Here is a 54,492-nt window from a genome sequence, read left to right as displayed (position 1 = left end):
GTACTTGGCCAGCTCTTTAGGGGCCCGGATGCGGAACTCCACGGCCCGCGCGTTTTCGCTGCGTGCCACTACTTCGCCGACGCCGTCGACATGGCCGCTGACCAGGTGGCCGCCCAGGCGGGTGGTCGGGGTCAGGGCTTTTTCCAGGTTGACCGGGCTGCCGGCCGCAAGATCATTCATCGCCGTGCAGTCCAGGGTTTCCCGGCTGACGTCGGCGGCAAAGCCATTGCCCGGCAGTTCGATGACGGTCAGGCACACGCCGCTGACGGCGATGCTGTCGCCCAGCTTGACGTCGCCGAGGTCGAGCTTGCCGGTTTCAACCAACAGGCGCACGTCGCCGCCTTTGGGGGTCATGGCGCGGATGCTGCCGATGGATTCGATAATGCCGGTGAACATGGCCTTCTCCTGGAAAACGGTGCGGGCGCCTGGGGCACCCGGTCAGAATTATACGCTCGCTGCTGGCACAGGGATGGCAGTGACTCGCCAGTCGTCGCCTACAGCGCGCATTTCAGTGATCTTGAGTTGGGGGGCGTCGGCCAGTTTCTCAAGCGGCCAGTCCAGCAAAGGCCGAGCGGCGGAGCCCAGGAACTTGCCGGCGACGAAAATCACGTATTCGTCCACCAGCCCCTGCTGGGCAAACGCGCCCGCCAGGCTTGGCCCGGCCTCCACCAGCACCTCGTTGACGCCACGGGCCGCCAGGGCCACCAGCGCCGAGCGCAGGTCGACCTGGCCATCGACGCCCGGTACCACCAGGCATTCGGGGCCACGGGGGAACTGGTTTTCCGGGGTCACGCAGGTGATGACCAGCGCCGGGCCGGCCTTGAAGAACGGGGCGTTGAGCGGCACCCGCAGGCGGCCATCGATCAGCACGCGCAGCGGTGGGCGCGACATCGCCAAAGCGGTGGTTTGCGGATCCAGGCCCAGCTCGGCGGCGCGCACGGTCAGGCGCGCACCATCGGCCAGCACGGTATCGGCGCCGGTCAGCACCACGCTCGCCTCGGCCCGCAGGCGCTGCACGGCGGCGCGGGCGGCAGGGCCGGTGATCCACTGGCTCTCACCACTGGCCATCGCGGTGCGCCCATCCAGGCTCATCGCCAACTTGACCCGCACAAACGGCAGGCCGTGCTCCATGCGCTTGAGGAACCCGGGGTTCAGCGCACGCGCCTGGCTTTCCAGCACGCCGCTAAGCACCTCGATCCCGGCCTGGGCCAGGCGCTGCATGCCACGCCCGGCCACTTCCGGGTTCGGGTCCTGCATGCCCGCGACCACCCGTGCCACACCGGCTGTCACCAGCGCATCGGCGCAGGGTGGCGTATGACCATAATGGCTGCACGGTTCAAGGGTCACGTACACCGTGGCTCCCCGGGCTTTATCGCCAGCGGCGCGCAAGGCATTGGGCTCGGCATGGGGTTCGCCGGTACGTTCGTGCCAGCCTTCGCCGACAATCTGCCCATCACGCACAATCACACAGCCGACCCGTGGGTTGGGGTGGGTGGTGTACAGGCCCTTGCGCGCCAATTCGAGGGCGCGGGCCATGTAATGGGCGTCGAGCACAGCCTGTTCTGCAGAAGGTGGGTTCATTCTTTGACCGGCTCACGGGCCAGGCGGTCGATCTCTTCGCGGAACTCGTTGAGGTCCTGGAAGCGTCGGTACACCGAGGCGAAACGAATGTAGGCAACTTCGTCGAGCTTTTGCAGCTCGCCCATCACCAGTTCTCCCACCACCAGGCTCTTGACCTCGCGCTCGCCGGTCGCCCGCAGCTTGTGCTTGATATGCACCAGCGCCGCTTCCAGGCGCTCGACACTCACCGGGCGTTTTTCCAGGGCACGCTGCATACCGGCGCGCAGTTTGTCTTCGTCGAAAGGCTGGCGGCTGCCGTCGGACTTGATCAGGCGTGGCAGTACCAGTTCGGCGGTTTCGAAGGTGGTGAAACGTTCACCGCAGGCCAGGCATTCACGCCGGCGACGCACTTGATCGCCCTCGGCGACCAGACGCGAGTCAATGACCTTGGTGTCGTTGGCACCGCAGAAGGGACAGTGCATGGTGGCAGGCAACAAAAAAAGGGAGGGCCATGGTAGCGCATCCCCGTGGCAAGACAAGCCATAGCCTTTACGGTATATAGGCTGACTATTATGTTTCTTATGTTTAGTTCACGGATTTTTGCCCTTTTTGGAGCCGTACATGCCGTTACGACCGCTGGTTTTACTCACTCTTTTCAGTTTTCTGGTCGCCTGCAGCAGCGAAGCGCCAAAACCGGCCGCACCGCAACCCACGCCACAACAAGAGAAAAAAATCCCCGGCCAGGAGCCTCTCGGGCCACTGCCCGCCTATCAGCGTGAAGTCAGCGGCACCCTCAATGGCGTGCCGGCCGGCGCCGAAGTCGAGCTCGCGCTGCTGGTGATCGACGAGCGCAGCCGCCCGCAACAATTGCTGGCCAGCAGTGTGCTGATCGGCAACAACAAGCCGTTGGACTTCCGCCTGCGCTTCAACCCACAAGCCTTCCCGACCGGCGCCCGCGTTGAGCTGCGTGGCCGCGCCAGCCAGTCCGGGCAGTTGATCCTGCATCTGCCGGCGGTGCGCATCCAGCAGCCGATCACCCAGACCACCGGGCCCTTGCAACTCGTCCGCGCACCATGACGCCACCGCAGGACCTGCAACGGGCCTTGGGCGAACTGATCGGCGACGCACAACTGGTGCCCTGCCCGTTGCCCGGTACCGACCTGGCGTTGTGGCTGCTGGACGCCGACAACATGGACCGCGCCTTCAGCCCCGAGGAAACCCGGCGCATCCTGCATGAGCCGCCCTATTGGAGTTTCTGCTGGGCCAGCGGCCTGGCACTGGCCCGCTACCTGGCGGCCAACCCGCAATGGGTGGCGGGCAAGCGCGTGCTGGATTTCGGCGCCGGTTCCGGCGTTGCGGGGATTGCCGCCGCCAAGGCCGGCGCCCTGGAAGTGGTGGCCTGTGACCTGGACCCGCTGGCACTCGACGCCTGCCGGGCAAATGCTGGACTCAATGGCGTGACGCTGAGGTATTCGGCGGACTTCTTTGCCGAGACCGATCGTTTCGACCTGATCCTGGTGGCGGATGTGCTGTACGACCGGGCGAACCTGCCGCTGCTGGATCAATTCCTCACGCGCGGGCGAGAAGCGTTGGTCGCCGATTCGCGGGTGCGCGACTTCCAGCATCCGGACTACCAGCGGCTGGGGATCCTGGAAGCGCTGACCCTGCCGGACCTGGCGGAGCCTTGGGAGTTTCGCAAGGTGAGCCTGTACCATTCGCGGCGCTAGGCACCTTAGTTACAAATCTTCAGCAATAGAGTGGCTAAGACAGCGGCCGCAAGGGCATGGAAAATACCGTCCTCCTGCACGCGGCCTGGACGATCGATCGGCATGCATTTCCTCCTGGTTTCGCTGGTCGGCGCCTCTGCAAAGGCGTTGCAAAAACCTGGGCAGTTGCATAACCTGCGTGGCAATACACCCGCCATGCCTCTGGTTGCGCCAGCGACCAAGCACAAATTGTGCGGGTTTTTTATGCCTGGTGATTTTCCGGCATGAAGGCGTTCGACAAGCCTGCCATTGACGTCCCGGCCCAGCTGGAACTGCTCAAGTCGCGGGGCTTGATAATTGACGATGAAACAGGCGCCCGGTGCTTCCTGCAGTCGGTCAGTTTCTTTCGATTAAGCCCCTATATGCGGCCCTTCCAACAACCGGAAGATATCGACCACCACTTCCATGCTGGCACCCATTTTCACCAACTGGCACGACTCTACGATTTCGACCGACGTCTTCGCTTATTGGTTATGGATGCTATTGAACGGGTCGAGATCGCCTCACGTGCAGTCATCAGTAATCACATGGGCCCCACCTACGGTAGCCATTGGTACATCGACGGCCAGACTTTTCACCCGACATTTGACCACCAGCGCCTGCTTGCAACGCTACACACCAAACAGTCTGTGGCAGCACGCGACTACGAACGCGAATGCCTGCGCATCGACCGACTGCACACAGACAGCAACCGAAAAGACCATCTCAAACGTCAAAGAGCCAAAGAAAGCTACGCGCGCCACTATCCAATTACCTACGATCACCCATCTCTCATGCCGAGCGGGGCCATGCTGGAAGAGTTGACGCTGGGTGACCTCTCTCATCTCTACAAAGGCCTGGCCAGGGACTCGGATAAAAAAGCCATTGCCAGGCGCTTGGGACTGCCCGCACCACTGATGCAGTCCTGGCTTCACACGTTGACCACTGTTCGAAATATGTGCGCCCATCACTCACGGATGTGGAATCGGCAACTGGGCATTCGCCCCGAATTACCCAGAAAAGCCAATTTCCCGTGGCCAAAGCATCTCCTCCAGCCAGGATCCCATACCCGCACTTTTCCGACACTTTGCATACTTAACCACCTGATGTATCAGGTCAGCCCCCGTACTCGCTGGGACCAGCACCTTTATCACCTGATCAGCGACTTTCCCAACCTCAACCTAAAAGCGATGGGGTTCCTTCGTGACTGGTATCAGGACCCTTTTTGGCATGTATCTCGCGCTTGACCCTTGCGCGGCTTCCGATAGAGACCGCCAGTCTTTATAGTTGCCCCATCCCACGCGTCATTGAGAACCACCATGAGTGAGCCCACGCCGTACATTTTCGATGTCACCACCGCCACCTTCGATCAGGCAGTCATCGAGAATTCGTTCCACAAACCCGTGCTGGTGGATTTCTGGGCCGACTGGTGTGCGCCGTGCAAGGCGTTGATGCCGTTGCTGGCGCAGATTGCCGAGAGTTACCAGGGCGAACTGCTGCTGGCCAAGGTCGATTGCGAAGCCGAGCAGGATATCGTTGCGCGCTTTGGCATTCGCAGCCTGCCGACCGTGGTGCTGTTCAAGGATGGCCAGCCGGTGGATGGGTTTGCCGGGGCGAAACCGGAGTCTGAGATCCGGGCGCTGCTGGAACCCCATGTGCAGTTGCCACCACCCGCCGACGAAGACCCGCTGGAGCTGGCCCAGGCGCTGTTTGCCGAGGGGCGTATCAGTGAGGCCGAGGCCGTACTGGTGGCCTTGCTCGGTGAAGACAACACCAACGCCGAAGCGTTGATCCTCTACGCTCGCTGCCTGGCCGAGCGTGGCGAACTGGGTGAAGCGCAGACCGTGCTCGATGCGGTCAAGAGCGACGCGCACAAGGCAGCCCTCGCCGGCGCCAAGGCGCAGATCACTTTCCTGCGCCAGGCGGCTGACCTGCCTGATACCGCTGACCTCAAGGCCCGCCTGGCGCAAAACCCGCAGGATGATGACGCCGCGTATCAGTTGGCCGTGCAGCAATTGGCCCGCCAGCAATACGACGCGGCGCTGGAAGGCTTGCTGAAGTTGTTTATCCGCAACCGCAGCTACAGCGAAGGCCTGCCACACAAGACGTTGCTGCAAGTGTTCGAACTGCTCGGCAATGACCACCCGCTGGTCACGGTCTATCGCCGCAAGTTGTTCGCTGCGCTGTACTAATCGCTGCCGATCCAACTGTACTGCGGCGTATCCCCGCCGCTGGACACCTTCACCTTGGCACTGTGACGCAAGCGCACCAACAGGCGCTTGCCCGCCTGGGCGTTGCCGGCCAGCCCTTCCAGGCGATCCGACAACTCCAGGCCGCTCAGTTGCCCGGCCTCGCGCAGCAGGTCCTGGGCGGCCTGCCACAGATTAGCGTCCTGATTGACCGGTGCCGGGGCGGCAGGCACTTCGTCCGTCGCCGGCGCGACCGCCTGCAGGTGCGCGCCCAGCCGCGCCCAATCGCTCGCGTCCAACTCCAGGGTCAAGTCCACGGGCAGTTCGCCGATGGTTCCACGAATTCGCATCATTGCTCGTCCTCCAGCAGTTTTCTGACGAGCATGCTCCCATGCGCCTTGCGCAACGCCAAGCAGACGGTCAAACTCTCAACGATATTGTTATAAGATCACATAACATTCATCCCAGGAGTCTTTCTATGCGCCGCCTGTTGCTCGCTTTGCCGTTTGCCCTGCTGCCACTGGCCATCGCCCAGGCCGCTGACGAACACAATCACGACCACGATCATGAACACGGTAGCCTTGGCGCCCATGAACATGGCGTGGGCCGCCTGAATGCGGTGCTGGATGCCAAGACTCTGGAACTGGAGCTGGAAAGCCCGGCGATGAACCTGGTGGGGTTCGAACACCTGGCCACTACCGCCGCCGACAAAGCCAAGGTCGCTGCCGTGCGCAAACAACTGGAACAACCCTTGGCGCTGTTCAGCCTGCCGAAGGCCGCCGGTTGTGTGGTCAGCACCCAGGAACTTGAGAGCCCACTGTTTGGCGACAAGCCAGAAGACGATCATGACCACGCCACCGATGGCAAAGGCGCTGCCGCCCACGACCATGATCACAGTGAAATCCACGCCCACTATCAGTTCACCTGCGCCACCCCCGCTGCGCTGAAAAACCTCGACCTGGCGAACATCTTCAAGACCTTCCCCGCCACCCTGAAAATTCAGGTACAACTGATCGGCCCGAGTGGCCAGCAGGGTGTTGAAGCCACGGCCAAGACGGCCACCCTGAAATTCTGACTCCACACGGTTGATGTAGGCGCTGGCTTGCCTGCGATGCAGACGACGCGGTGTATCAGTGACACCGCGCCGATGCCATCGCAGGCAAGCCAGCGCCTACAGTTGACCGCGCTCTACAGGTGATGTTGAGTTCCCATGACCCAAGCACTGATCGAACTGTCCGACCTGGGCTTCAACTGGCCCGGTCATCCCCAGTTGCTGGATATCCCGGCATTTCGCCTGGAGCCGGGGGAAACCCTGTTTCTCAAGGGCCCCAGCGGTAGCGGCAAGACCACCCTGTTGGGCCTGTTGGGCGGTGTGCAGAAACCCACGCGCGGCAGCATTCGCTTGCTCGGCCAGGAGCTGACCGAGCTATCGGCCGCCGCCCGTGATCGGTTTCGGGTCGACCACACCGGCTATATCTTCCAGCAGTTCAACCTGCTGCCGTTTCTCTCGGTACGCGAGAACGTCGAACTGCCCTGCCATTTCTCCAAGCTGCGGGCGCAACGTGCGATCCAGCGTCATGGCAGCATCGATCAAGCCGCCGCAACCTTGCTCGCGCACCTGGGCCTCAAGGATGCGGGCTTGCTGGAACGCCGCGCCGACTCGCTGTCCATCGGCCAGCAGCAACGTGTCGCCGCCGCCCGCGCACTGATCGGCCAACCGGAACTGGTGATTGCCGACGAGCCGACCTCGGCCCTGGACCACGATGCCCGGGAAGCCTTCCTGCAACTGCTGTTCGCCGAATGCCGGGACGCGGGCGCCAGCCTGTTGTTCGTCAGCCATGACCAGAGCCTGGCACCGCTGTTCGACCGTCACCTGTCGCTGGCCGAACTCAATCGCGCCGCCACGCCGCTCGAGGTTTGAGATGTATTTATTCCGTCTAGCCATGGCCAGCCTGGCTAACCGCCGCTTTACCGCGATCCTCACCGCATTCGCCATCGCCCTGTCGGTGTGCCTGCTGTTGGCGGTGGAGCGCGTGCGCACCGAGGCCCGCGCCAGCTTTGCCAGCACCATCAGCGGCACCGACCTGATCGTTGGTGCCCGTTCCGGTTCGGTCAACCTGCTGCTGTATTCAGTGTTTCGTATCGGCAACGCCACCAACAACATCCGCTGGGACAGCTTCGAGCACTTCGCCGCCAGCCCCCAGGTGAAGTGGGCGATTCCGATTTCCCTCGGCGATTCCCATCGCGGCTACCGGGTGATGGGCACCAACGAGGCCTACTTCGAACACTACCAATACGGCCGCAAGCAAAACCTGCAACTGGCCAGTGGCCGCGCATTTGCCACTGACCCGTTTGAGGTGGTGCTCGGCGCCGAAGTGGCCGACGCCCTGCATTACAAGCTCGGTGACAAACTGGTGCTGGCCCACGGCGTGGCGGTGGTCAGCCTGGTCAAGCACGATGACAAACCCTTCACCGTGGTCGGCATTCTGCAACGCACCGGCACCCCGGTGGACCGCACGCTGCATATCAGCCTGGGCGGCATGGAAGCGATCCATATTGACTGGCACAACGGCGTGCCGGCCCAGGGCAAGGGCCGGATCAGTGCCGACCAGGCGCGCAATATGGACCTTACGCCGCAAGCGATTACCGCGTTTATGCTGGGCCTGAACAACAAGATTTCGACCTTCGCCCTGCAACGGCAAATCAACGAGTTCCGTGGCGAACCGATGCTGGCGATTCTGCCGGGCGTGGCCCTGCAAGAGTTGTGGAGCATGATGGGCACCGCTGAAAAGGCGCTGTTCGTGATCTCGCTGTTTGTGGTGCTGACCGGGTTGATCGGCATGCTCACGGCGATCCTCACCAGCCTCAATGAGCGGCGCCGCGAAATGGCGATCCTGCGTTCCGTGGGGGCGCGGCCCTGGCATATTGCGAGCCTGCTGATTTTCGAGGCCTTCGCCCTGGCCCTGGCCGGAGTGGCGGCGGGGGTTGGCCTGTTGTATGTGTGTATTGCGGCGTCCCGTGGCTATTTGCAGGCCAATTACGGCCTGGACCTACCACTGGCGCTACCCAGCCCGTATGAATGGACGCTGCTCGCCGGTATTCTGGTCGCCGCCCTGCTGATGGGCAGCGTGCCGGCCTGGCGCGCCTATCGACAATCGTTGGCCGATGGCCTGTCGATCCGTTTATGAGGAAGGCTTTGATGCGCCGTGCCCTGCTTGTGCTGTTGTGGATGCTGACCCTGCCCGCCTGGGCCGCGGAGCCTCGGGATTTGTCGTGGCAGGAAATGATTCCACCGGACGCTCCGGTGGAGGTGCCGAATATGACGCCGCTGCACGACCTGTCGAACATGGCCGACGCCCTGTCAGCAGAGGCAGCGCCAGCGGCCAAGCAGGATTTGCCCAACGCGCCGGTGGTCGCAACCCTCAACGACCAGCACATCCGCCTGCCGGGCTATATCGTGCCGCTGGAGGTCAGCGAAGAAGGCCGCACCACTGAGTTCCTGCTGGTGCCGTACTTCGGCGCCTGCATCCATGTGCCGCCACCGCCGTCGAACCAGATCGTGCATGTCAGGAGCGAAATCGGCGTGAAGCTGGAGGAGCTGTACCAGCCGTATTGGATCGAAGGGCAGATGCAGGTCAAGCCTTCCACCAGCGAACTGGCGGATGCCGGGTATCAGATGGATGCCGAGAAGATCTACGTCTACGAACTGCCGCAATAGCGCGCTCCCACATTGCTGATCACGGTTTCATTGAGCTGAGTCAAAGGCTCACGCGTAACGATCTTTACCATTGGACACAGCCAACTAAAAACGTCCTTTGGAGCCACCCATGCACAAGTCTCTGCTCAGCGCTTCCCTCTTCGCGCTTGCACTCGCCGCCCCTCTTGCCCACGCCCACGAGGCTGGCGACATTCTCGTACGCGCCGGTGCAATCACTGTTAACCCAAAGGCCGACAGCGGCAGCGTCAAGGTTGACCAGGGCCCACTGGCCGGTACCAACCTGGGTGGCAAGGCGACCATGAGCAGCGACACGCAACTGGGCCTCAACTTCGCCTACATGCTGACCAACCACGTTGGTATCGAACTGCTGGCCGCCACGCCGTTCGAGCATGATGTGAAGATCAAGAACACCGCCCTCGGCGCCGCCAACGGCAAGCTCGGTACCCTCAAGCATCTGCCGCCGACCCTGAGCGTCGTGTACTACCCGCTGGACAGCAAATCGGCGTTCCAACCTTACGTCGGTGCCGGTATCAACTACACCTGGATCTATGACGAACACGTCGGCAGCCGCGCCCAGGGCGAAGGCTTCAGCAACTTCAAGGCCGAGAACTCCTGGGGCTGGGCTGCGCAGATCGGCGCGGACTACATGATCAACGACAAGTGGATGATCAACGGCCAGGTGCGCTACATCGACATCAGCACCAAAGCCACCGTCGACAACAACGCCCTGGCGGCGGGCACGCGTGCCAAGGTCAATGTGGACGTGGATCCGATGGTCTACATGGTCGGTATTGGCTACAAGTTCTAAGCCCGGCTTAATAAACGCCACAAAACAATGTGGGAGCGGGCTTGCTCGCGATGGCAGAGTGTCAGTCACCAGATGTATTGACTGATTCACCGTCATCGCGAGCAAGCCCGCTCCCACATTTTGTTGTTATGCGGCGGTCCCGTCAGTTATGCCGGTAGAAGCGATCGAGCAACGCCGGCAGCCCCGCACGCCACGCCCGTGGCTTGATGCCAAACGTATGCAGGATCTTTTTGCAGGCCAACACCGCATGTTGCGGTTCGTCGGCAGCATCCGGCCGTGCGGCATGGGCTTGGGCTGTCGGCGATTCGACGGCCAGCGCATGGAAATTGCGCGCCTCGGTAAGGATCGCCTGGCCCAGGGCCACAGGGGTAGTCGCCTCTTGCCCGGCGTAGTGGTAGGTGCCCCACAACGGCGCCGCACAATCGAGTTGCTTGAGCACTGAAATGATTACGCGCGCCGCATCGTCAACCGGTGTCGGGTTGCCGCGTCGATCGTCGGCCAGCAACAACTCCTCGGGTTTCTCGGCACGCGCCAGGAAACGTCCGAGCGTGCCGTCAGCGCTGTCATCGAGCAACCAGCCAAAGCGCAGCAGCACATGTTGCGGGCAGGTGGCGCGCACACTCTGCTCAATGCGCCATAGCGCCTGGCCACGCAGGCCCAAGGGCACCGGCTCGTCTTTTTCGCTGTAGGCCGTGGCGCGCGAGCCATCGAACACCCGGTAGCTGGACGGTTGCAGCAGTGTGATGTTGTGGTGCTGGCACAATTCCGCCAAGCGCTCGACGGCCGATTCCTGCCCGGCCAGTCGCGCCTCGTTTACGCTCTCGGCCTGGAACCAGTCGAAATAGTAGGCGAGGTTGATCAAGGCGTCGGGACGGGTGTCGTCGAGCAATTGGGTAAGGCTGGCGGCATCCCAGCCGTCTTGGGGCGGGCGCGGGGCGAGGAAGCCGATGTCTTCTTCCGCACCGAGGCGAATCAGCGCCTGCCCGAGGGCATTCCCGCCGCCCAGTAACATAAGGCGCATTCGCATAGATTGAGCAGGCCCGGTCTGTTTGGAACGATGGCTATTATCGACAGGCGGTCAGGCCGTGCCGTTGGTATTTGCCAGAATCGTTGCATTTTGCGGGTTTGTAGCGCAACCGTCACTTACTAAGTGCCTTTGCATTGCGTGCTCCAATCATCGGGCCTGAATAATGCTCAACCGTTCGCCCACGATCCAGTCCAGCAGGATCAAGGTATAGGCCCGCTGGGATATCATCATCGCGGGCAAGCCCGCTCCTACATTGGTTGTGTGGCGTGTCCGGGACTCAGGCCGGGGCCTTCACCCCGAAGCGGTTGCGGTAATCGCTGGGCGCAAGGCCGGTGATTTTCCTGAAAGTCGCACGAAAGGCGCTCGGGTCCTGATAGCCCACGGTCCAGGCAATCTGATCAATGGTGGTGTTGGTGAACTCCAGCATCTGCCGCGCCTTGCCAACCCTCAGGTGCTGGCAATACTCGGTGGGTTTCAGCCCGGTGGCATTGCGAAAACGCCGCAGGAAGGTGCGCTCTTCCAGACAGGCTACCTGCGCCATCGCCGCGAGAGAGACATCCACCGCGCCGCTGGCCTGCAAGGCGTGCTGGACCTTGAGGATTGCCCCGTCGCCATGGCTCAGGATCGGCGCAAAGTTGCTGCCGCACTGACTCGCGCTGTCACTGTGCTCAATCACCAGGAAGCGCGCGGTGCCAGCGGCGATGCTCGGGCCCATGAGGCGGTCGACCAGGCGCAGACCCAGTTCGGACCAGGCCATCAGCCCGGCGCTGGTGATCAGGTCGCCATCATCGACGATAGGCTTGTCAGCCTCCAGGCGCACCGCCGGGAAACGACGGGCAAATGAGTCGGCCGACGACCAGTGGGTCGTCGCGCTGCGCCCATCGAGCAAGCCACTGCGCGCCAACATGATCGAACCGATGCACACGCCGCCCAGCACGGTGCCAGCCGCATGTTGCTGGCGCAGCCATTGCAATAGCTTGGGCGGTGCCTGTTCTTCGCAAAACTCGCCAATCGACGGCGGCACCAGCACCGCCATCAACGGTTGATCGGGGCCTGGCAGGCTGTCGAATGCCCGAATGGGAGTACCATCGCCAGCAACCTGCCAATGGCTGATACGCAACAACGGCAACTGCTCAGCCTGATGTTCGGCGGCAATGCGATTGGCGACCCCAAACAGGTCGGTCAAGCCGTGTACAGCCGCCATCTGCGCGCCGCTGTAAATCAGTACGCCAAGCTCGACGATCGAGCGTTCCAGAGCCATTGTCAGTTTTCCCCCTGTTATTGTCGGTGCGGCCAATCCCCGAGCCACATGCCAGCCACGATACTGGACGCATCAACCCATCACGAGAAAACCCCCATGGCCAAGCAAGCACTTATCCTAATTGATATCCAGAACGACTACTTCCCCCAGGGCAAATGGCCACTGGCTGGTGTCGAGGCTGCCGCCGACAAGGCACAACAACTGCTCCAGGTATTTCGCCAGGCCGGTGATGCGATAATCCACGTGCGCCATGAGTTCACCTCTGACGAGGCGCCCTTTTTCACCCCAGGCTCCGAAGGCGCGCACTTGCACCCCAAGGTACTGAACGAAAACGACGAGCCAGTGGTGCTCAAGCATTTTGTAAATGCGTTTCGCCAAACCAACCTGCGCGAGTTGCTGGAACAGCGCAGCATCACCGACCTGGTAGTCGTGGGCAGCATGAGCCACATGTGCATCGACGCCGTGGTACGGGCAGCAGCGGACCTTGGCTACACCGTTACAGTGATCCACGATGCCTGCGCCACCCGTGACCTGGAGTTCAATGGCAAGACCATCCCGGCGGCCCAGGTGCATGACGCGTATATGGCGTCGCTGGCATTTGGCTATGCGAGCGTGGTCTCGGCCGATGAGTTTCTGCAGGCATAAACAGGTGGCAGTCTGACTGCCACCTGTTGGCATGGAAAGTTAGCGCGTGGCGATGATGAACAGGCGCGGAAAAGGCAGCAACACCGTGCCATCTGCCAAGGCCGGATAGGCCTTGGTGATTAGCCCCAGGTAGGTATCGAGGAAGGCACTTCTCTCGGCGTCATCCAGGGGAGCCAGGAAAGGCCGCAACCCCGTGCCCTTGAACCACTCGACCACGGCGCCATGATCGCTGAGCGGGTGTTGATAGATGGTGTGCCACACATCCACGGTGCTGCAATGTGTGCTCAGCAGTTCGTAGTAGTAGCTCGCCGAGTGGCGCGCGTTGTGTTTGACCGCACCGATCTTGCCCGCCCACGGCCCTTGCGCCGCCACCTCACGGGCCAGGCGGTGAGCGGGCTCGTCAAGGTTGTCCGGGGTCTGCACCGCCAGCGTGCCACCGGGCGTCAACTGGTCCACCAGGTGCGGATAGAGCGTGGCGTGGTCCGGTAGCCATTGCAGCGAGGCGTTGGCAAGAATCACGTCGAATTTTTGCGCCGGGCTCCAGGCGTCGATGTCGGCCAATTCAAAGTTGAGCGCCGGCAGCCGTTCACGGGCGCTGACCAGCATGTCATCGGAACTGTCCAGGCCGGTGACCTGCGCCTGGGGAAAACGCCCGGCCAGCACCTCGGTGGAGTTACCCGGACCACACCCCAGGTCAACTGCGGTGCGCACATCGCCCGCTGGAATGGCAGCCACCAGGTCTCGAACGGGACGGGTGCGCTGTTGCTCAAACATCGAGTACTGCTGGGCAGACCAGGTCATCGGGTTTTCCTTCTTCGGCACGGGAATGAGCTATAGCCTAAATCTTGTGGCCCAGGAGAACAAACGCCAGAACCTGGGACATTTCGTACGCAAAAACAAGAAACCCCCGAGGCCAGGCCTGCGGGGGTTTTAGTACTGCTTGACTGCCTAGAAGGCCTTAGAACGGAATATCGTCATCAAAACTGTCGAAGTCAGCGGCTGGCTGCGGTGCGGCCTGCTGTGGTGCTGGGCGCGACTCACGCTGTGGCTGCTGGCTTGGCTGTGGACGCGACTGCTGTGGACGCGGTGCCGAGTTGGACATGCCGCCCTGGCCCTGTTGGTCGCCCTGTGGACGGCCGCCCAGCAGTTGCATGGTGCCTTGCATGTCGACCACGATTTCGGTGGTGTAACGCTTGATGCCGTCTTTTTCCCACTCGCGGGTTTGCAGTTTACCTTCGATGTAGACCTGCGAACCTTTGCGCAGGTACTCACCGGCGATCTCTGCAACCTTGCCGAACATCGACACACGGTGCCATTCGGTTTTCTCGACCTTCTGGCCGGTCTGCTTGTCGGTCCACTGTTCGCTGGTCGCCAGACTCAGGTTGGTCACGGCATTACCGTTAGGCAAGTAGCGAACTTCGGGATCCTGGCCGCAAGTACCGACCAATATGACTTTGTTAACCCCACGGGCCATAACGTTCTCCTAGGCTGGGCGCGCTGTCGGCACTGGGTTGACCAGTTGCTCAAGCGTCGCGCGATCCAATAGTTCGGTGTCCAATTTGATGTAAATGGCCGCCTCTTCAGCGACCACGACTGCATCCGTTACCCCTACGACCGCCTTCAGGCGCTCTACCAGACCGCTTTCACGGATCGCCTCGGGCGATAGCGGCAAACGCAGGCTTGTGACGTAGGGAGGTTCGCGCATGGTAACAGCAAAGAGCAGCCAAAGTGCAGCCAGCCCGGCGCATCCGAGGAACACAACCGACAAACCGCCATGCTGGAACATCCAGCCGCCCATGATGCCGCCCAGCGCCGAACCGAGGAACTGGCTGGTGGAATAAACCCCCATTGCCGTGCCCTTGCCACCTGCCGGCGAAACCTTACTGATCAGCGAAGGCAGTGAGGCCTCCAGCAGGTTGAACGCGGTGAAAAACACCACCGTCCCAATGACCAGTGCCCGTAGGCTGTCGCCGAACTGCCAGAAGAATAGTTCAGTGAGCATCAATGTCGCGACGGCGCCGAGCAAAACTCGTTTCATTTTGCGTTTCTTCTCGCCGTAGATGATGAACGGGATCATGGCGAAGAATGAAATCAACAACGCGGTGAGGTAGACCCACCAGTGCTCTTCCTTGGGCAAGCCGGCTTTTTCCACCAGGGCCAGGGGCAAGGCGACGAAGCTGCACATCAGCATCGCGTGCAATACAAAGATACCTAAATCCAGGCGCAGCAGGTCCGGGTGCTTGAGCGTCGGCAGCAGCGCTTGTTTGGCCACGCCCGACTCACGGTGCTGCAGCGGCCCGGTGGAGCGCGGCACCATAAAGGCCACGATCACAATACCGAACAACGCCATGCCACCGGTGGCCAGGAACAGGCCGTGCAGGCCGAACGCACGGGTCAGCAGCGGGCCAACCACCATCGCAACGGCAAACGACAGGCCGATGGTCATGCCGATCATAGCCATGGCCTTGGTGCGATGCTGTTCGCGAGTCAGGTCTGACAACAGCGCCATCACTGCCGCGGAAATTGCACCCGCGCCTTGCAGGATGCGCCCGGCGATCACGCCCCAGATCGAATCGGCATTGGCCGCCAGCACGCTGCCCAGGGCGAAGATGATCAACCCCAGGTAGATCACCGGCCGGCGGCCAATGCGGTCGGAAATGATCCCGAACGGTATCTGGAAAAGTGCCTGGGTCAGGCCGTAGGCGCCAATCGCCAGGCCGATCAGGGCTGGGGTCGCGCCGGCGAGGTCCATGCCATAGGTCGCCAGCACCGGCAACACCATGAACATGCCCAGCATACGGAAGGCGAACACCAGTGCCAGACCGCTTGCCGCTCGGGTCTCGCCGCTACTCATGCGTTCGCTGTGGGGATCGTGCATGGAAAAACCTCGTGTGAACCGGCGGCGATTCTACCAGTCCCATCGATTGAGAGGGTATATGCGGCGCTTTGCCGCGCAGCTTTCATCCAAGCCTGAAATGGGCAAATCGACAGTGTATATTCATCCAGTCTTTAGCCGTATACTCCTGCATTATTTATACGCCCGCCGTACGAGGCCATCTTGGACAAGATCCTGATTCGTGGGGCTAGAACCCACAACCTGAAGAACATCGACCTGACCCTGCCCCGGGACAAACTGATTGTCATCACCGGTTTGTCCGGGTCTGGCAAGTCGTCGCTGGCGTTCGATACGCTGTATGCCGAAGGCCAGCGTCGTTATGTGGAATCGCTGTCGGCCTACGCCCGGCAGTTCCTGTCGATGATGGAAAAGCCTGATGTCGACACCATTGAAGGCCTGTCGCCAGCCATTTCCATCGAACAGAAATCGACCTCCCACAACCCGCGCTCCACCGTGGGCACCATCACCGAAATCTACGACTACCTGCGCCTGCTGTACGCACGCGTCGGTATTCCGCGCTGCCCGGATCACGATATCCCGCTGGAAGCCCAGACCGTCAGCCAGATGGTCGACCTGGTACTGGCCCAGCCGGAAGGCGCCAAGCTGATGCTGCTGGCGCCGGTGATCCGCGAGCGCAAGGGCGAACACCTGTCGGTCTTCGAAGAACTGCGCGCCCAGGGTTTTGTCCGCGCCAGGATCAACGGCAAGCTGTATGAGCTGGACGAAGCACCGAAACTGGATAAACAGAAGAAGCACACCATTGATGTGGTGGTCGACCGCTTCAAGGTGCGTGCCGACCTGCAGCAACGTCTGGCGGAGTCGTTCGAGACCGCGCTGAAGCTGGCGGACGGTATCGCCCTGGTCGCACCGATGGACGACGAGCCCGGCGAAGAAATCATCTTTTCCGCACGCTTCGCCTGCCCGATCTGCGGCCACGCCATCAGCGAACTGGAACCCAAGCTGTTCTCTTTCAACAATCCGGCCGGCGCCTGCCCGACCTGTGATGGGTTGGGGGTCAAGCAGTTCTTCGACATCAAGCGCCTGGTCAATGGCGACCTGACGCTGGCGGAGGGCGCCATACGCGGCTGGGACCGGCGCAATGTCTACTACTTCCAGATGCTCGGGTCGCTAGCCGCCCACTATAAATTCAGCCTGGAAGTACCGTTCAACGAGCTGCCCGCAGAGCAACAGAAAGTCATCCTGCATGGCAGCGGCTCGCAGAACGTCGACTTCAAATACCTGAATGACCGTGGCGATATCGTCAAGCGCTCCCACCCATTCGAAGGCATCGTGCCCAACCTGGAACGTCGCTACCGGGAAACCGAATCGGCCAGCGTACGCGAAGAACTGGCCAAGTTCCTCAGCACCCAGCCCTGCCCTGATTGCCGTGGCACCCGCTTGCGTCGCGAGGCTCGCCACGTATGGGTCGGCGAGAAGACCCTGCCAGCAGTGACCAACCTGCCCATCGGCGACGCCTGCGAGTACTTTGGCGTACTGAAGCTGACCGGGCGTCGCGGCGAGATTGCCGACAAGATCCTCAAGGAAATCCGCGAGCGCCTGCAGTTCCTGGTCAACGTGGGCCTGGACTATCTGTCCCTGGATCGCAGCGCCGACACCCTGTCCGGCGGCGAAGCCCAGCGCATTCGCCTGGCCAGCCAGATTGGCGCCGGCCTGGTGGGCGTGCTGTACATCTTGGACGAGCCCTCAATCGGCCTGCACCAGCGTGACAACGATCGCCTACTGGGCACGCTCAAGCACCTGCGTGATATCGGTAACACGGTGATCGTGGTCGAGCACGATGAGGATGCCATTCGCCTGGCGGACTATGTGGTCGATATCGGCCCCGGTGCCGGCGTGCATGGCGGACATATTGTTGCCCAGGGCACACCGGCCGAAGTCATGGCACACCCGGACTCGCTCACCGGTAAATACTTGTCTGGCCGAGTGAAAATCGAAGTACCGGCCAAACGTACACCGCGCAACAAAAAACAGGCGCTGCACCTCAAGGGCGCGCGCGGCAACAACCTGCGCAATGTCGACCTGGAAATCCCCCTGGGCCTGCTGACGTGCGTGACCGGCGTCTCCGGCTCGGGCAAGTCGACGCTGATCAACAACACCTTGTTCCCCCTCAGCGCCACCGCGCTGAACGGTGCCACCACCCTGGAAGCTGCCGCGCATGACAGCATCAAGGGCCTGGAGCTCCTGGACAAGGTGGTGGATATCGACCAGAGCCCGATTGGCCGCACCCCCCGCTCCAACCCCGCGACCTATACCGGGCTGTTCACGCCGATTCGCGAACTGTTCGCCGGTGTGCCGGAGTCCCGTTCCCGTGGTTATGGCCCTGGGCGCTTCTCCTTCAACGTCAAGGGTGGGCGCTGCGAAGCGTGCCAGGGCGACGGCTTGATCAAGGTCGAGATGCACTTCCTGCCGGACATCTACGTACCTTGCGACGTGTGCAAGAGCAAGCGCTACAACCGCGAGACCCTGGAGATCAAGTACAAGGGCAAGAACATCCATGAAACCCTTGAGATGACGATCGAGGAAGCGAGGGTGTTCTTTGACGCAGTGCCGGCCCTGGCACGCAAGCTTCAGACCCTGATGGACGTGGGCTTGTCGTATATCAAGCTGGGGCAGTCGGCGACCACGCTGTCCGGTGGCGAAGCGCAGCGGGTCAAGCTGTCTCGTGAACTGTCCAAGCGCGATACCGGCAAGACCCTGTACATCCTTGACGAGCCAACCACTGGGCTGCACTTTGCGGATATCCAGCAGTTGCTCGACGTACTGCACCGTTTACGTGACCACGGCAACACCGTGGTGGTGATTGAACACAACCTGGACGTGATCAAGACAGCCGACTGGCTGGTGGACCTTGGGCCGGAAGGCGGTTCCAAGGGTGGGCAGATAATTGCGGTGGGCACGCCGGAGCAAGTTTCCGAAATGCCACAATCCCATACTGGCTACTATCTGAAGCCGCTGCTGGCGCGCGACCGGGCCTGATTGTTCGGCCCAACAAAAAGCCCCTGTCACCATAGCGGTGACAGGGGCTTTTTTATAACCGGTGGAATCAGAACTGCGATTGCAGGTAGTTTTCCAGGCCGATCAACTTGATCAGGCCCAACTGCTTTTCCAGCCAGTAGGTGTGATCTTCTTCAGTATCGTTCAACTGTACGCGCAGGATTTCCCGGGTCACGTAGTCGTTGTGCTTCTCGCAAAGCTCAATGCCCTTGCACAGTGCGGCGCGGACTTTGTACTCCAGGCGCAAGTCGCTGGCGAGCATCTCAGGCACTGTGGTGCCGGCATCCAGGTCGTCAGGACGCATGCGCGGCGTGCCTTCGAGCATCAGGATACGACGCATCAGCGCGTCGGCGTGCTGTGCCTCTTCTTCCATTTCGTGGTTGATACGCTCGTAGAGCTCAGTAAAGCCCCAGTCTTCGTACATACGCGAGTGAATGAAATATTGGTCACGAGCTGCCAGTTCGCCCGTCAGCAACGTGTTGAGGTAATCGATTACGTCGGGGTGACCTTGCATCGCCCTACATCTCCCTGCTTGAAAGACCCTAGTTTGAACCATGCAGACCTGCAGGTCACGGGACGAACGGCAGAAAAGTGAAGATTTCCGGAGAAAAGTAGCTGAAATAACGCAAAAACCGCCCAAATGAGGGCGGTTCTGCTTATCACTTAGAGTTAGTTAATCGATACACCCAGCGCAGTTGCGATTCCTTCTCCATAAGCCGGATCTGCCTTGAAGAAGTGTTGCAGCTGACGTTGAACCACATCACTGGAAACACCCGCCATCGCGCCGGCGATGTTGTTGATCAACAGCGTTTTTTGCTCAGCATTCATCAAGCGGAACAGCGCACCGGCGTGGCTGTAGTAATCAGTATCCTCGCGGTGATCATAACGATCCGCTGCACCGCTCAGAGCCAGGGCAGGCTCTGCGTACTGTGGAGCTTGTTTTGGTGCATCGGCGTAGCTGTTTGGCTCGTAGTTGGGAGCCGCGCCACCGTTGCTGCCAAACGCCATGGAGCCATCACGCTGGTAGTTGTGGACCGGACTGCGCGAAGCATTCACCGGCAGGTGCTGATGGTTGGTGCCAATACGGTAGCGGTGCGCATCGGCGTAAGCGAACACACGGCCCTGGAGCATGCGGTCCGGCGACAAACCGACACCCGGCACCATATTGCTTGGACCGAACGCTGCCTGCTCCACTTCGGCGAAGTAGTTCAGCGGGTTGCGGTTCAATTCCAACTCACCCACTTCAATCAGCGGAAACTCTTTCTGCGACCAGGTTTTGGTCACATCGAAGGGATTCTCGTAGTGAGCATTGGCCTGGGCCTCAGTCATGATCTGGATGCACACACGCCATTTAGGGAAATCTCCGCGCTCAATGGCCTCAAACAGGTCGCGCTGGGCGTAATCCGGATCGGTACCGGCCAGGCGGGCTGCATCGGCAGGCGCGAGGTTCTTGATGCCCTGCTTGGTCTTGTAGTGCCACTTCACCCAGTGACGCTCGCCATTGGCGCTGATCAGGCTGTAGGTGTGGCTGCCAAAACCATGCATGTGACGGTAGCCGTCCGGGATGCCGCGGTCCGAGAACAGGATGGTGACCTGGTGCAGCGCCTCGGGTGAATGCGACCAGAAGTCCCACATCATCTGTGCACTTTTCAGGTTGCTTTGCGGCAGGCGTTTTTGAGTGTGGATAAAGTCCGGGAATTTCAGCGGGTCACGGATGAAGAATATCGGGGTGTTGTTGCCCACGATGTCCCAGTTACCTTCTTCGGTATAGAACTTGAGTGCGAAGCCACGTGGATCGCGCTCGGTATCTGCCGAGCCGCGCTCGCCACCGACTGTAGAGAAACGCAGGAAGGTCGGCGTCTGCTTACCAACAGCTTCAAACAGTTTGGCGCTGGTGTATTGGGTAATGTCTTTGGTAACCGTGAACGTGCCATACGCTCCCGAGCCTTTGGCGTGTACACGTCGCTCTGGGATGTTTTCACGGTTGAAGTGGGCCAGCTTCTCGATCAGGTGAAAGTCGTCGAGCAGCAACGGGCCACGCGGGCCGGCGGAACGGGAATTCTGGTTGTCAGCAACGGGAGCGCCACTGGCGGTCGTAAGGGTTTTATTCTGGCTCATGCTCAATCTCCTCAGGTCAGTCTTGGAACTGCCGGCTAATCGGCTTAGAGGGAGTATTGACCATCAGCATGACGTCTACAAATTCATATAATTGTCGGCATCAATAGAAAAAAACTACCGTCACCTCCCTCTCCATAGCACCAGTATCAAGATTGAGGAGCGCTGCTTAAATAGGATTTGTCTTACTTCAAAAACAAAAAACCGGGCACTAGGCCCGGTTTTTCGTTGCAGACTGTCGTCTTACTCGGCGGATACAGCTTCGCCAGCAGTAGCACGATCAACCAACTCGACGTACGCCATAGGCGCGTTGTCGCCAGTGCGGAAACCGCACTTGAGGATGCGCAGGTAGCCACCCTCACGGGTAGCGTAGCGCTTGCCCAGGTCGTTGAAGAGCTTACCAACGATAGCTTTCGAACGAGTACGGTCGAAAGCCAGACGGCGGTTAGCCAGGCTGTCTGTCTTGGCCAAAGTGATCAGCGGCTCAGCAACGCGACGCAGTTCTTTGGCTTTCGGCAGTGTAGTTTTGATCAGCTCGTGCTCGAACAGCGACACCGCCATGTTTTGAAACATGGCCTTGCGGTGCGAGCTGGTACGGCTCAGGTGACGACCACTTTTACGATGACGCATGGTTCATTCCTTACCAAACTCACGTTCGGTGATTACGACGATCAGGCAGTCGCCTTGTCGTCCTTCTTAAGACTTGCAGGCGGCCAGTTGTCGAGGCGCATGCCGAGGGACAGACCGCGGGAGGCCAGAACGTCCTTGATTTCAGTCAAGGATTTCTTGCCCAGGTTCGGAGTCTTCAACAGTTCTACTTCGGTGCGCTGGATCAGGTCACCGATGTAGTAAATGTTTTCCGCCTTAAGGCAGTTAGCCGAACGTACAGTCAGTTCCAGATCGTCAACCGGGCGAAGCAGGATCGGATCGATCTCGTCTTCCTGCTCGATTACCACTGGTTCGCTGTCACCTTTGAGGTCGACGAACGCAGCCAACTGCTGTTGCAGGATGGTTGCAGCGCGGCGAATAGCCTCTTCAGGATCCAGAGTACCGTTGGTTTCCAGATCAATAACCAGCTTGTCCAGGTTAGTACGCTGCTCGACACGGGCGTTTTCCACCACGTATGCGATGCGGCGAACCGGGCTGAACGAAGAGTCAAGCTGCAAGCGACCAATGCTGCGGCTTTCGTCTTCATCGCTCTGACGCGAGTCGGCCGGTTCATAACCACGACCACGAGCTACAGTGAGCTTCATGTTCAGGGCGCCGTTAGACGCCAGGTTAGCGATTACGTGATCGGGGTTAACGATCTCGACATCATGATCCAGCTGAATATCGGCAGCGGTAACCACCCCCGAACCCTTCTTCGACAAGGTCAGCGTAACTTCGTCACGGCCGTGCAGCTTGATAGCCAGACCTTTAAGGTTCAACAGGATTTCAATTACGTCTTCCTGTACACCTTCGATGGCGCTGTACTCGTGGAGCACACCGTCAATCTCGGCCTCGACTACTGCACAGCCGGGCATTGAGGACAACAGGATGCGGCGCAGCGCGTTGCCCAGGGTGTGGCCAAAACCACGCTCGAGAGGCTCGAGAGTGATCTTGGCGCGGGTTGGACTGACAACCTGCACATCAATATGGCGGGGTGTCAGGAACTCATTTACCGAAATCTGCATGGATGCACCTATTTTCTAGCCCTTACTTGGAGTAGAGCTCGACAATCAGGCTTTCGTTGATGTCGGCGGACAGATCACTGCGAGCAGGAACGTTCTTGAAAACGCCCGACTTCTTCTCAGTGTCTACTTCTACCCATTCTACGCGGCCACGTTGGGCACACAGATCGAGAGCTTGGACAATGCGAAGCTGGTTTTTTGCTTTCTCGCGAATCGCGACAACGTCACCAGCACGAACCTGGTAGGACGGAACGTTAACGGTTTGGCCGTTTACGCTGACGGATTTGTGCGATACCAGCTGACGGGATTCGGCACGAGTCGAACCAAAGCCCATACGGTATACAACGTTGTCCAGACGGCATTCGAGCAGTTGCAGCAGGTTTTCACCGGTTGCACCTTTCTTGCCAGCAGCTTCTTTGTAGTAGCCGCTGAACTGACGCTCGAGAACGCCGTAGATACGACGGACCTTCTGCTTTTCACGCAGTTGGGTGCCGTAGTCGGACTGGCGACCGCGGCGTTGGCCGTGGATACCAGGTGCTGCTTCAATGTTGCACTTCGATTCGATCGCGCGCACGCCGCTCTTCAGAAAGAGATCGGTGCCTTCGCGACGAGCGAGTTTGCATTTTGGACCAATGTAACGAGCCATTCTTTACAATCTCCTGGATTACACGCGGCGCTTCTTCGGCGGACGGCACCCGTTGTGCGGGATTGGCGTCACGTCGGTGATGCTGGCGATCTTATAGCCACAGCCGTTCAAAGCACGGACAGCAGACTCACGACCTGGACCTGGACCCTTGACGTTAACGTCGAGGTTTTTCAGGCCATATTCCAGCGCAGCTTGACCAGCACGTTCAGCAGCTACTTGAGCAGCGAACGGGGTGGACTTGCGGGAACCGCGGAAACCCGAACCACCGGAGGTAGCCCAAGAAAGCGCGTTACCTTGACGGTCGGTGATGGTCACGATGGTGTTGTTAAAAGATGCATGGATGTGGGCGATGCCATCAACCACTGTCTTTTTAACTTTTTTACGAGGACGAGCAGCAGGTTTTGCCATGATAATTTTCCTGTCGATTCGCTGGGGCGATTACTTGCGGATCGGCTTACGCGGACCTTTACGGGTACGCGCGTTAGTCTTGGTACGCTGACCGCGTACTGGAAGACCACGACGATGACGCAGACCGCGATAGCAACCGAGGTCCATCAAACGCTTGATTTTCATGTTGATTTCGCGACGCAGGTCACCTTCAGTGGTGAACTTCGCCACTTCGCCACGCAGCAATTCAATCTGCTCGTCGCTCAGATCCTTGATCTTAGCGGCTGGGTTTACCCCAGCAACTGCGCAAATTTTCTGCGCAGTAGTGCGACCAACACCATAGATGTAGGTCAGCGAGATAACAGTGTGCTTGTTATCTGGAATGTTAACGCCTGCAATACGGGCCATTCAGTGGGACTCCAATTGACAGCTACCTACGCCCCGGAAGCCAAGAAATAGGGCGCGAGATAATATCGCTGTAATAACAAATAATCAACCCGGCAGCGCACTAGCTGCCGGGCTTCAAGCGGATCACACTCAGCCTTGGCGCTGTTTGTGACGCGGTTCCGCGCTGCAAATTACTCGAACAACACCTTCGCGGCGAATAATTTTGCAGTTACGGCACAGCTTTTTCACCGATGCACGAACTTTCATCACCAACTCCTCGAACCTTATGGGGTACTCAGCGCAACATGCCGCTGCCGTAGCCCTTCAGGTTGGCTTTCTTCATCAGGGATTCGTACTGGTGCGAAACGAGGTGCGATTGTACTTGGGACATGAAGTCCATCACAACCACGACGACGATCAGCAACGAGGTCCCGCCAAGGTAGAACGGAACGTTGGCTGCAACCACCAGAAACTGGGGTAGCAAGCACACGGCCGTCATATATAGAGCACCGAACAGGGTCAAACGAGTCAGAACGCCATCAATATAGCGCGCCGACTGCTCGCCTGGACGAATACCCGGAATAAAGGCACCGGACTTCTTCAGGTTTTCCGCTACGTCTTTCGGATTGAACATCAACGCCGTATAGAAGAAGCAGAAGAAAATAATCCCTGCACTAAACAGCAGAATATTCAACGGCTGACCAGGAGCGATCGACTGCGAGATGTCCTGCAACCAGCCCATACCTTCAGACTGACCGAACCAGGCACCCAACGAAGCCGGAAACAGCAAAATGCTGCTCGCGAAGATAGCAGGAATAACACCGGCCATATTCACTTTCAGCGGCAAGTGGCTGGTCTGCGCGGCAAAGACCTTACGGCCCTGCTGACGCTTGGCGTAGTGAACAGCAATACGACGCTGGCCACGCTCAATGAACACCACAAAACCGATAATCGCTACTGCCAGCAAACCGATGGCAACCAAGGCGAAGATATTGATATCACCCTGACGTGCAGACTCGAAAGACTGCCCGATTGCCCTCGGAAGACCGGCGACGATACCTGCGAAAATCAACATCGAGATACCGTTGCCAACACCACGCTCAGTAATCTGCTCACCCAGCCACATCATGAACATCGCACCAGCCACAAATGTGGTTACCGCGACGAAATGGAAGCCAAAGTCACCAGTGAACGCTACGCCCTGCCCTGCCAGACCGATGGACATGCCAACAGCCTGGACGAGAGCAAGAACGACAGTGAGGTAGCGGGTGTACTGGCTAATCTTGCGACGACCAGCTTCACCTTCCTTCTTCAACTGCTCCAGCTGCGGGCTGACGGCGCTCATCAACTGCATGATGATCGATGCCGAAATGTACGGCATGATCCCCAGTGCAAAGATGCTCATCCGTTCCAGCGCGCCGCCGGAAAACATGTTGAACAAGCTAAGAATGGTCCCCTCATTCTGTCGAAACAGGTCTGCGAGTCGGTCCGGGTTGATACCTGGAACCGGGATGTGTGCGCCTATTCGGTAGACGATAATCGCCAGGAACAGAAAACGCAGACGAGCCCAAAGTTCAGACATACCGCCTTTGCCGAGCGCTGAGAGAGCACCTTGCTTAGCCATTTATTCCTCGAACTTGCCGCCAGCTGCTTCGATAGCCGAACGCGCACCTTTGGTGGCGCCGATTCCCTTGCCGATAGTGACAGCGCGAGTCACTTCACCGGACAGCATGATTTTCACACGCTGTACGTTGACGTTGATCACGTTGGCATCTTTCAGGGTCTGCAGAGTAACGATGTCGCCTTCCACTTTAGCCAGCTCGGACAAACGCACTTCTGCGCGATCCATGGCTTTCAGGGAAACGAAACCGAACTTCGGCAGGCGACGATGCAGCGGCTGTTGACCGCCTTCAAAGCCTGGAGCAATGGTGCCACCGGAGCGGGAGGTCTGACCTTTGTGGCCACGGCCACCAGTCTTACCCAAACCGCTACCGATACCACGGCCCGGACGATGCTTTTCGCGACGGGAACCCGGCGCTGGACTCAGATCATTGAGTTTCATCGATTAACCCTCGACACGCAGCATGTAGTAAGCCTTGTTGATCATCCCGCGATTCTCGGGAGTATCCTGGACTTCTACAGTGTGACCGATGCGACGCAGACCCAAACCCTTAACGCACAATTTGTGGTTAGGGATGCGGCCGGTCATGCTTTTGATCAGCGTTACTTTAACGGTAGCCATGATCAGAAGATCTCCTTGACGCTTTTGCCACGCTTGGCGGCAATGGATTCAGGAGACTGCATAGCTTTCAAACCCTTGAAAGTGGCGTGAACCACGTTTACCGGGTTAGTCGAGCCGTAGCACTTGGCCAGAACGTTCTGAACGCCAGCAACTTCGAGGACAGCACGCATAGCGCCGCCAGCGATGATACCGGTACCTTCAGAAGCAGGCTGCATGTACACCTTCGAAGCGCCGTGAGCGGACTTCATTGCGTACTGCAGAGTGGTGCCGTTCAGGTCAACTTGGATCATGTTGCGACGAGCAGCTTCCATTGCCTTCTGGATCGCAGCAGGCACTTCACGCGACTTGCCACGGCCGAAGCCAACACGGCCCTTACCATCACCTACCACGGTCAACGCGGTGAAAGTGAAGATACGGCCGCCTTTAACGGTTTTGGCTACGCGATTAACTTGAACCAGCTTCTCAATGTAGCCTTCGTCGCGCTTTTGGTCGTTATTTGACATAACTTAGAACTCCAGCCCAGCTTCACGAGCAGCATCAGCCAGCGCTTTCACGCGGCCGTGGTACTTGAAGCCAGAGCGGTCGAAAGCCACTTGCGAGACGCCAGCGGCCTTAGCACGCGTAGCGACCAGCTGGCCAACCTTAGTGGCCGCGTCGATGTTGCCAGTGGCACCATCACGCAGTTCTTTATCCAAAGTCGAGGCGCTTGCCAGGACTTTGTTGCCGTCGGCCGAGATGACCTGGGCGTAGATGTGCTGCGACGAGCGGAACACGCAGAGACGCACGACTTCGAGTTCGTGCATTTTCAGGCGTGCTTTGCGAGCGCGACGCAGTCGAGTAACTTTTTTGTCGGTCATTTGCTATGCCCTACTTCTTCTTGGCTTCTTTACGACGGACGACTTCGTCCGCGTAGCGCACACCTTTGCCTTTGTACGGCTCTGGTGGACGGAAGTCGCGGATCTCGGCAGCCACTTGACCTACCAGCTGCTTATCGATGCCCTTGATCAGGATATCGGTCTGGCTAGGAGTTTCAGCGGTGATGCCTTCCGGCAGTTCGTAATCCACTGGGTGCGAGAAGCCAAGGGCCAGGTTCAAAACCGTGCCTTTTGCTTGCGCTTTGTAACCAACACCGACCAGCTGGAGCTTGCGCTCGAAGCCTTGGCTTACGCCTTGGACCATGTTGTTTACCAACGCACGCGTGGTACCGGCCATTGCGCGAGTTTGTTGATCGCCATTGCGAGCAGCGAAACGCAGCTCACCAGCTTCTTCAACGATCTCAACGGACGAATGGATGTTCAGTTCAAGAGTACCCTTGGCACCCTTCACCGAAAGCTGTTGGCCTGCGAATTTTACTTCGACACCGGCTGGCAGCTTAACGGGGTTCTTAGCGACGCGAGACATGCTTATCCCCCCTTAGAACACAGTGCAAAGAACTTCGCCGCCGACACCGGCAGCGCGCGCAGCACGATCCGTCATCACACCTTTGTTGGTGGAGACGATAGACACGCCAAGACCGCCACGAACTTTCGGCAGATCTTCAACGGACTTGTACTGACGCAGGCCTGGACGGCTAACGCGCTTCACTTCCTCGATGACCGGACGGCCTTCGAAGTACTTCAGCTCGATGGACAGCAGTGGCTTGATTTCGCTGCTGATCTGATAACCCGCAATGTAGCCTTCGTCTTTCAGGACTTTGGCAACAGCTACCTTCAACGTGGAAGATGGCATGCTTACGACGGACTTTTCAGCCATCTGGGCATTACGGATACGAGTTAGCATGTCCGCTAACGGGTCCTGCATACTCATGGGCTAGACGCTCCTAATACAAAAAAATTAGCCTTGCGGCTACATATGTCACCGAGAATCTCCGGGCATAAAACACACGGGCTCAGGCGAGCCGCGTATTTTAGACACACTGCGGAAATGAAACAAGCCCCAAAAGGGGCTTGTTCCAGATTCTAGGCCACCGGCGGTCAGTATCTTGCGATCCTGGCCACCTGGACTTCGAAAGTACTTACCAGCTGGCTTTAACCAGACCTGGTACGTCACCACGCATTGCCGCTTCACGCAGTTTGTTACGGCCAAGGCCGAACTTGCGGTAAACGCCGTGTGGACGACCGGTCAGGCGGCAGCGGTTACGCATGCGCGAAGCGCTTGCGTCACGTGGCTGCTTCTGCAGAGCTACTGTAGCTTCCCAACGCGCTTCTGGACTTGCGTTCAGATCAACGATGATAGCTTTCAGTGCTGCACGCTTCTTGGCGTACTTGGCAACCGTGAGCTGACGCTTCAGCTCGCGGTTTTTCATGCTCATCTTGGCCATGGTCCTACTCCAATCAGTTGCGGAACGGGAATTTGAACGCACGCAGCAGAGCGCGGCCTTCATCATCGTTCTTGGCAGTGGTGGTCAGGGTGATGTCCAGACCGCGGAGAGCATCGATCTTGTCGTAGTCGATTTCCGGGAAGATGATCTGCTCTTTCACGCCCATGCTGTAGTTACCACGACCATCGAAGGACTTGGCATTCAGGCCGCGGAAGTCGCGAACCCGAGGCAGGGAGATCGACAGCAGACGATCCAGGAACTCGTACATACGCTCACGGCGCAGAGTCACTTTGACACCGATCGGCCAACCTTCACGGACTTTAAAGCCAGCGATGGATTTCCGAGCGTAAGTCACAACGACTTTTTGACCGGTGATCTTTTCCAGGTCAGCAACAGCGTGCTCGATGACTTTTTTGTCGCCGATCGCTTCGCCCAGACCCATGTTCAGGGTGATTTTGGTAACGCGCGGAACTTCCATCACGTTCGAAAGCTTAAGTTCTTCCTTAAGCTTCGGAGCGATTTCCTTCCGGTAAATCTCTTTTAGTCGTGCCATGGTCTTATCTACCTAGCAGTGTTCAAGCATCAACCGCTTTTTGGGTCGACTTGAAGACACGAATTTTCTTACCGTCTTCTACTTTGAAACCAACGCGGTCAGCCTTGTTGGTTTCGCCATTGAAGATGGCGACGTTAGAAGCGTGCAATGGCGCTTCTTTCTCGACGATACCGCCCTGTACGCCCGACGCGGGGTTAGGCTTGGTATGACGCTTGACCAGGTTCAGACCACCAATGACCAGACGGTCATCAGCAAGAACCTTCAGCACCTTACCGCGCTTACCTTTGTCTTTGCCGGCGATCACGATGATCTCGTCGTCACGACGAATCTTTTGCATGTCGGATCTCCTTACAGCACTTCTGGGGCGAGCGAGACGATCTTCATGAACTTCTCAGTACGAAGTTCACGGGTCACTGGCCCAAAGATACGGGTGCCGATCGGCTCTTGCTTGTTGTTCAGAAGAACAGCAGCGTTGCCATCAAAGCGGATAATGGAGCCATCAGCACGGCGTACGCCGTGACGAGTGCGGACTACAACAGCAGTCATCACTTGGCCTTTTTTCACTTTACCGCGAGGAATTGCTTCCTTGACGGTAACTTTGATGATGTCACCGATACCAGCGTAACGACGATGGGAGCCACCCAGCACCTTGATGCACATAACACGGCGAGCGCCGCTGTTATCGGCCACATCGAGCATGGATTGAGTCTGAATCATATAATTTCTCCGACCCCTAGTCCTTAGACTTCCACAGCGCGTTCGAGAACATCAACCAGTGCCCAAGACTTGGTCTTGGCCAGCGGACGAGTTTCACGAATAGTGACTTTGTCGCCGATGTGGCACTGATTGGTTTCGTCGTGCGCGTGCAGCTTAGTCGAACGCTTAACATATTTACCGTAGATCGGGTGCTTAACGCGACGCTCGATCAAAACGGTGATGGTTTTGTCCATCTTGTCGCTGACAACACGGCCAGTCAGCGTACGGACAGTCTTTTCGGCTTCAGCCATGATCACTTACCTGCCTGCTGGTTGAGCACAGTCTTCACGCGAGCGATGTCACGCTTAACTTGCGAGAGCAGATGAGACTGCCCCAACTGGCCAGTTGCTTTCTGCATACGCAGATTGAACTGGTCGCGCAGCAGGCCGAGCAGTTGCTCGTTCAGCTGCTGTGCGGATTTTTCACGAAGTTCATTCGCTTTCATCACATCACCGTCCGTTTAACAAAGGCGGTGGCGAGCGGCAGCTTTGCAGCAGCCAGGGCAAAAGCCTCACGCGCCAGCTCTTCAGTTACACCCTCGATTTCATACAGGACTTTGCCTGGCTGAATCTGGGCTACCCAGTATTCCACGTTACCCTTACCTTTACCCATCCGAACCTCAAGAGGCTTTTTGGAGATCGGCTTGTCCGGGAATACACGGATCCAGATCTTGCCGCCACGTTTTACGTGACGGGTCAGTGCACGACGCGCTGACTCGATCTGACGAGCGGTGAGACGACCACGAGCTACAGACTTCAGCGCGAACTCGCCGAAGCTGACTTTGCTACCGCGCTGAGCCAGACCACGGTTGTGGCCTGTCATCTGCTTGCGGAACTTCGTACGCTTAGGTTGCAACATTTGGCGTACCCCTTACTTAGCAGCTTTTTTACGAGGCGCTGGTGCTTGTGGTTTCAGTTCTTCTTGGCGACCACCAATTACTTCGCCTTTGAAGATCCAAACCTTTACACCGATCACACCGTAAGTGGTGTGAGCTTCGTAGTTGGCATAGTCGATGTCGGCACGCAGGGTGTGCAACGGCACACGACCTTCGCGATACCATTCAGTACGTGCGATTTCAGCACCGCCGAGACGACCGCTCACTTGGATTTTGATGCCCTTGGCACCAATACGCATGGCGTTTTGCACGGCGCGCTTCATAGCACGACGGAACATTACGCGGCGCTCCAGCTGCTGAGCTACGCTCTGCGCAACCAGCATACCGTCGAGCTCCGGCTTGCGGATCTCTTCGATATTGATGTGCACAGGCACACCCATTTGCTTGGTCAGGTCCTGACGCAGTTTCTCAACATCTTCACCTTTCTTCCCGATAACGATACCTGGACGAGCGGTGTGGATGGTGATACGTGCAGTTTGGGCCGGACGATGGATATCGATACGGCTTACGGACGCGCTTTTTAGTTTGTCTTGGAGATACTCACGCACCTTCAGATCAGCGAACAAATAGTCCGCATAAGTCCGACCGTCTGCGTACCAGACGGAGGTGTGCTCCTTGACGATTCCCAGGCGAATGCCAATGGGATGTACTTTCTGACCCATCTCTTCGACTCCGTTACTTGTCAGCAACCTTGACAGTGATATGGCAAGACCGCTTGACGATGCGATCAGCACGGCCTTTGGCACGCGGCATGATACGCTTCAGCGAACGCCCTTCGTTGACGAAAACGGTGCTGACCTTCAGGTCATCAACGTCTGCGCCTTCGTTATGCTCGGCGTTGGCTACGGCCGACTCCAGCACTTTCTTCATGATCTCGGCGGCTTTCTTACTGCTGAAAGCCAACAGGTTGAGCGCTTCGCCCACCTTCTTCCCGCGGATCTGGTCGGCGACCAAGCGGGCTTTCTGGGCGGAGATTCGAGCGCCCGACAACTTAGCGGCTACTTCCATTTCCTAACCCCTTAACGCTTGGCTTTCTTGTCTGCCACGTGCCCACGGTAAGTGCGGGTACCGGCAAACTCGCCCAGTTTGTGGCCGACCATGTCTTCGTTAACGAGAACTGGGACGTGTTGGCGACCGTTGTGTACTGCGATGGTCAAACCGACCATTTGTGGCAGGATCATAGAACGGCGCGACCAGGTCTTAACTGGTTTGCGATCGTTCTTTTCCGCCGCCACTTCGATCTTCTTCAGTAGGTGAAGATCAATAAAAGGACCTTTTTTCAGAGAACGTGGCACTGTCGTATCCCTCTATTTACTTGCGACGACGGACGATCATTTTGTCGGTACGCTTATTACCACGAGTCTTCGCGCCCTTAGTCGGGAAGCCCCATGGCGATACCGGATGACGACCACCAGAGGTACGACCTTCACCACCACCGTGTGGGTGGTCAACCGGGTTCATGGCAACACCACGAACGGTTGGGCGAACGCCACGCCAGCGTTTGGCACCAGCTTTACCCAGCGAACGCAGGCTGTGCTCGGAGTTCGAGACTTCGCCCAGGGTCGCACGGCATTCAGCCAGCACTTTACGCATCTCACCAGAACGCAGACGCAGGGTCACGTAGACACCTTCACGAGCGATCAGCTGAGCCGAAGCACCAGCGGAACGAGCGATCTGTGCGCCTTTACCTGGCTTCAATTCGATGCCGTGTACGGTGCTACCAACTGGAATGTTACGCAGTTGCAGAGCGTTGCCCGGCTTGATCGGTGCCAGAGCACCTGCGATCAGCTGGTCGCCAGCACTCACGCCTTTAGGCGCGATGATGTAGCGACGCTCGCCATCTGCGTACAGCAGCAGAGCGATGTGAGCAGTACGGTTTGGATCGTATTCGATACGCTCGACAGTGGCAGAGATGCCATCTTTGTCGTTGCGACGGAAATCGACCAGACGATAATGCTGCTTATGGCCACCACCGATGTGACGAGTGGTAATGCGACCATTGTTGTTACGACCACCAGTCTTCGATTTCTTCTCGAGCAGCGGTGCGTGAGGAGCGCCTTTATGCAGCTCCTGGTTGACCACCTTGACCACAAAACGGCGGCCAGGGGAAGTCGGTTTGCATTTAACGATTGCCATGATGCACCCCTTCCTTACTCAGCACTGCTGCTGAAATCGAGATCTTGGCCTGGCTGAAGGGAGATAACTGCCTTCTTCCAGTCATTACGCTTGCCCAGACCGCGAGCAGTGCGCTTGCTCTTACCCAGAACATTCAGGGTAGTAACACGCTCTACTTTCACGCTGAACAGGCTTTCGACGGCCTTCTTGATTTCCAGCTTGGTTGCGTCAGTTGCAACCTTGAAAACGAACTGGCCTTTCTTGTCAGCCAGAACCGTAGCCTTTTCGGAAACGTGCGGGCCAAGCAGAACTTTAAATACGCGTTCCTGGTTCATCCCAGCAGCTCCTCGAATTTCTTCACGGCCGACACGGTGATCAACACCTTGTCGTATGCGATCAGACTAACTGGATCGGAACCTTGCACGTCACGTACATCAACGTGTGGCAGGTTGCGAGCAGCCAGGTACAGGTTCTGATCAACAGCTTCGGACACGATCAGAACGTCGGTCAGATTCATGTTGTTCAGCTTGCCCAGCAGATCTTTGGTTTTCGGACCTTCAACAGCGAAGTCTTGAACCACGACCAGACGATCAGTACGCACGAGTTCAGCAAGGATGGAGCGCAGTGCTGCGCGGTACATCTTCTTGTTGAGCTTCTGAGAGTGATCCTGTGGACGAGCTGCGAAAGTGGTACCGCCGCCACGCCAGATTGGGCTACGGATAGTACCGGCACGAGCACGGCCAGTACCTTTCTGACGCCAAGGGCGCTTACCGCCACCACGAACGTCGGAACGGGTCTTTTGCTGCTTGCTACCTTGACGGCCGCCGGCCATGTAGGCCACGACTGCTTGGTGAACGAGCGTCTCGTTGAATTCGCCGCCAAATGTCAGTTCGGAAACTTCGATCGCTTGAGCGTCATTTACATTTAATTGCATGTCAGCTTCCCCTTAACCGCGAGCCTTGGCCGCTGGACGTACAACCAGGTTGCCGCCAGTAGCGCCAGGAACAGCACCCTTGACCAACAACAGATTGCGTTCAGCGTCGACGCGCACTACTTCGAGGGACTGCACGGTCACGCGCTCAGCGCCCATATGACCGGACATTTTTTTGCCCTTGAATACACGACCAGGAGTCTGGCACTGGCCAATAGAGCCCGGGACGCGGTGGGAAACGGAGTTACCGTGAGTGTTGTCTTGGCCACGGAAATTCCAACGCTTGATCGTACCCTGGAAGCCTTTACCCTTGGACTGACCGGTTACATCAACCAGTTGACCAGCGGCGAAGATTTCAGCGTTGATCAGATCGCCAGCCTGGTAGTCGCCATCTTCAAGACGGAACTCCATGACAGTACGACCAGCTGCAACGTTTGCTTTAGCGAAGTGACCTGCTTGAGCAGCAGTCACACGCGAAGCACGACGCTCGCCGACAGTGACTTGCACTGCACGATAGCCATCGGTCTCTTCAGTTTTGAACTGGGTGACGCGATTCGGTTCGATCTCAATGACCGTGACCGGAATGGAGACACCTTCTTCGGTGAAAATACGGGTCATACCGCATTTACGACCGACTACACCAATAGTCATGTTGTAAACCTCATGAGTGTACGGGGCTTTCACCCGCTATGGCCGCCCATTTCAGAGCGTTACACGACTAAGACCCGAGTCTTAGCCGAGGCTGATCTGTACTTCCACACCGGCCGCCAGATCAAGCTTCATAAGTGCATCAACGGTTTTATCCGTTGGCTGGACGATGTCCAGAACGCGCTTATGAGTACGGATCTCGTACTGGTCACGCGCGTCTTTGTTGACGTGCGGGGAGACCAGAACGGTGAACCGCTCTTTGCGGGTAGGCAGTGGAATAGGACCACGCACTTGTGCCCCAGTACGTTTCGCGGTTTCCACGATTTCCTGGGTGGATTGGTCGATCAGGCGATGGTCAAAAGCCTTCAACCTGATACGGATTTGCTGATTTTGCATTGGATTTCAGACTCCGGCTGCTATTCCCAGCGAGCGCAATACGCCCGTTAAAAGGAGGCGCAATTCTATAGACGCCCCAGATAGGTGTCAACCCAATAAAAAAGGCCTCCGCTAAGCGGAGGCCTTCTCAAAAAACCGAGCTATCTCAGAAGAGATAATTACTCGATGATTTTAGCTACAACACCAGCACCAACGGTACGGCCGCCTTCACGGATTGCGAAGCGCAGACCGTCTTCCATAGCGATGGTCTTGATCAGGGTGACAACCATTTTGATGTTGTCGCCTGGCATTACCATTTCTACGCCTTCCGGCAGTTCGCAGTTACCGGTTACGTCGGTAGTACGGAAGTAGAACTGTGGACGGTAGCCTTTGAAGAACGGAGTGTGACGACCGCCTTCTTCTTTGCTCAGCACGTACACTTCAGCTTCGAACTTGGTGTGCGGCTTAACCGAACCCGGCTTAACCAGAACCTGGCCACGCTCAACGTCGTCACGCTTGGTACCACGCAGCAGAACGCCGCAGTTCTCGCCAGCACGACCTTCGTCGAGCAGCTTACGGAACATTTCAACACCGGTGCAGGTGGTGACGGTAGTGTCACGCAGACCAACGATTTCCAGTGGATCTTGAACCTTGACGATACCGCGCTCGATACGACCAGTTACAACAGTACCGCGACCGGAGATCGAGAATACGTCTTCGATTGGCATCAGGAACGGCTTGTCGATAACACGAACTGGATCTGGGATGTAGCTGTCCAGAGTCTCAACCAGTTTACGAACGGACGTGGTGCCCATTTCGTTATCATCTTTGCCTTCCAGAGCCATACGAGCAGAACCGATGATGATCGGAGTGTCGTCACCTGGGAAGTCGTAAGTGCTCAGCAGATCGCGCACTTCCATCTCAACCAGTTCCAGCAGCTCAGCGTCGTCTACCAGGTCAGCCTTGTTCAGGTAAACCACGATGTACGGAACGCCAACCTGACGGGACAGCAGGATGTGCTCACGGGTTTGTGGCATCGGACCATCAGCGGCCGAACAAACCAGGATAGCGCCGTCCATTTGAGCAGCACCGGTGATCATGTTCTTCACATAGTCAGCGTGACCTGGGCAGTCAACGTGAGCGTAGTGACGGATCAGCGAGTTGTATTCAACGTGAGCGGTGTTGATGGTGATACCACGAGCTTTTTCTTCTGGCGCGCTGTCGATTTTATCGAAATCAACGATTGCGGAACCGAATACTTCGGAGCAAACGCGAGTCAGAGCAGCAGTCAGAGTGGTTTTACCGTGGTCAACGTGACCGATAGTGCCAACGTTGACGTGCGGTAGGGAACGATCAAATTTTTCTTTAGCCACGACAATTAACTCCTTGCCTAAAGGACTGAATCAGCCTTGTTTTTTGGATACAGTTTCAGCGATATGCGCCGGAGCTGTGTTGTATTTTTTGAATTCCATAGAGTAGCTTGCGCGACCCTGGGACATGGAGCGAACGTCGGTCGCATAACCGAACATCTCACCCAACGGAACCTCGGCGCGAATCACTTTGCCGGAAACCGTGTCTTCCATACCCAAGATCATGCCGCGACGACGGTTAAGGTCGCCCATGACATCACCCATATAGTCTTCAGGTGTAACAACTTCTACCGCCATGATTGGCTCAAGCAACTCACCACCGCCCTTCTGGGCCAGTTGCTTGGTTGCCATGGAAGCAGCCACCTTAAACGCCATCTCGTTGGAGTCGACGTCGTGGTAAGAACCGTCAAAAACGGTTGCTTTCAGGCCGATCAGCGGATAGCCGGCAACAACACCGTTCTTCATCTGCTCTTCGATGCCCTTCTGGATAGCAGGGATGTATTCCTTAGGAACCACACCACCTACTACTTCGTTCACGAATTGCAGACCTTCCTGACCTTCGTCAGCAGGAGCAAAACGGATCCAGCAGTGACCGAACTGACCACGACCGCCGGACTGACGAACGAACTTGCCTTCGATTTCACAATTCTTCGTGATGCGCTCACGATAGGAAACCTGAGGCTTACCGATGTTGGCTTCGACGTTGAACTCACGGCGCATCCGGTCAACCAGGATGTCCAGGTGCAGCTCGCCCATGCCGGAGATGATCGTTTGACCAGTCTCTTCATCAGTCTTGACACGGAAAGATGGATCTTCCTGAGCAAGCTTGCCCAGAGCGATACCCATTTTTTCCTGGTCATCCTTGGTCTTAGGCTCTACGGCAACCGAGATAACCGGCTCCGGGAAGTCCATGCGAACCAGGATGATTGGCTTGTCAGCGTTGCACAAGGTTTCACCAGTGGTGACGTCCTTCATGCCGATCAAGGCCGCGATGTCACCAGCGCGTACTTCCTTGATTTCTTCACGGGCGTTTGCGTGCATTTGCACCATACGACCCACGCGCTCTTTTTTACCTTTAACCGAGTTGATCACGCCGTCGCCGGAGTTCAACACGCCCGAGTAAACACGGACGAAGGTCAAGGTACCCACGAATGGGTCAGTGGCAATTTTAAATGCCAAAGCGGAGAACGGTTCTGCGTCGTCTGCATGACGCTCCAGCTCGATAGTCTCGTCATCCGGGTCAGTACCCTTGATGGCAGGAATATCAACTGGCGCTGGCAGGTAGTCGATCACAGCATCGAGAACCAGGGGAACGCCCTTGTTCTTGAACGAGGAACCGCAAACAGCCAAGACGATCTCACCAGCGATAGTACGCTGACGCAGAGCGGCCTTGATTTCCACGTTGGTGAGCTCTTCACCTTCGAGGTACTTGTTCATCAGCTCTTCGTTGGCTTCGGCCGCAGCTTCAACCATGTTGTTGCGCCATTCGTCAGCCAGTTCCTGCATATCAGCAGGGATTGGCTTGCGAACAGGAACCATACCTTTGTCAGCATCGTTCCAGTAAACAGCTTCCATGGTCAGCAGATCGATCTGCCCCTGGAAATTGTCTTCAGAACCGATGGCCAATTGGATTGGAACCGGGGTATGACCCAAACGCTGCTTGATCTGACCGATCACGCGCAGGAAGTTGGCACCAGCACGGTCCATCTTGTTTACGTAAACAAGACGTGGAACGCCGTACTTGTTGGCTTGACGCCATACGGTTTCCGACTGAGGCTCAACACCCGAGGTACCGCAGAACACAACGACAGCGCCGTCGAGTACGCGCAGGGAACGTTCAACTTCAATGGTGAAGTCTACGTGGCCCGGGGTATCGATTACGTTGAAGCGGTGCTCATCTTTGTACTGCTTCTCGGAACCCTTCCAGAAGGCGGTAATAGCAGCAGAAGTAATGGTAATACCACGCTCCTGCTCCTGAACCATCCAGTCTGTGGTCGCGGCGCCATCATGCACCTCGCCCATCTTGTGACTTTTGCCGGTGTAAAACAGTACGCGCTCGGTGGTGGTGGTTTTACCAGCATCCACGTGAGCAACGATACCGATGTTACGGTAGCGGCTAATCGGAGTAGTACGAGCCATAAAGCCCTCGCAAAATTAGTGAAGCTAAGATTAGAAGCGGTAGTGCGAGAAAGCTTTGTTAGCTTCAGCCATACGGTGCACGTCTTCACGCTTCTTAACAGCAGCACCTTTACCTTCAGCAGCGTCCAACAGCTCGCCGGCCAAACGCAGAGCCATAGACTTCTCGCCGCGCTTACGGGCGAAGTCTACCAACCAGCGCATTGCCAGGGCGTTACGACGGGACGGGCGAACTTCGACCGGAACCTGGTAAGTAGCACCGCCTACACGGCGCGACTTCACTTCGACCAGCGGAGCGATGGCGTCGAGAGCTTTCTCGAAGATTTCCAGGGGGTCGCTGTTCTTGCGTTCTTTAACCTTTTCCAGCGCGCCATAAACGATACGCTCGGCAACGGCTTTCTTGCCGCTTTCCATCACGTGGTTCATGAACTTGGCCAGGATTTGGCTTCCGTATTTTGGATCGTCAAGCACTTCGCGCTTGGCTGCTACGCGTCTTCTTGGCATGGATAAGCCCTCAAACGGTCTTCAGGTTCGTTCGGAATCGGTGCCCTTGCGGGACGCCTCCGACCTTACTCTTATCGACTCAGAAAATAAGATGATTCAGTTTACAAAAAGCCGCTACTACTTAGGCTTCTTGGTACCGTACTTCGAACGACCCTGGTTACGACCTTTAACGCCGGAAGTATCCAAGGAGCCGCGTACGGTGTGGTAACGAACACCTGGCAAGTCTTTTACACGACCGCCGCGGATCAGTACCACGCTGTGCTCTTGCAGGTTGTGGCCTTCACCGCCGATGTACGAGGAAACCTCGAAACCGTTGGTCAGGCGCACACGGCATACTTTACGCAGTGCCGAGTTAGGTTTTTTCGGCGTGGTGGTATACACACGGGTGCATACGCCACGACGTTGCGGGCAGTTCTGCAGCGCAGGCACGTCGGATTTCTCGACGATACGCTTACGCGGCTGACGTACCAGCTGGTTGATAGTTGCCATCTACTAGCTCCACTGTTGTCTTGCGACGCTATTGTCTTGCAAGAAAAGCAAAATGGCAGGAACGAATTCCCGCCAAATTTAGGGGTACAAGAGTCTAAAGAGGATCTTGCCCCCAGTCAAGGCAAGGCCCCGACCTCCCCCTCCATCGAAACCCGACAAAACTGTCTTGTTCCGACGAACGGGGCTGCCAGGGCCCGGTCTTATTTATCGCAGAACTCAGTTACCGCTAGAGTTCAGCGCTTCGGTCAGTGCAGCTTCCACTTCACTGGCGCTTACGCGCAGCGGCTTGTCGAGTTCACGGCGACGCTTGCGCTCGCTGTGGTAGGCCAAGCCGGTACCGGCTGGGATCAGACGACCCACAACCACGTTTTCTTTCAGGCCGCGCAGGTAATCGCGCTTGCCGGTTACCGCCGCTTCGGTCAGTACGCGAGTGGTTTCCTGGAAGGAAGCCGCCGAGATGAACGATTCGGTGGACAACGACGCCTTGGTGATACCCAGCAGAACACGAGTGAACTTGGAGACAAACTTGTCTTCCGCGCCCAGACGCTCGTTCTCTACCAGTACGTGAGTCAGTTCCATCTGGTCGCCCTTGATGAAACTCGAATCGCCGGATTCAGCGATTTCAACTTTACGCAGCATCTGACGCAGGATGGTCTCGATGTGCTTATCGTTGATCTTCACGCCCTGCAGACGGTAAACGTCCTGGATCTCGTTAACGATGTACTTGGCCAGCGCACTCACACCCAGCAGACGCAGGATGTCGTGTGGATCGCTCGGGCCGTCAGAGATAACTTCGCCGCGGTTTACCTGTTCGCCTTCGAAGACGTTCAGGTGACGCCACTTCGGAATCAGCTCTTCGTACGGATCGGTACCGTCGTTCGGGGTAATGACCAGACGGCGCTTGCCCTTGGTTTCTTTACCGAACGCGATGGTGCCGCTGACTTCAGCCAGAATCGACGCTTCTTTCGGACGACGAGCTTCGAACAAGTCGGCAACACGCGGCAGACCACCGGTGATGTCGCGGGTCTTCGAAGTTTCTTGCGGGATACGCGCGATAACATCACCGATCGCGATCTTCGCACCATCCGCCACACCGACCAGGGCGTTGGCTGGCAGGAAGTACTGAGCGATAACGTCAGTGCCTGGCAGCAACAGATCCTTGCCGTTGTCATCGACCATCTTCACGGCAGGACGGATGTCTTTACCGGCAGCTGGACGATCTTTGGCGTCGAGTACTTCAATGTTGGTCATACCGGTCAATTCGTCAGTCTGACGCTTGATCGTGATGCCTTCTTCCATGCCCACGTAGGTCACGGTACCTTTCATTTCGGTAACGATTGGGTGAGTGTGCGGATCCCACTTGGCCACGATTGCGCCAGCGTCGACCTTGTCACCTTCTTTAACCGAAATCACAGCACCGTACGGCAGCTTGTAACGCTCACGCTCACGACCGAAGTCATCAGCGATTGCCAGCTCACCGGAACGGGACACAGCAACCAGGTGGCCATCCACTCGCTCAACGTGTTTCAGGTTGTGCAGACGGACAGTACCGCCATTCTTCACCTGAACGCTGTCAGCCGCGGAGGTCCGGCTTGCCGCACCACCGATGTGGAACGTACGCATGGTCAGCTGGGTACCCGGCTCACCGATGGACTGGGCAGCGATAACGCCAACCGCTTCACCGATGTTCACCTGGTGACCACGAGCCAAGTCACGACCGTAGCACTTGGCGCAGATGCCGTAGCGGGTTTCGCAACTGATCGGCGAGCGAACAATCACTTCGTCGATGCTGTTGAGTTCGATGAACTCGACCCACTTCTCATCTACCAGGGTGCCGGCAGGAACGATAACTTCCTCGGTACCTGGCTTGAATACGTCACGGGCAATAACACGACCCAATACGCGCTCACCCAGCGGCTCTACAACGTCACCGCCTTCAATGTGCGGAGTCATCAGCAGGCCATGCTCGGTGCCGCAATCGATCTCGGTTACAACCAGATCTTGTGCAACGTCTACCAGACGACGAGTCAGGTAACCGGAGTTAGCGGTTTTCAACGCGGTATCCGCCAGACCTTTACGAGCACCGTGCGTGGAGATGAAGTACTGAAGTACGCTCAAACCTTCACGGAAGTTCGCAGTAATCGGCGTTTCGATGATGGAACCGTCCGGCTTAGCCATCAGGCCACGCATACCGGCGAGCTGACGGATCTGCGCAGCAGAACCCCGTGCGCCCGAGTCGGCCATCATGTACATCGAGTTGAAAGACTCTTGATCGACTTCGACACCATGACGGTCGATGACTTTCTCTTTCGAGAGGTTGGCCATCATCGCCTTGGACACTTCGTCGTTGGCCTTGGACCAAAGGTCGATCACTTTGTTGTACTTCTCGCCCTGGGTTACCAGGCCGGAGGCGTACTGGCTCTCGATCTCTTTCACTTCGTCAGTGGCGGCACTGATGATGCGGGCTTTTTCATCCGGGATAACGAAGTCGTTAACACCGATGGAAACGCCGGAAATGGTCGAGTAAGCAAAACCGGTGTACATCAACTGGTCAGCGAAGATCACGGTCTCTTTCAGACCAACCACGCGGTAGCACTGGTTGATCAGCTTGGAGATCGCCTTTTTCTTCATCGGCAGGTTGACGACGTCGTACGACAGGCCTTTTGGCACAACCTGGTACAACAGCGCACGGCCGACAGTGGTGTCGACGATACGAACGTTGCTCACGCTGCCGCCGTCACGGTCGTTGACGGTTTCGTGGATCCGCACCTTGACCTTGGCGTGCAGTGCGGCTTCGCCGGCACGGAACACACGGTCAACTTCTTGCAGGTCAGCGAACACACGACCTTCGCCCTTGGCGTTGATCGCTTCACGGGTCATGTAGTACAGACCCAATACAACGTCCTGCGACGGAACGATGATTGGCTCACCGTTGGCTGGCGACAGAATGTTGTTGGTCGACATCATCAACGCACGCGCTTCCAACTGGGCTTCCAGTGTCAGCGGTACGTGCACGGCCATTTGGTCGCCGTCGAAGTCGGCGTTGTACGCAGCACAGACCAGAGGGTGCAGCTGGATAGCCTTACCTTCGATCAGTACCGGTTCAAACGCCTGGATACCCAGACGGTGAAGGGTCGGTGCACGGTTGAGGAGAACCGGGTGTTCACGGATCACTTCAGCGAGAACGTCCCAAACCTCTGGCAGTTCGCGCTCGACCATTTTCTTGGCCGCTTTGATGGTGGTCGCGAGACCGCGCATTTCCAGCTTGCCGAAGATGAACGGCTTGAACAGCTCCAGCGCCATCTTCTTAGGCAGACCGCACTGGTGCAGACGCAGGGTCGGGCCTACGGTAATTACCGAACGACCGGAGTAGTCAACACGCTTACCGAGCAAGTTCTGACGGAAACGACCTTGCTTACCCTTGATCATGTCAGCCAGGGATTTCAGAGGACGCTTGTTGGAACCGGTGATAGCGCGGCCACGACGACCGTTGTCGAGCAAGGCGTCGACAGCTTCCTGCAACATACGCTTTTCGTTGCGCACGATGATGTCCGGAGCGGACAGATCAAGCAGGCGCTTCAAGCGGTTGTTACGGTTGATCACGCGGCGGTACAGGTCGTTGAGGTCGGACGTCGCGAAACGACCACCGTCCAACGGTACCAGCGGACGCAGGTCTGGCGGCAGAACCGGCAGAACGGTCAGCACCATCCACTCTGGGAGGTTGCCGGAACCCTGGAAGGCTTCCATCAACTTCAGACGCTTGGACAGCTTCTTGATCTTGGTTTCGGAATTGGTTTGCGGAATTTCTTCGCGCAGACGGCCAATCTCGTGCTCCAGGTCGATAGCGTGCAGCAGTTCGCGGACAGCTTCGGCACCCATGCGGGCATCGAAATCGTCGCCGAACTCTTCCAGCGCTTCGAAGTACTGCTCGTCGTTCAGCAGCTGACCCTTTTCAAGGGTGGTCATGCCTGGATCGATAACGACATAGCTCTCGAAGTAGAGAACGCGTTCGATATCACGCAGGGTCATGTCCATCAGCAAGCCGATACGGGACGGCAGCGATTTCAGGAACCAGATGTGGGCAACCGGCGAAGCCAGCTCGATGTGCGCCATGCGCTCACGACGAACCTTGGCCAGTGCAACTTCAACGCCGCACTTCTCGCAGATCACACCACGGTGCTTCAAGCGCTTGTACTTACCGCACAGGCACTCGTAATCCTTTACCGGGCCAAAGATCTTGGCGCAGAACAGGCCGTCACGCTCAGGTTTGAACGTACGGTAGTTGATGGTTTCCGGCTTTTTAACTTCACCGAACGACCACGAACGGATCATCTCAGGCGATGCCAGTCCAATACGGATGGCGTCGAACTCTTCGACTTGACCCTGGTTTTTCAGCAAATTCAGTAGGTCTTTCAAGGCCTTTCCTCCTGGCGGAGCAGAGAGCGGGCTAAATAGCCCCGCTCTCGATTCGCGTCACGTGTTATTCGGTTTCCAGATCGATATCGATGCCGAGGGAACGAATTTCTTTGATCAACACGTTGAAGGACTCGGGCATGCCCGGCTCCATACGGTGATCGCCGTCCACGATGTTTTTGTACATCTTGGTACGACCGTTCACATCGTCCGACTTCACTGTGAGCATTTCTTGCAGAGTGTATGCAGCACCGTATGCTTCCAGTGCCCAGACCTCCATCTCCCCGAAACGCTGACCACCGAACTGAGCCTTACCACCCAGCGGCTGCTGGGTAACCAGGCTGTACGAACCGGTAGAACGAGCGTGCATCTTGTCGTCTACCAAGTGGTTCAGCTTCAGCATGTACATGTAGCCAACAGTAACCGGGCGCTCGAACTTGTTGCCGGTACGGCCGTCGAACAGCTGCATCTGGCCGCTTTCTGGCAGGTCTGCCAGTTTCAGCATGGCCTTGATTTCGCTTTCCTTGGCTCCGTCGAACACTGGGGTAGCCATTGGAACGCCGCCGCGCAGGTTCTTCGCCAGATCCAGGATTTCCTGGTCGGTAAAGGTGTCCAGCTCTTCGTTGCGACCGCCGATCTCGTTGTAGATCTCGTGCAGGAACTTACGCAGGTCAGCGACCTTGCGCTGCTCTTCGATCATACGGTTGATCTTTTCGCCCAGACCTTTGGCCGCGAGGCCCAGGTGGGTTTCAAGGATCTGACCAACGTTCATACGCGAAGGTACGCCCAACGGGTTGAGGACGACGTCGACCGGGGTGCCATTGGCATCGTGCGGCATGTCTTCAACCGGCATGATCACGGAGACCACACCTTTGTTACCGTGACGACCGGCCATCTTGTCGCCCGGCTGGATGCGACGACGGATTGCCAGGTAAACCTTGACGATTTTCAGCACGCCTGGAGCCAGGTCATCGCCCTGCTGCAGTTTGCGCTTCTTGTCTTCGAACTTGTCGTCCAGCAGACGGCGGCGATCAACGATGTAGGCCTGGGCCTTCTCAAGCTGCTCGTTCAGAGCATCTTCAGCCATGCGCAGTTTGAACCACTGGCCGTGCTCAAGACCGTCGAGTACTTCGTCGGTGATGTCCTGACCTTTCTTCAGGCCGGCGCCGCCTTCGGCCTTGTGGCCTACCAGGGCGGAACGCAGACGTTCGAAGGTCGCGCCTTCAACGATACGGAACTCTTCGTTCAGGTCCTTGCGGATCTCGTCGAGCTGGGTCTTCTCGATGGACAGTGCACGAGCATCACGCTCAACGCCGTCACGGGTGAAGACCTGTACGTCGATGACAGTACCCTTGGTACCGGTAGGTACACGCAGGGAGGTGTCTTTAACGTCGCTGGCTTTTTCACCGAAGATGGCACGCAACAGCTTCTCTTCTGGCGTCAGTTGGGTCTCGCCTTTCGGAGTAACCTTACCTACCAGAATGTCGCCAGCGCCAACTTCAGCACCTACGTAAACGATACCGGCTTCGTCCAGTTTGTTCAGTGCAGCTTCACCCACGTTCGGGATGTCTGCAGTGATCTCTTCAGGCCCAAGCTTGGTGTCACGTGCCACACAGGTCAGTTCCTGAATGTGGATCGTGGTGAAGCGATCTTCCTGAACTACACGCTCGGACAGGCAGATGGAGTCTTCGAAGTTGTAACCGTTCCAGGCCATGAACGCGATGCGCATGTTCTGGCCCAGTGCCAGCTCACCCATATCGGTGGACGGACCGTCTGCCATGATGTCGCTGCGCTGAACCCGATCACCCTTACGCACCAGCGGACGCTGGTTGATGCAGGTGTTCTGGTTGGAGCGGGTGTACTTGGTCAGGTTGTAGATGTCGACACCGGCTTCGCCAGTTTCAACTTCGTCATCGGCAACACGAACCACGATACGGCTGGCATCAACAGAGTCGATCACGCCGCCACGACGAGCCACGACGCAAACGCCGGAGTCACGAGCTACGTTACGCTCCATGCCGGTACCTACCAGCGGCTTGTCGGCACGCAGGGTGGGTACAGCCTGACGCTGCATGTTGGAACCCATCAACGCACGGTTGGCGTCATCGTGCTCCAGGAACGGGATCAGCGACGCTGCGACCGAAACTACCTGCTTGGGCGACACGTCCATCAAGGTGACGTCTTCCGGCGCCTTGACGGTGAACTCGTTCAGGTGACGAACAGCTACCAGCTCATCGATCAGGACTTTCTTGTCGTTCATCGTGGCCGAAGCCTGAGCGATCACGTGATCAGCTTCTTCGATCGCGGACAGGAAGACGATCTCGTCGGTGACCAACGCGTCTTTCACCACACGGTACGGGCTTTCCAGGAAGCCGTACTGGTTGGTGCGCGCATAGGCCGCCAGGGAGTTGATCAGGCCGATGTTCGGACCTTCCGGCGTTTCGATCGGGCATACACGACCGTAGTGCGTCGGGTGTACGTCACGAACTTCAAAGCCAGCACGCTCACGCGTCAGACCGCCCGGGCCCAGTGCAGAAACACGGCGCTTGTGGGTGATCTCGGAGAGCGGGTTGTTCTGGTCCATGAACTGCGAGAGCTGACTGGAACCGAAGAACTCTTTCACCGCCGCAGCCACTGGCTTGGCGTTGATCAGGTCTTGCGGCATCAGGCCTTCGCTTTCAGCCATCGACAGACGCTCTTTGACCGCACGCTCAACACGTACCAGGCCAACGCGGAACTGGTTCTCGGCCATTTCGCCTACGCAGCGAACACGACGGTTACCCAGGTGGTCGATGTCATCGACGATGCCTTTGCCGTTACGGATGTCGACCAGAGTCTTCAGGACCGCAACGATGTCTTCCTTGCACAACACGCCCGAACCTTCGATCTCGGTACGACCGATACGACGGTTGAACTTCATCCGGCCTACAGCAGACAGGTCATAGCGCTCTGGGCTGAAGAACAGGTTGTTGAACAGGGTTTCGGCAGCGTCTTTGGTTGGTGGCTCGCCAGGACGCATCATGCGATAGATCTCGACCAGCGCTTCCAATTGGTTGCTGGTGGAGTCGATCTTCAGGGTGTCGGAGACGAACGGACCGCAGTCGATGTCGTTGGTGTACAGGGTCTCGATGCGAACAACCTGGGCCTTGGCGATTTTTGCCAGGATCTCGGTGTTCAGCTCGGTGTTGCACTCAGCCAGGATTTCGCCTGTAGCCGGGTGAACGATGACCTTGGCGGTGGTGCGACCCAGGACGTAGTCCAGAGGCACGTCCAGCGACTTGATACCGGCTTTTTCGATCTGGTTGATGTGGCGCGCAGTAATACGACGGCCAGCTTCAACAATGACCTTGCCCTTCTCGTCCTGAATGTCCAGGACCGCAATTTCACCACGCAGGCGCGAAGCAATCAGCTCCAGGCTGAGGGTTTCATCCTTCAGGCTGAATACGTTGGTGGTGTAGAAGGCGTCCAGCACTTGCTCAGTGGTATAGCCGAGCGCGCGCAGCAGTACCGAGGCCGGCAGCTTGCGACGACGGTCGATACGCACGAACACGCAGTCTTTCGGGTCGAACTCGAAGTCCAACCACGAACCACGGTACGGAATGATCCGCGCGGAGTACAGGAGCTTGCCGGAGCTGTGCGTCTTACCGCGGTCGTGGTCGAAGAACACGCCCGGGGAACGGTGCAGCTGGGAAACAATTACACGCTCGGTACCGTTGATAACGAAGGTACCGTTCTCAGTCATCAATGGGATTTCGCCCATGTAGACTTCTTGCTCTTTGATGTCCTTGATCGCTTTGTTCGACGATTCTTTGTCGAAAATGATCAGACGGACTTTTACCCGCAAAGGTACGGCGTACGTAACACCGCGCAACACGCATTCTTTGACATCAAATGCCGGTTCGCCCAGGCGATAACCGACGTACTCCAGCGCAGCATTGCCGGAGTAGCTGATGATCGGGAAAACGGATTTGAAGGCCGCATGCAGGCCCACGTCGCGGAACTGATCTTTGGTCGCTCCCGCCTGCAAGAATTCACGATACGAATCCAGCTGGATAGCCAGAAGGTACGGGACATCCATGACGTCCGGCAACTTGCTAAAGTCCTTGCGGATACGTTTTTTCTCAGTATATGAGTAAGCCATCAGCGTTCCCCAGCTTGGTCACCTGCTTGTTTGGCCCTCCCGACGGGAGCAGCCAGAAAATCTTGCAAACCCCATGGTTTGCACCACCGCATCGGGTGGCTACAGCGCGTTAGTGGCGGCGACCGAGTCGACAGCCAAGAACGGAAAAAGGCCGGTGGCAAGAGCCACCAGCCATCAGCCTTCAGCTTAACGCTTGGGCTGGAGACGCAAGGTCGATGCTTACTTCAGCTCGACTTTAGCGCCTGCTTCTTCCAGAGTAGCTTTGGCTTTGTCAGCGGCGTCTTTCGACACAGCTTCCAGAACCTGGGCAGGAGCGCCGTCAACTACAGCCTTGGCTTCTTTCAGGCCCAGACCGGTCAGTTCACGTACTGCCTTGATCACGTTTACTTTCTTCTCGCCAGCTTCCAGCAGCATGACGTTGAATTCGGTTTGCTCTTCAGCAGCAACAGCAGCAACAGCTGGGCCAGCGGAAGCAGCGGCAGCGGAAACGCCGAATTTTTCTTCGAAAGCTTTGATCAGCTCAACAACCTGCAGAACCGACATTTCAGCTACGGCGTTGAGGATATCGTCTTGGGAGATAGACATTGCTGTATTTCCTGAATTGGGGGACGGCCTACGCGGCCATCGAAATAAACAAAAAAACGCGAGAGAGGTCGCTCAGCCTTAGGCTGCGGCAGCTTCTTTTTGCTCGCGAACTGCGGCCAGAGTACGAGCCAACTTGCTGGTAGCGCCTTGAATCACGCTCATCAGCTGAGAAATAGCTTCGTTACGGGTCGGCAGTGTTGCCAGTACGTCGATTTGGTTAGCTGCGAGGAACTTGCCCTCGAACGCAGCTGCCTTGATCTCGAACTTATCCTGACCCTTGGCGAATTCCTTGAACAAACGAGCAGCAGCGCCCGGGTGATCTTTGGAGAACGCAATCAGGGTCGGGCCGGTGAACACGTCGTTGAGGACACTGTATTCAGTGTCAGCAACAGCGCGCTTGAGCAGGGTGTTACGTACAACACGTACGTATACGCCAGCTTCACGAGCCTCTTTACGGAGTCCGGTCATAGCGCTTACTGTCACACCACGGGCATCAGCCACGACAGCGGACAGAGCAGCTTTGGCAGCCTCGTTGACTTCAGCGACGATGGCCTTCTTGTCTTCGAGATTAATTGCCACGGGTTTAACTCCTGCTTGTTACCGTTTCATCTGGCCTAGGCCGGATGTCGTTTTGGTGTCTGATTCGGTAAGGAACCGGGAGCACCATCTGCGTAGGCTTGATGGTTTAAGACTTGCGTCGCCTACGGTCTTGGATAGCCCCCGCCAGGCAGGGACCCCAATCTTTCAATTGGCGCGATCGCTCACGCCAATGTGTGTCTTATACGTCCAGCGAGCCTTGGTCGATGACCAGACCTGGGCCCATAGTGGTGCTCAGGGTAACGCGCTTGACGTAGATACCTTTCGAGGAAGCTGGCTTGATACGCTTCAGATCAGCGATCAGGGCTTCAACGTTTTCCTTCAGCTTGACGGCGTCGAAGCCGACCTTGCCAACGGAGGTGTGAATGATGCCGTTTTTGTCGGTGCGATAACGAACCTGACCAGCCTTGGCGTTTTTAACCGCGGTGGCTACGTCTGGCGTTACGGTACCGACTTTCGGGTTAGGCATCAGGCCACGTGGGCCCAGGATCTGACCCAACTGACCTACAACGCGCATTGCATCCGGGGAGGCAATAACGACGTCATAGTTCAGGTCGCCGCCTTTCATTTCGGCAGCCAGGTCGTCCATGCCAACGCGATCGGCGCCAGCGGCCAGAGCAGCTTCAGCTGCCGGGCCTTGGGTGAAGACAGCAACACGTACAGTCTTGCCAGTACCGTGTGGCAGCACAGTAGCGCTACGAACGACCTGGTCGGATTTACGTGGGTCAACACCCAGGTTTACAGCAACGTCAACGGACTCGCTGAACTTGACAGTCGACAGCTCGGTCAGCAGGGCAGCAGCGTCTACAAAGTTGTAGGACTTGCCCGCTTCGATTTTGCCGGCGATAGCCTTTTGGCGCTTGGTCAGCTTAGCCATTACACACCCTCCACGTTAAGGCCCATGCTACGAGCAGAACCGGCGATGGTACGCACGGCTGCATCCATATCAGCTGCAGTCAGATCCGCGTTTTTGGTTTTCGCGATTTCTTCCAGCTGAGCACGAGTTACAGTGCCAACCTTAACGGTGTTCGGACGAGCGGAACCGCTAGTCAGACCAGCAGCTTTCTTCAACAAAACCGAAGCCGGGGTCGACTTGGTTTCGAAAGTGAAGCTACGGTCGCTGTATACAGTGATGATCACTGGAGTCGGCAGACCTGGCTCAATACCCTGAGTACGGGCGTTGAAGGCCTTGCAGAATTCCATGATGTTCACGCCGTGCTGACCCAGAGCTGGACCGACGGGTGGGCTAGGGTTGGCCTGAGCGGCCTTCACTTGCAGCTTGATGTAAGCGGTAATCTTCTTGGCCATGAGGCACTCCAATTACGGGTTCAAGCGCCTCGAAAGGCTCCCCGGTTACTTGCGCGTTTATCCCAGTGACGACAAAACCCCACAGCCTAAGGCTGCGGGGTTGGGATGCTTTGTCAGCTAGACCTTCTCGACCTGGCTGAACTCCAACTCTACCGGAGTAGAGCGACCGAAAATGAGCACTGCCACTTGGATCCGGCTCTTTTCGTAGTTAACTTCTTCGACAGTGCCGTTAAAATCAGCAAACGGACCATCAGTGACACGAACAACTTCGCCCGGCTCGAACAATGTCTTCGGCTTCGGCTTGTCGCTACCGTCAGCAACACGACGCAGAATCGCTTCTGCCTCTTTGTCGGTGATCGGCGCAGGCTTGTCAGCGGTACCGCCGATAAAGCCCATCACGCGAGGAGTGTCCTTGACCAAGTGCCAAGTACCCTCATTCATGTCCATCTGTACCAGCACGTAGCCAGGGAAGAACTTGCGTTCGCTTTTGCGCTTCTGGCCATTGCGCATCTCTACCACTTCTTCAGTGGGAACCAGAATTTCGCCGAAGCCATCTTCCATGCCTGCCAGCTTTACGCGCTCTAGCAAAGAGCGCATGACATGCTTCTCGTAACCCGAGTAAGCATGCACAACGTACCAACGCTTAGCCACGGGACACCCTTAGCCAACAATCAAGGAAACAAGCCAGCCGAGCAGGGAATCAAGACCCCACAACAGCAACGCCATAACCAGAACAACAGCCACAACAATTAGCGTGGTCTGCGTGGTTTCTTGGCGAGTTGGCCAAACGACTTTACGTATTTCGGTGCGAGCTTCCTTAACCAGTACGGCGAAAGACTTACCCTTTACAGTCTGCAGACCGATAAACACAGCCACAGCAGCAAGAGCAAGCAATACGAGTACGCGGTACAGGATCGGCGAAGCAGAATAATACTGATTGCCAACAACGCCTACGACCACCAAAGCGACGACAGCGAGCCACTTAACCAGATCGAAACGAGAGCTTTGAGCTTCAGCCTTAGGAGTCATCTATGAAGATCCTGTGAAAAGAAAGCCAGATACACCACGTGAATCTGGCAGGTCAGGAGGGAATCGAACCCCCAACCTACGGTTTTGGAGACCGTCGCTCTGCCAATTGAGCTACTGACCTAAAACAAAATCAGGCCGACCATTATGCAGGCCTGAAAAAGACTTTACAACAACCAACCCCAAGAGACTTGAAACAACCTGATAACACCAGGTAAAACAGAATCAAGCCGAGACAGCTGTTAAAACAAAGGCAGATATTTTCATATCTGCCTTGTTATATGGAGCTCTTGAGCGGATTTGAACCGCTGACCTCACCCTTACCAAGGGTGTGCTCTACCAACTGAGCTACAAGAGCGAAACATCTTGCACAACCTGCAAACTTGGAGCGGGTAGCGGGAATCGAACCCGCATCATCAGCTTGGAAGGCTGAGGTTCTACCACTAAACTATACCCGCGGAGCTTGCAGCTCACGCTAAAAATGGTGGAGGGGGAAGGATTCGAACCTTCGAAGTCGTAGACGTCAGATTTACAGTCTGATCCCTTTGGCCGCTCGGGAACCCCTCCTAAGCGAGCCGGCATTTTACATTACGCCGACCTTCTGTCAAGCATTTTCTCATTAAAAATATGAGGTTAGCTGCGTGACGATCGCTTCACACCTACTTCCCGAAAGGGTCATCACTGTGGAGCGGGCGCCATTCTATGCAAACTATTCGACAGTTGCAATGCCTTCGCACGGCATTATTTTATGTTTTAACTCATTGAATTCATTAGCAAGGCTTTCAAACGGCAGATCGTCAGCCAGGCGGCGACTTTCAGGTGCTACACGCAACCAGAAAGAAGGCGCGCCCGCCGAGACCAACGACTGGATTCGAGCCTTGATATCCAGGCTGATCAGACGCTGCTCAAGGAACTGGGCTTGCTCCTGGCCTGCGAAACCACCGATATACAAGCAACCTGCAGGCGCCTCTGGAGCCTTGGGCCGATCGCGACGCGCCACAGCGTCAGCCGACTCGCTCAACAACTGAATATCCTGCTGGGAGCCCCGATATAGCGCCAAGGGCGTTACATCCTTTGCACGCAAGGGCGCCTCTTGCTGGTGCCAGACGTAATAAAAGACATTGAGGACCAGCAACAACAGAAACAACCAACGCATAAAAACCTCAAGACAAAGGGCATGCCATCGCCAAGCCGACAAATACCAGGTCCGGAACGAAGCGAGCGCCTGGCAAGGCGTCAGCAACCAACTCAGCATCACCACCCGTAAGGAAAACCGAAAAGTCGCCCCCCCAGTAACTGCGGGCCAGCTCCAGTTGCGACTGCGCGAATCCACGCAGCATGAGCGTACAACCCCGCTCAACGGCCTGGGCAGTGGTACGTCCAGGTACAAGGCTTTCCAATGCACGCTCAGCGGCAACATCGTCATAGCGTATTTTTCGGGTGTGGGTGCGCAGCTGATTTCTCATCAGCGGCATACCAGGGCAGATAAACCCCCCAAGATGCTCGCCATCTGCCGTGATGAAATCAGCAGTGGCCGCCGTACCGAAATCAAGTACCAGGCATGCTCCAGAGGCTAGCTGGAAACCTCCAAGCATCGCCAGCCAACGATCCAGTCCCAAACGGGCGTACTCTTCATACCCATTGCGCACACCCGCCATCTCACGCGCTGGCGCAGCACAGCTTATAGAGACACCAAAGGCTGCAACCAACACGCCTACCAGGCGATTGGTCTCTTCCTGAGCGCGCACACTGACCAATCTGCAGTGCTGCAGTGAAAGACCAGCCAGTGAGTGAAGACCACCCAGCAACGCCACATCCGAATCAACAACACCTTCAGCAAAAACGGCCGCCTGGCTTGCCTCAAGGACACGCCATTTGATGAAGCTATTCCCACAGTCGAGCTCAAGAATCATCACGCAACCTCAGGCTTAACTCACCGCCACTGTAGATTTTCTCAACACCATTCACTTCAAGACGTAGCGCGCCTTGACCGTCGATACCCAGCACAACACCATCTATCTGGTTGACACCGGCGATCAACGACACCGCCCTACCCTGCCATAGATGATTGCGCTCCCACTCCTCTCGGATGACCGCAAAACCGAAGTCCCTATGACGTTCCAGATAAACTTGCAACGCCTGGCTCAGATGAGCGACCAGATGATTTCGATCTACCACGCGCCCCGTTTCTAGCTGTATCGATGTCCACTGCTGATCAACTTCCGCAGCGCCCCGCATGTTTGCGTTGATACCAATACCGAGCACCACGTGGCAAACATCAGCGGGATCCCCTACCAATTCAAGAAGAATGCCCGAAATCTTCTTCGACCCAACAAGAACGTCATTAGGCCATTTCAAACCTGCCCCCTGGACACCAAGATCGCGCAGGGTTTGCATTACTGCCAACCCCACGACGAGGCTCAGGCCTTCAAGCTGTCGCAAACCACCATCGATACGCAGCACAAGGCTGTAGTAAACATTCTGTGCAAATGGACTGACCCACTGACGCCCTCGACGCCCCCTGCCAGCAGTCTGCTGCTCAGAGAGAACCAGGAAGGGTGCCGCTTGCCCCGCATCGATAAGACGTAGAGCCTCGGCATTAGTGGAGTCGATGGTATCGGATATAAAAACCGAACCTGCGCACAGCGGCGACTGCAAGGCGATCTCGTCAGCACTCAGCAGAACCAGCGGGGACGCCAATTGATAGCCTCTACCCCTGACTTTATGAATGGTCAGATCCAGCTCAACCTCCAGATGCTGGAGCTGCTTCCACACAGCACTACGACTGACGCCCAGGGCTGCGCCTAGCGCTTCACCCGAATGGAATCGGCCATCTTTCAGAAGTTTTAACAACGTCAGCATGCAGGTCTCGCCTCACAATGAGGCACGCATGATAGCCATGCGTAGGGCCATTGCATAGAAAGCAAGCTGACAGGTGATAAGGGCGGGCCCGAAGTCTTGCAGCTGGAAACCTGAAGCTTGCAGCTGCCCCCTTTCCGAGCGCCCAAAACAAAACCCC

Annotated in this window: 65 protein-coding genes and 4 tRNA genes (1 of these 69 only partly in view); 11 read left to right on the top strand and 58 right to left on the bottom strand. The window is 57.3% G+C overall.

Annotated features, from left to right (window positions below; all coding sequences use genetic code 11):
- The 3 genes in view from H097_RS18920 to nrdR are tightly spaced (at most 48 nt apart) and all read right to left on the bottom strand, a layout consistent with a single transcriptional unit that may run on beyond the window.
- Positions 1-396: the 5' portion of a riboflavin synthase gene (locus tag H097_RS18920; protein ID WP_032861639.1), read on the bottom strand. Its footprint begins 267 nt before the window's first position; the window shows 396 of its 663 coding nt (coding positions 1-396); its start codon is at positions 394-396; its stop codon lies off the left edge, out of view.
- A 48-nt stretch (positions 397-444) separates the two neighbouring features.
- Positions 445-1,581 carry a bifunctional diaminohydroxyphosphoribosylaminopyrimidine deaminase/5-amino-6-(5-phosphoribosylamino)uracil reductase RibD gene (gene ribD / locus H097_RS18915; protein ID WP_032861638.1) on the bottom strand — a complete coding sequence of 379 codons (1,137 nt, stop codon included), beginning with the start codon at positions 1,579-1,581 and terminating at the stop codon, positions 445-447.
- The gene (nrdR, locus tag H097_RS18910; protein WP_029299433.1) at positions 1,578-2,042 is read right to left on the bottom strand and encodes a transcriptional regulator NrdR; all 465 of its coding nucleotides are present in this window, start codon (positions 2,040-2,042) and stop codon (positions 1,578-1,580) included. The genes ribD and nrdR overlap by 4 nt, the downstream gene beginning before the upstream one ends.
- A 139-nt stretch (positions 2,043-2,181) precedes the next feature.
- Here nrdR and H097_RS18905 point away from each other — a divergent pair, with 139 nt between their 5' ends.
- The 4 genes from H097_RS18905 to trxA all read left to right on the top strand — a co-directional run bounded on the left by H097_RS18905 (position 2,182) and on the right by trxA (position 5,497).
- The gene (locus H097_RS18905) at positions 2,182-2,637 is read left to right on the top strand and encodes a YbaY family lipoprotein (RefSeq protein ID WP_032861635.1); all 456 of its coding nucleotides are present in this window, start codon (positions 2,182-2,184) and stop codon (positions 2,635-2,637) included.
- The gene (locus H097_RS18900; protein ID WP_032861634.1) at positions 2,634-3,287 is read left to right on the top strand and encodes a 50S ribosomal protein L11 methyltransferase; all 654 of its coding nucleotides are present in this window, start codon (positions 2,634-2,636) and stop codon (positions 3,285-3,287) included. The genes H097_RS18905 and H097_RS18900 overlap by 4 nt, the downstream gene beginning before the upstream one ends.
- Positions 3,288-3,550: 263 nt before the next feature.
- Positions 3,551-4,552: an Abi family protein gene (locus H097_RS18895; protein WP_032861632.1), complete on the top strand. Its 1,002-nt coding sequence runs from the start codon at positions 3,551-3,553 to the stop codon at positions 4,550-4,552.
- Positions 4,553-4,624: 72 nt separating this feature from the next.
- Positions 4,625-5,497 carry a thioredoxin gene (gene trxA / locus H097_RS18890; protein ID WP_032861631.1) on the top strand — a complete coding sequence of 291 codons (873 nt, stop codon included), beginning with the start codon at positions 4,625-4,627 and terminating at the stop codon, positions 5,495-5,497.
- Here trxA and H097_RS18885 read toward each other — a convergent pair.
- On the bottom strand, positions 5,494-5,847 hold the full coding sequence (locus H097_RS18885) for a hypothetical protein (protein ID WP_032861630.1): 354 nt from the start codon (positions 5,845-5,847) through the stop codon (positions 5,494-5,496). The genes trxA and H097_RS18885 overlap by 4 nt on opposite strands.
- Positions 5,848-5,972: 125 nt before the next feature.
- Between H097_RS18885 and H097_RS18880 the strand changes: the two genes are divergently transcribed.
- The 5 genes from H097_RS18880 to H097_RS18860 all read left to right on the top strand — a co-directional run bounded on the left by H097_RS18880 (position 5,973) and on the right by H097_RS18860 (position 10,020).
- The gene (locus H097_RS18880) at positions 5,973-6,569 is read left to right on the top strand and encodes a DUF2796 domain-containing protein (protein ID WP_032861628.1); all 597 of its coding nucleotides are present in this window, start codon (positions 5,973-5,975) and stop codon (positions 6,567-6,569) included.
- Positions 6,570-6,704: 135 nt separating this feature from the next.
- Entirely contained in the window at positions 6,705-7,415 is a 711-nt protein-coding gene (locus H097_RS18875; RefSeq protein ID WP_032861626.1) for an ABC transporter ATP-binding protein, read from the top strand.
- 1 nt (position 7,416) lies between these two features.
- Entirely contained in the window at positions 7,417-8,682 is a 1,266-nt protein-coding gene (locus tag H097_RS18870; RefSeq protein WP_032861624.1) for an ABC transporter permease, read from the top strand.
- An 11-nt stretch (positions 8,683-8,693) separates the two neighbouring features.
- Complete coding sequence (locus tag H097_RS18865) at positions 8,694-9,212, top strand: DUF3299 domain-containing protein (RefSeq protein ID WP_032861623.1); 519 nt, start codon at positions 8,694-8,696, stop codon at positions 9,210-9,212.
- Positions 9,213-9,321: 109 nt separating this feature from the next.
- A complete protein-coding gene (locus tag H097_RS18860) occupies positions 9,322-10,020 on the top strand; it encodes an OmpW family outer membrane protein (protein ID WP_029299417.1) in 699 nt (232 codons plus the stop codon).
- A gap of 142 nt (positions 10,021-10,162) precedes the next feature.
- Here H097_RS18860 and H097_RS18855 read toward each other — a convergent pair whose 3' ends face one another.
- Positions 10,163-11,047, bottom strand: a complete 885-nt coding sequence (locus H097_RS18855; RefSeq protein WP_032861622.1) for a sugar nucleotide-binding protein — start codon at positions 11,045-11,047, stop codon at positions 10,163-10,165.
- A 277-nt stretch (positions 11,048-11,324) separates the two neighbouring features.
- Complete coding sequence (locus tag H097_RS18850; protein WP_032861621.1) at positions 11,325-12,308, bottom strand: GlxA family transcriptional regulator; 984 nt, start codon at positions 12,306-12,308, stop codon at positions 11,325-11,327.
- 96 nt (positions 12,309-12,404) lie between these two features.
- Between H097_RS18850 and H097_RS18845 the strand changes: the two genes are divergently transcribed.
- Complete coding sequence (locus tag H097_RS18845) at positions 12,405-12,953, top strand: cysteine hydrolase family protein (protein WP_032861620.1); 549 nt, start codon at positions 12,405-12,407, stop codon at positions 12,951-12,953.
- Between the two features lie 39 nt (positions 12,954-12,992).
- Here H097_RS18845 and tam read toward each other — a convergent pair whose 3' ends face one another.
- The 3 genes from tam to H097_RS18830 all read right to left on the bottom strand — a co-directional run bounded on the left by tam (position 12,993) and on the right by H097_RS18830 (position 15,831).
- Positions 12,993-13,754, bottom strand: coding sequence for a trans-aconitate 2-methyltransferase (tam, locus tag H097_RS18840; protein WP_032861618.1), 762 nt, complete (start codon positions 13,752-13,754; stop codon positions 12,993-12,995).
- 157 nt (positions 13,755-13,911) lie between these two features.
- Positions 13,912-14,427: a single-stranded DNA-binding protein gene (locus H097_RS18835; RefSeq protein ID WP_017849542.1), complete on the bottom strand. Its 516-nt coding sequence runs from the start codon at positions 14,425-14,427 to the stop codon at positions 13,912-13,914.
- Positions 14,428-14,436: 9 nt separating this feature from the next.
- The gene (locus H097_RS18830) at positions 14,437-15,831 is read right to left on the bottom strand and encodes an MFS transporter (RefSeq protein WP_032861616.1); all 1,395 of its coding nucleotides are present in this window, start codon (positions 15,829-15,831) and stop codon (positions 14,437-14,439) included.
- Positions 15,832-16,011: 180 nt separating this feature from the next.
- Here H097_RS18830 and uvrA point away from each other — a divergent pair, with 180 nt between their 5' ends.
- Entirely contained in the window at positions 16,012-18,846 is a 2,835-nt protein-coding gene (uvrA, locus tag H097_RS18825; protein ID WP_029299403.1) for an excinuclease ABC subunit UvrA, read from the top strand.
- A 67-nt stretch (positions 18,847-18,913) separates the two neighbouring features.
- Here uvrA and bfr read toward each other — a convergent pair whose 3' ends face one another.
- The 49 genes from bfr to birA form a co-directional block, all read right to left on the bottom strand.
- A complete protein-coding gene (gene bfr / locus H097_RS18820; RefSeq protein WP_032861615.1) occupies positions 18,914-19,378 on the bottom strand; it encodes a bacterioferritin in 465 nt (154 codons plus the stop codon).
- A 155-nt stretch (positions 19,379-19,533) separates the two neighbouring features.
- Complete coding sequence (locus H097_RS18815; protein ID WP_032861614.1) at positions 19,534-20,982, bottom strand: catalase; 1,449 nt, start codon at positions 20,980-20,982, stop codon at positions 19,534-19,536.
- A 240-nt stretch (positions 20,983-21,222) separates the two neighbouring features.
- Entirely contained in the window at positions 21,223-21,609 is a 387-nt protein-coding gene (gene rplQ / locus H097_RS18810; RefSeq protein ID WP_007918448.1) for a 50S ribosomal protein L17, read from the bottom strand.
- A 41-nt stretch (positions 21,610-21,650) separates the two neighbouring features.
- Entirely contained in the window at positions 21,651-22,652 is a 1,002-nt protein-coding gene (rpoA, locus tag H097_RS18805) for a DNA-directed RNA polymerase subunit alpha (protein WP_003176403.1), read from the bottom strand.
- 22 nt (positions 22,653-22,674) lie between these two features.
- Complete coding sequence (gene rpsD, locus H097_RS18800) at positions 22,675-23,295, bottom strand: 30S ribosomal protein S4 (protein WP_003210056.1); 621 nt, start codon at positions 23,293-23,295, stop codon at positions 22,675-22,677.
- 18 nt (positions 23,296-23,313) lie between these two features.
- Complete coding sequence (gene rpsK, locus H097_RS18795; protein ID WP_002555466.1) at positions 23,314-23,703, bottom strand: 30S ribosomal protein S11; 390 nt, start codon at positions 23,701-23,703, stop codon at positions 23,314-23,316.
- A 30-nt stretch (positions 23,704-23,733) separates the two neighbouring features.
- Positions 23,734-24,090 carry a 30S ribosomal protein S13 gene (rpsM, locus tag H097_RS18790; protein ID WP_024077676.1) on the bottom strand — a complete coding sequence of 119 codons (357 nt, stop codon included), beginning with the start codon at positions 24,088-24,090 and terminating at the stop codon, positions 23,734-23,736.
- 129 nt (positions 24,091-24,219) lie between these two features.
- Positions 24,220-24,336: a 50S ribosomal protein L36 gene (gene rpmJ, locus H097_RS27890; RefSeq protein WP_002555468.1), complete on the bottom strand. Its 117-nt coding sequence runs from the start codon at positions 24,334-24,336 to the stop codon at positions 24,220-24,222.
- A gap of 28 nt (positions 24,337-24,364) precedes the next feature.
- Positions 24,365-25,693 carry a preprotein translocase subunit SecY gene (gene secY / locus H097_RS18785; RefSeq protein ID WP_018612224.1) on the bottom strand — a complete coding sequence of 443 codons (1,329 nt, stop codon included), beginning with the start codon at positions 25,691-25,693 and terminating at the stop codon, positions 24,365-24,367.
- On the bottom strand, positions 25,694-26,131 hold the full coding sequence (gene rplO / locus H097_RS18780) for a 50S ribosomal protein L15 (RefSeq protein ID WP_016969471.1): 438 nt from the start codon (positions 26,129-26,131) through the stop codon (positions 25,694-25,696). It abuts the gene before it with no gap.
- Between the two features lie 3 nt (positions 26,132-26,134).
- Positions 26,135-26,311, bottom strand: a complete 177-nt coding sequence (rpmD, locus tag H097_RS18775) for a 50S ribosomal protein L30 (protein WP_003176408.1) — start codon at positions 26,309-26,311, stop codon at positions 26,135-26,137.
- 2 nt (positions 26,312-26,313) lie between these two features.
- Complete coding sequence (gene rpsE, locus H097_RS18770; protein WP_003186035.1) at positions 26,314-26,814, bottom strand: 30S ribosomal protein S5; 501 nt, start codon at positions 26,812-26,814, stop codon at positions 26,314-26,316.
- A 3-nt stretch (positions 26,815-26,817) separates the two neighbouring features.
- On the bottom strand, positions 26,818-27,168 hold the full coding sequence (gene rplR, locus H097_RS18765; RefSeq protein ID WP_003186037.1) for a 50S ribosomal protein L18: 351 nt from the start codon (positions 27,166-27,168) through the stop codon (positions 26,818-26,820).
- A gap of 10 nt (positions 27,169-27,178) precedes the next feature.
- Entirely contained in the window at positions 27,179-27,712 is a 534-nt protein-coding gene (gene rplF / locus H097_RS18760) for a 50S ribosomal protein L6 (protein WP_003176412.1), read from the bottom strand.
- Positions 27,713-27,724: 12 nt separating this feature from the next.
- Positions 27,725-28,117, bottom strand: a complete 393-nt coding sequence (gene rpsH, locus H097_RS18755; RefSeq protein WP_017848802.1) for a 30S ribosomal protein S8 — start codon at positions 28,115-28,117, stop codon at positions 27,725-27,727.
- Positions 28,118-28,325: 208 nt separating this feature from the next.
- Positions 28,326-28,631, bottom strand: coding sequence for a 30S ribosomal protein S14 (gene rpsN, locus H097_RS18750; RefSeq protein ID WP_003176414.1), 306 nt, complete (start codon positions 28,629-28,631; stop codon positions 28,326-28,328).
- Positions 28,632-28,644: 13 nt separating this feature from the next.
- A complete protein-coding gene (gene rplE, locus H097_RS18745; RefSeq protein ID WP_003210069.1) occupies positions 28,645-29,184 on the bottom strand; it encodes a 50S ribosomal protein L5 in 540 nt (179 codons plus the stop codon).
- Positions 29,185-29,206: 22 nt separating this feature from the next.
- A complete protein-coding gene (gene rplX, locus H097_RS18740; RefSeq protein WP_029299388.1) occupies positions 29,207-29,521 on the bottom strand; it encodes a 50S ribosomal protein L24 in 315 nt (104 codons plus the stop codon).
- Between the two features lie 11 nt (positions 29,522-29,532).
- Positions 29,533-29,901: a 50S ribosomal protein L14 gene (gene rplN / locus H097_RS18735; protein WP_002555479.1), complete on the bottom strand. Its 369-nt coding sequence runs from the start codon at positions 29,899-29,901 to the stop codon at positions 29,533-29,535.
- A gap of 23 nt (positions 29,902-29,924) precedes the next feature.
- Positions 29,925-30,191: a 30S ribosomal protein S17 gene (rpsQ, locus tag H097_RS18730; RefSeq protein WP_003176419.1), complete on the bottom strand. Its 267-nt coding sequence runs from the start codon at positions 30,189-30,191 to the stop codon at positions 29,925-29,927.
- A 2-nt stretch (positions 30,192-30,193) separates the two neighbouring features.
- A complete protein-coding gene (gene rpmC / locus H097_RS18725) occupies positions 30,194-30,385 on the bottom strand; it encodes a 50S ribosomal protein L29 (RefSeq protein WP_002555481.1) in 192 nt (63 codons plus the stop codon).
- The gene (gene rplP / locus H097_RS18720) at positions 30,385-30,798 is read right to left on the bottom strand and encodes a 50S ribosomal protein L16 (RefSeq protein ID WP_003232424.1); all 414 of its coding nucleotides are present in this window, start codon (positions 30,796-30,798) and stop codon (positions 30,385-30,387) included. Before rplP ends, rpmC begins: the two co-directional genes overlap by 1 nt.
- 12 nt (positions 30,799-30,810) lie before the next feature.
- Positions 30,811-31,497, bottom strand: a complete 687-nt coding sequence (gene rpsC, locus H097_RS18715; RefSeq protein WP_003176422.1) for a 30S ribosomal protein S3 — start codon at positions 31,495-31,497, stop codon at positions 30,811-30,813.
- 13 nt (positions 31,498-31,510) lie between these two features.
- Complete coding sequence (gene rplV / locus H097_RS18710) at positions 31,511-31,843, bottom strand: 50S ribosomal protein L22 (RefSeq protein ID WP_003103908.1); 333 nt, start codon at positions 31,841-31,843, stop codon at positions 31,511-31,513.
- An 11-nt stretch (positions 31,844-31,854) separates the two neighbouring features.
- The gene (rpsS, locus tag H097_RS18705; protein ID WP_002555486.1) at positions 31,855-32,130 is read right to left on the bottom strand and encodes a 30S ribosomal protein S19; all 276 of its coding nucleotides are present in this window, start codon (positions 32,128-32,130) and stop codon (positions 31,855-31,857) included.
- Positions 32,131-32,146: 16 nt separating this feature from the next.
- Complete coding sequence (gene rplB, locus H097_RS18700) at positions 32,147-32,971, bottom strand: 50S ribosomal protein L2 (protein WP_003176423.1); 825 nt, start codon at positions 32,969-32,971, stop codon at positions 32,147-32,149.
- Between the two features lie 14 nt (positions 32,972-32,985).
- On the bottom strand, positions 32,986-33,285 hold the full coding sequence (rplW, locus tag H097_RS18695; protein WP_002555488.1) for a 50S ribosomal protein L23: 300 nt from the start codon (positions 33,283-33,285) through the stop codon (positions 32,986-32,988).
- Positions 33,282-33,884, bottom strand: coding sequence for a 50S ribosomal protein L4 (gene rplD, locus H097_RS18690; RefSeq protein ID WP_029299292.1), 603 nt, complete (start codon positions 33,882-33,884; stop codon positions 33,282-33,284). The genes rplW and rplD overlap by 4 nt, the downstream gene beginning before the upstream one ends.
- Before the next feature lie 12 nt (positions 33,885-33,896).
- A complete protein-coding gene (rplC, locus tag H097_RS18685; RefSeq protein WP_003194649.1) occupies positions 33,897-34,532 on the bottom strand; it encodes a 50S ribosomal protein L3 in 636 nt (211 codons plus the stop codon).
- 81 nt (positions 34,533-34,613) lie between these two features.
- A complete protein-coding gene (rpsJ, locus tag H097_RS18680) occupies positions 34,614-34,925 on the bottom strand; it encodes a 30S ribosomal protein S10 (protein WP_003186070.1) in 312 nt (103 codons plus the stop codon).
- 158 nt (positions 34,926-35,083) lie between these two features.
- Complete coding sequence (gene tuf, locus H097_RS18675; protein WP_003176426.1) at positions 35,084-36,277, bottom strand: elongation factor Tu; 1,194 nt, start codon at positions 36,275-36,277, stop codon at positions 35,084-35,086.
- A 30-nt stretch (positions 36,278-36,307) separates the two neighbouring features.
- Positions 36,308-38,413, bottom strand: a complete 2,106-nt coding sequence (gene fusA / locus H097_RS18670) for an elongation factor G (protein WP_003232412.1) — start codon at positions 38,411-38,413, stop codon at positions 36,308-36,310.
- A gap of 30 nt (positions 38,414-38,443) precedes the next feature.
- Positions 38,444-38,914, bottom strand: a complete 471-nt coding sequence (gene rpsG, locus H097_RS18665; RefSeq protein ID WP_002555493.1) for a 30S ribosomal protein S7 — start codon at positions 38,912-38,914, stop codon at positions 38,444-38,446.
- Between the two features lie 117 nt (positions 38,915-39,031).
- A complete protein-coding gene (gene rpsL, locus H097_RS18660) occupies positions 39,032-39,403 on the bottom strand; it encodes a 30S ribosomal protein S12 (protein ID WP_002555494.1) in 372 nt (123 codons plus the stop codon).
- Positions 39,404-39,619: 216 nt separating this feature from the next.
- Complete coding sequence (gene rpoC, locus H097_RS18655) at positions 39,620-43,819, bottom strand: DNA-directed RNA polymerase subunit beta' (RefSeq protein ID WP_032861612.1); 4,200 nt, start codon at positions 43,817-43,819, stop codon at positions 39,620-39,622.
- 64 nt (positions 43,820-43,883) lie between these two features.
- Positions 43,884-47,957, bottom strand: coding sequence for a DNA-directed RNA polymerase subunit beta (gene rpoB / locus H097_RS18650; protein ID WP_032861610.1), 4,074 nt, complete (start codon positions 47,955-47,957; stop codon positions 43,884-43,886).
- A gap of 219 nt (positions 47,958-48,176) precedes the next feature.
- Positions 48,177-48,542 carry a 50S ribosomal protein L7/L12 gene (rplL, locus tag H097_RS18645; RefSeq protein WP_003176432.1) on the bottom strand — a complete coding sequence of 122 codons (366 nt, stop codon included), beginning with the start codon at positions 48,540-48,542 and terminating at the stop codon, positions 48,177-48,179.
- Between the two features lie 78 nt (positions 48,543-48,620).
- Positions 48,621-49,121: a 50S ribosomal protein L10 gene (rplJ, locus tag H097_RS18640; protein WP_032861608.1), complete on the bottom strand. Its 501-nt coding sequence runs from the start codon at positions 49,119-49,121 to the stop codon at positions 48,621-48,623.
- 199 nt (positions 49,122-49,320) lie between these two features.
- Complete coding sequence (rplA, locus tag H097_RS18635) at positions 49,321-50,016, bottom strand: 50S ribosomal protein L1 (RefSeq protein ID WP_003176434.1); 696 nt, start codon at positions 50,014-50,016, stop codon at positions 49,321-49,323.
- The gene (gene rplK / locus H097_RS18630; RefSeq protein ID WP_003210097.1) at positions 50,016-50,447 is read right to left on the bottom strand and encodes a 50S ribosomal protein L11; all 432 of its coding nucleotides are present in this window, start codon (positions 50,445-50,447) and stop codon (positions 50,016-50,018) included. Before rplK ends, rplA begins: the two co-directional genes overlap by 1 nt.
- 117 nt (positions 50,448-50,564) lie before the next feature.
- On the bottom strand, positions 50,565-51,098 hold the full coding sequence (gene nusG / locus H097_RS18625) for a transcription termination/antitermination protein NusG (RefSeq protein WP_003176436.1): 534 nt from the start codon (positions 51,096-51,098) through the stop codon (positions 50,565-50,567).
- A gap of 9 nt (positions 51,099-51,107) precedes the next feature.
- Positions 51,108-51,476, bottom strand: a complete 369-nt coding sequence (gene secE, locus H097_RS18620) for a preprotein translocase subunit SecE (RefSeq protein ID WP_029299242.1) — start codon at positions 51,474-51,476, stop codon at positions 51,108-51,110.
- A gap of 45 nt (positions 51,477-51,521) precedes the next feature.
- Positions 51,522-51,597, bottom strand: a tRNA-Trp gene (locus H097_RS18615).
- Between the two features lie 158 nt (positions 51,598-51,755).
- Positions 51,756-51,831 (bottom strand) — tRNA-Thr (locus H097_RS18610).
- Between the two features lie 26 nt (positions 51,832-51,857).
- Positions 51,858-51,931, bottom strand: a tRNA-Gly gene (locus H097_RS18605).
- A gap of 24 nt (positions 51,932-51,955) precedes the next feature.
- Positions 51,956-52,040: transfer RNA gene (locus H097_RS18600), tRNA-Tyr, on the bottom strand.
- Positions 52,041-52,182: 142 nt separating this feature from the next.
- Entirely contained in the window at positions 52,183-52,629 is a 447-nt protein-coding gene (locus H097_RS18595; protein WP_032861606.1) for a hypothetical protein, read from the bottom strand.
- Positions 52,630-52,636: 7 nt separating this feature from the next.
- The gene (locus H097_RS18590) at positions 52,637-53,386 is read right to left on the bottom strand and encodes a pantothenate kinase (RefSeq protein WP_032861603.1); all 750 of its coding nucleotides are present in this window, start codon (positions 53,384-53,386) and stop codon (positions 52,637-52,639) included.
- The gene (birA, locus tag H097_RS18585; RefSeq protein WP_032861601.1) at positions 53,376-54,335 is read right to left on the bottom strand and encodes a bifunctional biotin--[acetyl-CoA-carboxylase] ligase/biotin operon repressor BirA; all 960 of its coding nucleotides are present in this window, start codon (positions 54,333-54,335) and stop codon (positions 53,376-53,378) included. Before birA ends, H097_RS18590 begins: the two co-directional genes overlap by 11 nt.
- Between the last annotated feature and the right edge of the window lie 157 nt (positions 54,336-54,492).

It is taken from the genome of Pseudomonas sp. FH4 (assembly GCF_000510915.2).
Lineage (GTDB): Bacteria > Pseudomonadota > Gammaproteobacteria > Pseudomonadales > Pseudomonadaceae > Aquipseudomonas > Aquipseudomonas brenneri.
Note: the sequence above shows the minus strand (reverse complement) of the source record. Positions and strands in the feature narration are given on the sequence as shown.

What these genes read in the sequence shown, in the direction of transcription:
- ribD (WP_032861638.1), bottom strand. Translation starts at nt 1,581, where the DNA reads ATGAACCCACCTTCTGCAGAACAGGCTGTGCTCGACGCCCATTACATG.
- nrdR (WP_029299433.1), bottom strand. Translation starts at nt 2,042, where the DNA reads ATGCACTGTCCCTTCTGCGGTGCCAACGACACCAAGGTCATTGACTCG.
- H097_RS18905 (WP_032861635.1), top strand. Translation starts at nt 2,182, where the DNA reads ATGCCGTTACGACCGCTGGTTTTACTCACTCTTTTCAGTTTTCTGGTC.
- H097_RS18900 (WP_032861634.1), top strand. Translation starts at nt 2,634, where the DNA reads ATGACGCCACCGCAGGACCTGCAACGGGCCTTGGGCGAACTGATCGGC.
- H097_RS18895 (WP_032861632.1), top strand. Translation starts at nt 3,551, where the DNA reads ATGAAGGCGTTCGACAAGCCTGCCATTGACGTCCCGGCCCAGCTGGAA.
- trxA (WP_032861631.1), top strand. Translation starts at nt 4,625, where the DNA reads ATGAGTGAGCCCACGCCGTACATTTTCGATGTCACCACCGCCACCTTC.
- H097_RS18885 (WP_032861630.1), bottom strand. Translation starts at nt 5,847, where the DNA reads ATGATGCGAATTCGTGGAACCATCGGCGAACTGCCCGTGGACTTGACC.
- H097_RS18880 (WP_032861628.1), top strand. Translation starts at nt 5,973, where the DNA reads ATGCGCCGCCTGTTGCTCGCTTTGCCGTTTGCCCTGCTGCCACTGGCC.
- H097_RS18875 (WP_032861626.1), top strand. Translation starts at nt 6,705, where the DNA reads ATGACCCAAGCACTGATCGAACTGTCCGACCTGGGCTTCAACTGGCCC.
- H097_RS18870 (WP_032861624.1), top strand. Translation starts at nt 7,417, where the DNA reads ATGTATTTATTCCGTCTAGCCATGGCCAGCCTGGCTAACCGCCGCTTT.
- H097_RS18865 (WP_032861623.1), top strand. Translation starts at nt 8,694, where the DNA reads ATGCGCCGTGCCCTGCTTGTGCTGTTGTGGATGCTGACCCTGCCCGCC.
- H097_RS18860 (WP_029299417.1), top strand. Translation starts at nt 9,322, where the DNA reads ATGCACAAGTCTCTGCTCAGCGCTTCCCTCTTCGCGCTTGCACTCGCC.
- H097_RS18855 (WP_032861622.1), bottom strand. Translation starts at nt 11,047, where the DNA reads ATGCGAATGCGCCTTATGTTACTGGGCGGCGGGAATGCCCTCGGGCAG.
- H097_RS18850 (WP_032861621.1), bottom strand. Translation starts at nt 12,308, where the DNA reads ATGGCTCTGGAACGCTCGATCGTCGAGCTTGGCGTACTGATTTACAGC.
- H097_RS18845 (WP_032861620.1), top strand. Translation starts at nt 12,405, where the DNA reads ATGGCCAAGCAAGCACTTATCCTAATTGATATCCAGAACGACTACTTC.
- tam (WP_032861618.1), bottom strand. Translation starts at nt 13,754, where the DNA reads ATGACCTGGTCTGCCCAGCAGTACTCGATGTTTGAGCAACAGCGCACC.
- H097_RS18835 (WP_017849542.1), bottom strand. Translation starts at nt 14,427, where the DNA reads ATGGCCCGTGGGGTTAACAAAGTCATATTGGTCGGTACTTGCGGCCAG.
- H097_RS18830 (WP_032861616.1), bottom strand. Translation starts at nt 15,831, where the DNA reads ATGCACGATCCCCACAGCGAACGCATGAGTAGCGGCGAGACCCGAGCG.
- bfr (WP_032861615.1), bottom strand. Translation starts at nt 19,378, where the DNA reads ATGCAAGGTCACCCCGACGTAATCGATTACCTCAACACGTTGCTGACG.
- H097_RS18815 (WP_032861614.1), bottom strand. Translation starts at nt 20,982, where the DNA reads ATGAGCCAGAATAAAACCCTTACGACCGCCAGTGGCGCTCCCGTTGCT.
- rplQ (WP_007918448.1), bottom strand. Translation starts at nt 21,609, where the DNA reads ATGCGTCATCGTAAAAGTGGTCGTCACCTGAGCCGTACCAGCTCGCAC.
- rpoA (WP_003176403.1), bottom strand. Translation starts at nt 22,652, where the DNA reads ATGCAGATTTCGGTAAATGAGTTCCTGACACCCCGCCATATTGATGTG.
- rpsD (WP_003210056.1), bottom strand. Translation starts at nt 23,295, where the DNA reads ATGGCTCGTTACATTGGTCCAAAATGCAAACTCGCTCGTCGCGAAGGC.
- rpsK (WP_002555466.1), bottom strand. Translation starts at nt 23,703, where the DNA reads ATGGCAAAACCTGCTGCTCGTCCTCGTAAAAAAGTTAAAAAGACAGTG.
- rpsM (WP_024077676.1), bottom strand. Translation starts at nt 24,090, where the DNA reads ATGGCCCGTATTGCAGGCGTTAACATTCCAGATAACAAGCACACTGTT.
- rpmJ (WP_002555468.1), bottom strand. Translation starts at nt 24,336, where the DNA reads ATGAAAGTTCGTGCATCGGTGAAAAAGCTGTGCCGTAACTGCAAAATT.
- secY (WP_018612224.1), bottom strand. Translation starts at nt 25,693, where the DNA reads ATGGCTAAGCAAGGTGCTCTCTCAGCGCTCGGCAAAGGCGGTATGTCT.
- rplO (WP_016969471.1), bottom strand. Translation starts at nt 26,131, where the DNA reads ATGAAACTCAATGATCTGAGTCCAGCGCCGGGTTCCCGTCGCGAAAAG.
- rpmD (WP_003176408.1), bottom strand. Translation starts at nt 26,311, where the DNA reads ATGGCTACCGTTAAAGTAACGCTGATCAAAAGCATGACCGGCCGCATC.
- rpsE (WP_003186035.1), bottom strand. Translation starts at nt 26,814, where the DNA reads ATGTCAAATAACGACCAAAAGCGCGACGAAGGCTACATTGAGAAGCTG.
- rplR (WP_003186037.1), bottom strand. Translation starts at nt 27,168, where the DNA reads ATGACCGACAAAAAAGTTACTCGACTGCGTCGCGCTCGCAAAGCACGC.
- rplF (WP_003176412.1), bottom strand. Translation starts at nt 27,712, where the DNA reads ATGTCTCGCGTCGCTAAGAACCCCGTTAAGCTGCCAGCCGGTGTCGAA.
- rpsH (WP_017848802.1), bottom strand. Translation starts at nt 28,117, where the DNA reads ATGAGTATGCAGGACCCGTTAGCGGACATGCTAACTCGTATCCGTAAT.
- rpsN (WP_003176414.1), bottom strand. Translation starts at nt 28,631, where the DNA reads ATGGCCAAGATGAGCATGAAAAACCGCGAGCTGAAGCGTCAGCTCACG.
- rplE (WP_003210069.1), bottom strand. Translation starts at nt 29,184, where the DNA reads ATGGCACGACTAAAAGAGATTTACCGGAAGGAAATCGCTCCGAAGCTT.
- rplX (WP_029299388.1), bottom strand. Translation starts at nt 29,521, where the DNA reads ATGCAAAAGATTCGTCGTGACGACGAGATCATCGTGATCGCCGGCAAA.
- rplN (WP_002555479.1), bottom strand. Translation starts at nt 29,901, where the DNA reads ATGATTCAGACTCAATCCATGCTCGATGTGGCCGATAACAGCGGCGCT.
- rpsQ (WP_003176419.1), bottom strand. Translation starts at nt 30,191, where the DNA reads ATGGCTGAAGCCGAAAAGACTGTCCGTACGCTGACTGGCCGTGTTGTC.
- rpmC (WP_002555481.1), bottom strand. Translation starts at nt 30,385, where the DNA reads ATGAAAGCGAATGAACTTCGTGAAAAATCCGCACAGCAGCTGAACGAG.
- rplP (WP_003232424.1), bottom strand. Translation starts at nt 30,798, where the DNA reads ATGTTGCAACCTAAGCGTACGAAGTTCCGCAAGCAGATGACAGGCCAC.
- rpsC (WP_003176422.1), bottom strand. Translation starts at nt 31,497, where the DNA reads ATGGGTCAGAAAGTACATCCCATTGGCATTCGCCTGGGAATCGTCAAG.
- rplV (WP_003103908.1), bottom strand. Translation starts at nt 31,843, where the DNA reads ATGGAAGTAGCCGCTAAGTTGTCGGGCGCTCGAATCTCCGCCCAGAAA.
- rplB (WP_003176423.1), bottom strand. Translation starts at nt 32,971, where the DNA reads ATGGCAATCGTTAAATGCAAACCGACTTCCCCTGGCCGCCGTTTTGTG.
- rplW (WP_002555488.1), bottom strand. Translation starts at nt 33,285, where the DNA reads ATGAACCAGGAACGCGTATTTAAAGTTCTGCTTGGCCCGCACGTTTCC.
- rplD (WP_029299292.1), bottom strand. Translation starts at nt 33,884, where the DNA reads ATGCAATTAAATGTAAATGACGCTCAAGCGATCGAAGTTTCCGAACTG.
- rplC (WP_003194649.1), bottom strand. Translation starts at nt 34,532, where the DNA reads ATGACTATTGGTGTAGTCGGTCGTAAATGCGGTATGACCCGTATTTTC.
- rpsJ (WP_003186070.1), bottom strand. Translation starts at nt 34,925, where the DNA reads ATGCAAAATCAGCAAATCCGTATCAGGTTGAAGGCTTTTGACCATCGC.
- fusA (WP_003232412.1), bottom strand. Translation starts at nt 38,413, where the DNA reads ATGGCTCGTACTACTCCGATTAGCCGCTACCGTAACATCGGTATCGTT.
- rpsG (WP_002555493.1), bottom strand. Translation starts at nt 38,914, where the DNA reads ATGCCAAGAAGACGCGTAGCAGCCAAGCGCGAAGTGCTTGACGATCCA.
- rpsL (WP_002555494.1), bottom strand. Translation starts at nt 39,403, where the DNA reads ATGGCAACTATCAACCAGCTGGTACGTCAGCCGCGTAAGCGTATCGTC.
- rpoB (WP_032861610.1), bottom strand. Translation starts at nt 47,957, where the DNA reads ATGGCTTACTCATATACTGAGAAAAAACGTATCCGCAAGGACTTTAGC.
- rplL (WP_003176432.1), bottom strand. Translation starts at nt 48,542, where the DNA reads ATGTCTATCTCCCAAGACGATATCCTCAACGCCGTAGCTGAAATGTCG.
- rplA (WP_003176434.1), bottom strand. Translation starts at nt 50,016, where the DNA reads ATGGCTAAGCTGACCAAGCGCCAAAAGGCTATCGCCGGCAAAATCGAA.
- rplK (WP_003210097.1), bottom strand. Translation starts at nt 50,447, where the DNA reads ATGGCCAAGAAGATTACCGCTTACATCAAGCTGCAAGTGAAGGCCGCT.
- secE (WP_029299242.1), bottom strand. Translation starts at nt 51,476, where the DNA reads ATGACTCCTAAGGCTGAAGCTCAAAGCTCTCGTTTCGATCTGGTTAAG.
- H097_RS18595 (WP_032861606.1), bottom strand. Translation starts at nt 52,629, where the DNA reads ATGCGTTGGTTGTTTCTGTTGTTGCTGGTCCTCAATGTCTTTTATTAC.
- H097_RS18590 (WP_032861603.1), bottom strand. Translation starts at nt 53,386, where the DNA reads ATGATTCTTGAGCTCGACTGTGGGAATAGCTTCATCAAATGGCGTGTC.
- birA (WP_032861601.1), bottom strand. Translation starts at nt 54,335, where the DNA reads ATGCTGACGTTGTTAAAACTTCTGAAAGATGGCCGATTCCATTCGGGT.